The 56,969-nt window shown below is 62.2% G+C and carries 52 protein-coding genes and 1 pseudogene (2 of these 53 running past the window's edge); 20 read left to right on the top strand and 33 right to left on the bottom strand.

Going from position 1 to position 56,969, the window contains the following annotated elements:
- Positions 1–927, bottom strand: the 5' portion of a protein-coding gene (locus ASU23_RS18115; protein WP_030536192.1) for an Ig-like domain-containing protein. It extends 216 nt beyond the left edge of the window; 927 of the gene's 1,143 nt are visible here — the first part of the coding sequence; the start codon lies at positions 925–927; its stop codon lies off the left edge, out of view.
- A 269-nt stretch (positions 928–1,196) separates the two neighbouring features.
- Entirely contained in the window at positions 1,197–3,134 is a 1,938-nt protein-coding gene (locus tag ASU23_RS18110) for an O-acetyl-ADP-ribose deacetylase (protein ID WP_058038405.1), read from the bottom strand.
- Between the two features lie 78 nt (positions 3,135–3,212).
- Here ASU23_RS18110 and ASU23_RS18105 point away from each other — a divergent pair, with 78 nt between their 5' ends.
- The 3 genes from ASU23_RS18105 to ASU23_RS18095 all read left to right on the top strand — a co-directional run bounded on the left by ASU23_RS18105 (position 3,213) and on the right by ASU23_RS18095 (position 5,555).
- Positions 3,213–3,893, top strand: coding sequence for an NUDIX hydrolase (locus ASU23_RS18105; protein ID WP_058038404.1), 681 nt, complete (start codon positions 3,213–3,215; stop codon positions 3,891–3,893).
- Positions 3,894–3,954: 61 nt separating this feature from the next.
- The gene (locus ASU23_RS18100; RefSeq protein ID WP_007730283.1) at positions 3,955–5,079 is read left to right on the top strand and encodes a dihydrodipicolinate reductase; all 1,125 of its coding nucleotides are present in this window, start codon (positions 3,955–3,957) and stop codon (positions 5,077–5,079) included.
- Positions 5,076–5,555, top strand: coding sequence for a carboxymuconolactone decarboxylase family protein (locus tag ASU23_RS18095; protein ID WP_019745891.1), 480 nt, complete (start codon positions 5,076–5,078; stop codon positions 5,553–5,555). Before ASU23_RS18100 ends, ASU23_RS18095 begins: the two co-directional genes overlap by 4 nt.
- 1 nt (position 5,556) lies before the next feature.
- Here ASU23_RS18095 and ASU23_RS18090 read toward each other — a convergent pair whose 3' ends face one another.
- Genes ASU23_RS18090 through ASU23_RS18065 form a run of 6 tightly spaced genes read right to left on the bottom strand, consistent with a single transcriptional unit; the run spans position 5,557 to position 13,334 of the window.
- Positions 5,557–6,345, bottom strand: a complete 789-nt coding sequence (locus ASU23_RS18090) for an SDR family NAD(P)-dependent oxidoreductase (RefSeq protein WP_030536188.1) — start codon at positions 6,343–6,345, stop codon at positions 5,557–5,559.
- Entirely contained in the window at positions 6,335–8,080 is a 1,746-nt protein-coding gene (locus tag ASU23_RS18085) for an amidohydrolase family protein (protein ID WP_058038403.1), read from the bottom strand. Before ASU23_RS18085 ends, ASU23_RS18090 begins: the two co-directional genes overlap by 11 nt.
- On the bottom strand, positions 8,077–9,738 hold the full coding sequence (locus ASU23_RS18080) for a class I adenylate-forming enzyme family protein (protein WP_058038402.1): 1,662 nt from the start codon (positions 9,736–9,738) through the stop codon (positions 8,077–8,079). Before ASU23_RS18080 ends, ASU23_RS18085 begins: the two co-directional genes overlap by 4 nt.
- A gap of 19 nt (positions 9,739–9,757) precedes the next feature.
- Entirely contained in the window at positions 9,758–10,798 is a 1,041-nt protein-coding gene (locus ASU23_RS18075) for an NAD(P)-dependent alcohol dehydrogenase (protein WP_030536186.1), read from the bottom strand.
- Positions 10,795–11,949, bottom strand: a complete 1,155-nt coding sequence (locus ASU23_RS18070; RefSeq protein ID WP_042451628.1) for an EstA family serine hydrolase — start codon at positions 11,947–11,949, stop codon at positions 10,795–10,797. The genes ASU23_RS18075 and ASU23_RS18070 overlap by 4 nt, the downstream gene beginning before the upstream one ends.
- The gene (locus ASU23_RS18065; RefSeq protein WP_007730290.1) at positions 11,946–13,334 is read right to left on the bottom strand and encodes an NAD(P)/FAD-dependent oxidoreductase; all 1,389 of its coding nucleotides are present in this window, start codon (positions 13,332–13,334) and stop codon (positions 11,946–11,948) included. Before ASU23_RS18065 ends, ASU23_RS18070 begins: the two co-directional genes overlap by 4 nt.
- Positions 13,335–13,501: 167 nt before the next feature.
- Between ASU23_RS18065 and ASU23_RS18060 the strand changes: the two genes are divergently transcribed.
- Positions 13,502–14,158, top strand: coding sequence for a TetR/AcrR family transcriptional regulator (locus ASU23_RS18060; protein WP_058038401.1), 657 nt, complete (start codon positions 13,502–13,504; stop codon positions 14,156–14,158).
- Positions 14,159–14,161: 3 nt separating this feature from the next.
- Here the strand turns inward: ASU23_RS18060 and ASU23_RS18055 are convergent, their stop codons facing one another.
- The 3 genes from ASU23_RS18055 to ASU23_RS18045 all read right to left on the bottom strand — a co-directional run bounded on the left by ASU23_RS18055 (position 14,162) and on the right by ASU23_RS18045 (position 17,627).
- Positions 14,162–14,734, bottom strand: coding sequence for a TetR/AcrR family transcriptional regulator (locus tag ASU23_RS18055; protein ID WP_007730294.1), 573 nt, complete (start codon positions 14,732–14,734; stop codon positions 14,162–14,164).
- A 36-nt stretch (positions 14,735–14,770) separates the two neighbouring features.
- A complete protein-coding gene (locus ASU23_RS18050) occupies positions 14,771–15,886 on the bottom strand; it encodes an agmatine/peptidylarginine deiminase (protein WP_058038400.1) in 1,116 nt (371 codons plus the stop codon).
- A gap of 157 nt (positions 15,887–16,043) precedes the next feature.
- Positions 16,044–17,627, bottom strand: coding sequence for an AraC family transcriptional regulator (locus ASU23_RS18045; protein ID WP_003943174.1), 1,584 nt, complete (start codon positions 17,625–17,627; stop codon positions 16,044–16,046).
- A 172-nt stretch (positions 17,628–17,799) separates the two neighbouring features.
- Here ASU23_RS18045 and ASU23_RS18040 point away from each other — a divergent pair, with 172 nt between their 5' ends.
- Positions 17,800–18,630, top strand: coding sequence for a siderophore-interacting protein (locus ASU23_RS18040; protein WP_054826748.1), 831 nt, complete (start codon positions 17,800–17,802; stop codon positions 18,628–18,630).
- A 54-nt stretch (positions 18,631–18,684) separates the two neighbouring features.
- Entirely contained in the window at positions 18,685–19,770 is a 1,086-nt protein-coding gene (locus ASU23_RS18035) for an ABC transporter substrate-binding protein (RefSeq protein WP_030536179.1), read from the top strand.
- A gap of 96 nt (positions 19,771–19,866) precedes the next feature.
- On the opposite strand, the gene ASU23_RS18030 is transcribed toward ASU23_RS18035, so the two are convergent.
- The gene (locus ASU23_RS18030; RefSeq protein ID WP_050655001.1) at positions 19,867–20,247 is read right to left on the bottom strand and encodes a hypothetical protein; all 381 of its coding nucleotides are present in this window, start codon (positions 20,245–20,247) and stop codon (positions 19,867–19,869) included.
- 654 nt (positions 20,248–20,901) lie between these two features.
- Here ASU23_RS18030 and ASU23_RS18025 point away from each other — a divergent pair.
- The gene (locus ASU23_RS18025) at positions 20,902–22,059 is read left to right on the top strand and encodes an acetyl-CoA C-acetyltransferase (RefSeq protein WP_058038482.1); all 1,158 of its coding nucleotides are present in this window, start codon (positions 20,902–20,904) and stop codon (positions 22,057–22,059) included.
- 102 nt (positions 22,060–22,161) lie between these two features.
- Entirely contained in the window at positions 22,162–22,749 is a 588-nt protein-coding gene (locus ASU23_RS18020; protein WP_037126297.1) for a sugar O-acetyltransferase, read from the top strand.
- A gap of 11 nt (positions 22,750–22,760) precedes the next feature.
- Here the strand turns inward: ASU23_RS18020 and ASU23_RS18015 are convergent, their stop codons facing one another.
- The 10 genes from ASU23_RS18015 to ASU23_RS17970 all read right to left on the bottom strand — a co-directional run bounded on the left by ASU23_RS18015 (position 22,761) and on the right by ASU23_RS17970 (position 38,294).
- Positions 22,761–24,308, bottom strand: coding sequence for an ABC transporter ATP-binding protein (locus ASU23_RS18015; protein ID WP_050655002.1), 1,548 nt, complete (start codon positions 24,306–24,308; stop codon positions 22,761–22,763).
- Positions 24,308–25,939, bottom strand: a complete 1,632-nt coding sequence (locus ASU23_RS18010; RefSeq protein WP_058038399.1) for an ABC transporter ATP-binding protein — start codon at positions 25,937–25,939, stop codon at positions 24,308–24,310. Before ASU23_RS18010 ends, ASU23_RS18015 begins: the two co-directional genes overlap by 1 nt.
- 129 nt (positions 25,940–26,068) lie before the next feature.
- Positions 26,069–26,962: a hypothetical protein gene (locus ASU23_RS18005; RefSeq protein ID WP_058038398.1), complete on the bottom strand. Its 894-nt coding sequence runs from the start codon at positions 26,960–26,962 to the stop codon at positions 26,069–26,071.
- Between the two features lie 46 nt (positions 26,963–27,008).
- Positions 27,009–28,781: a sulfite reductase subunit alpha gene (locus ASU23_RS18000; RefSeq protein ID WP_058038397.1), complete on the bottom strand. Its 1,773-nt coding sequence runs from the start codon at positions 28,779–28,781 to the stop codon at positions 27,009–27,011.
- Between the two features lie 31 nt (positions 28,782–28,812).
- Positions 28,813–34,281 (bottom strand): glutamate synthase-related protein, encoded by a 5,469-nt coding sequence (locus tag ASU23_RS17995; protein WP_058038396.1) that lies wholly within the window; start codon positions 34,279–34,281, stop codon positions 28,813–28,815.
- Positions 34,282–34,463: 182 nt separating this feature from the next.
- The gene (locus ASU23_RS17990) at positions 34,464–35,507 is read right to left on the bottom strand and encodes a ParB/Srx family N-terminal domain-containing protein (protein WP_003942919.1); all 1,044 of its coding nucleotides are present in this window, start codon (positions 35,505–35,507) and stop codon (positions 34,464–34,466) included.
- A gap of 152 nt (positions 35,508–35,659) precedes the next feature.
- Positions 35,660–36,520, bottom strand: coding sequence for a 3-hydroxyacyl-CoA dehydrogenase (locus ASU23_RS17985; protein WP_030536170.1), 861 nt, complete (start codon positions 36,518–36,520; stop codon positions 35,660–35,662).
- 15 nt (positions 36,521–36,535) lie between these two features.
- Positions 36,536–37,150, bottom strand: a complete 615-nt coding sequence (locus ASU23_RS17980) for a TetR/AcrR family transcriptional regulator (protein WP_003943197.1) — start codon at positions 37,148–37,150, stop codon at positions 36,536–36,538.
- An 84-nt stretch (positions 37,151–37,234) separates the two neighbouring features.
- Complete coding sequence (locus tag ASU23_RS17975; protein ID WP_058038395.1) at positions 37,235–37,831, bottom strand: hypothetical protein; 597 nt, start codon at positions 37,829–37,831, stop codon at positions 37,235–37,237.
- Between the two features lie 4 nt (positions 37,832–37,835).
- Positions 37,836–38,294, bottom strand: coding sequence for a hypothetical protein (locus ASU23_RS17970; RefSeq protein ID WP_058038394.1), 459 nt, complete (start codon positions 38,292–38,294; stop codon positions 37,836–37,838).
- Between the two features lie 101 nt (positions 38,295–38,395).
- On the opposite strand from ASU23_RS17970, the gene pip reads away from it, so the two are divergent.
- Positions 38,396–39,355, top strand: a complete 960-nt coding sequence (gene pip, locus ASU23_RS17965; RefSeq protein ID WP_058038393.1) for a prolyl aminopeptidase — start codon at positions 38,396–38,398, stop codon at positions 39,353–39,355.
- Here pip and ASU23_RS17960 read toward each other — a convergent pair.
- Complete coding sequence (locus ASU23_RS17960; RefSeq protein ID WP_058038392.1) at positions 39,343–39,945, bottom strand: TetR/AcrR family transcriptional regulator; 603 nt, start codon at positions 39,943–39,945, stop codon at positions 39,343–39,345. The two genes, pip and ASU23_RS17960, sit on opposite strands and share 13 nt — an antisense overlap.
- Positions 39,946–40,051: 106 nt before the next feature.
- Here ASU23_RS17960 and ASU23_RS17955 point away from each other — a divergent pair, with 106 nt between their 5' ends.
- On the top strand, positions 40,052–41,131 hold the full coding sequence (locus tag ASU23_RS17955; RefSeq protein WP_058038391.1) for an alpha/beta fold hydrolase: 1,080 nt from the start codon (positions 40,052–40,054) through the stop codon (positions 41,129–41,131).
- Here the strand turns inward: ASU23_RS17955 and ASU23_RS17950 are convergent.
- Positions 41,102–42,223 carry an endonuclease/exonuclease/phosphatase family protein gene (locus tag ASU23_RS17950; protein WP_058038390.1) on the bottom strand — a complete coding sequence of 374 codons (1,122 nt, stop codon included), beginning with the start codon at positions 42,221–42,223 and terminating at the stop codon, positions 41,102–41,104. The genes ASU23_RS17955 and ASU23_RS17950 overlap by 30 nt on opposite strands.
- 132 nt (positions 42,224–42,355) lie before the next feature.
- On the opposite strand from ASU23_RS17950, the gene ASU23_RS17945 reads away from it, so the two are divergent.
- Positions 42,356–43,648 (top strand): MFS transporter, encoded by a 1,293-nt coding sequence (locus ASU23_RS17945; RefSeq protein WP_050655011.1) that lies wholly within the window; start codon positions 42,356–42,358, stop codon positions 43,646–43,648.
- Here the strand turns inward: ASU23_RS17945 and ASU23_RS17940 are convergent.
- Complete coding sequence (locus ASU23_RS17940; protein ID WP_232508959.1) at positions 43,623–44,636, bottom strand: ABC transporter substrate-binding protein; 1,014 nt, start codon at positions 44,634–44,636, stop codon at positions 43,623–43,625. The two genes, ASU23_RS17945 and ASU23_RS17940, sit on opposite strands and share 26 nt — an antisense overlap.
- A gap of 88 nt (positions 44,637–44,724) precedes the next feature.
- On the opposite strand from ASU23_RS17940, the gene ASU23_RS17935 reads away from it, so the two are divergent.
- On the top strand, positions 44,725–45,552 hold the full coding sequence (locus ASU23_RS17935) for a transglutaminase domain-containing protein (protein WP_058038389.1): 828 nt from the start codon (positions 44,725–44,727) through the stop codon (positions 45,550–45,552).
- A gap of 12 nt (positions 45,553–45,564) precedes the next feature.
- The gene (locus tag ASU23_RS17930) at positions 45,565–46,359 is read left to right on the top strand and encodes a 2-phosphosulfolactate phosphatase (protein ID WP_058038388.1); all 795 of its coding nucleotides are present in this window, start codon (positions 45,565–45,567) and stop codon (positions 46,357–46,359) included.
- Here the strand turns inward: ASU23_RS17930 and ASU23_RS17925 are convergent.
- The 4 genes and pseudogenes from ASU23_RS17925 to ASU23_RS17910 all read right to left on the bottom strand — a co-directional run bounded on the left by ASU23_RS17925 (position 46,314) and on the right by ASU23_RS17910 (position 49,514).
- Positions 46,314–47,105: pseudogene (locus tag ASU23_RS17925) on the bottom strand (ABC transporter permease). The gene ASU23_RS17930 and the pseudogene ASU23_RS17925 sit on opposite strands and share 46 nt — an antisense overlap.
- A complete protein-coding gene (locus ASU23_RS17920) occupies positions 47,102–48,043 on the bottom strand; it encodes an ATP-binding cassette domain-containing protein (RefSeq protein ID WP_058038387.1) in 942 nt (313 codons plus the stop codon). The pseudogene ASU23_RS17925 and the gene ASU23_RS17920 overlap by 4 nt, the downstream one beginning before the upstream one ends.
- 14 nt (positions 48,044–48,057) lie before the next feature.
- On the bottom strand, positions 48,058–48,933 hold the full coding sequence (locus tag ASU23_RS17915) for a DUF4097 family beta strand repeat-containing protein (protein ID WP_058038386.1): 876 nt from the start codon (positions 48,931–48,933) through the stop codon (positions 48,058–48,060).
- Between the two features lie 65 nt (positions 48,934–48,998).
- On the bottom strand, positions 48,999–49,514 hold the full coding sequence (locus ASU23_RS17910) for a toxin-antitoxin system HicB family antitoxin (RefSeq protein WP_007730367.1): 516 nt from the start codon (positions 49,512–49,514) through the stop codon (positions 48,999–49,001).
- 131 nt (positions 49,515–49,645) lie between these two features.
- Here ASU23_RS17910 and ASU23_RS17905 point away from each other — a divergent pair, with 131 nt between their 5' ends.
- On the top strand, positions 49,646–50,242 hold the full coding sequence (locus ASU23_RS17905; RefSeq protein WP_030536161.1) for a CHAP domain-containing protein: 597 nt from the start codon (positions 49,646–49,648) through the stop codon (positions 50,240–50,242).
- On the opposite strand, the gene ASU23_RS17900 is transcribed toward ASU23_RS17905, so the two are convergent.
- Complete coding sequence (locus ASU23_RS17900; protein ID WP_058038481.1) at positions 50,233–51,003, bottom strand: acyl-[acyl-carrier-protein] thioesterase; 771 nt, start codon at positions 51,001–51,003, stop codon at positions 50,233–50,235. The two genes, ASU23_RS17905 and ASU23_RS17900, sit on opposite strands and share 10 nt — an antisense overlap.
- 124 nt (positions 51,004–51,127) lie before the next feature.
- Here ASU23_RS17900 and ASU23_RS17895 point away from each other — a divergent pair, with 124 nt between their 5' ends.
- Positions 51,128–51,472, top strand: a complete 345-nt coding sequence (locus ASU23_RS17895) for a helix-turn-helix transcriptional regulator (protein ID WP_007730375.1) — start codon at positions 51,128–51,130, stop codon at positions 51,470–51,472.
- Positions 51,472–52,143, top strand: coding sequence for a cation transporter (locus ASU23_RS17890; RefSeq protein ID WP_253741384.1), 672 nt, complete (start codon positions 51,472–51,474; stop codon positions 52,141–52,143). The genes ASU23_RS17895 and ASU23_RS17890 overlap by 1 nt, the downstream gene beginning before the upstream one ends.
- A gap of 54 nt (positions 52,144–52,197) precedes the next feature.
- Here the strand turns inward: ASU23_RS17890 and ASU23_RS17885 are convergent, their stop codons facing one another.
- On the bottom strand, positions 52,198–52,671 hold the full coding sequence (locus tag ASU23_RS17885) for an SRPBCC family protein (protein WP_051649717.1): 474 nt from the start codon (positions 52,669–52,671) through the stop codon (positions 52,198–52,200).
- 145 nt (positions 52,672–52,816) lie between these two features.
- On the opposite strand from ASU23_RS17885, the gene ASU23_RS17880 reads away from it, so the two are divergent.
- On the top strand, positions 52,817–53,233 hold the full coding sequence (locus tag ASU23_RS17880) for a hypothetical protein (protein ID WP_003943077.1): 417 nt from the start codon (positions 52,817–52,819) through the stop codon (positions 53,231–53,233).
- A gap of 95 nt (positions 53,234–53,328) precedes the next feature.
- On the opposite strand, the gene ASU23_RS17875 is transcribed toward ASU23_RS17880, so the two are convergent.
- Positions 53,329–53,541 carry a hypothetical protein gene (locus tag ASU23_RS17875; protein WP_003943015.1) on the bottom strand — a complete coding sequence of 71 codons (213 nt, stop codon included), beginning with the start codon at positions 53,539–53,541 and terminating at the stop codon, positions 53,329–53,331.
- Between the two features lie 258 nt (positions 53,542–53,799).
- Between ASU23_RS17875 and ASU23_RS17870 the strand changes: the two genes are divergently transcribed.
- Genes ASU23_RS17870 through ASU23_RS17860 form a run of 3 tightly spaced genes read left to right on the top strand, consistent with a single transcriptional unit; the run spans position 53,800 to position 56,885 of the window.
- Positions 53,800–54,459 carry a GAP family protein gene (locus ASU23_RS17870; RefSeq protein WP_003942903.1) on the top strand — a complete coding sequence of 220 codons (660 nt, stop codon included), beginning with the start codon at positions 53,800–53,802 and terminating at the stop codon, positions 54,457–54,459.
- A 15-nt stretch (positions 54,460–54,474) separates the two neighbouring features.
- Positions 54,475–55,188, top strand: coding sequence for a GAP family protein (locus ASU23_RS17865; RefSeq protein WP_058038384.1), 714 nt, complete (start codon positions 54,475–54,477; stop codon positions 55,186–55,188).
- Complete coding sequence (locus tag ASU23_RS17860) at positions 55,185–56,885, top strand: SulP family inorganic anion transporter (RefSeq protein WP_058038383.1); 1,701 nt, start codon at positions 55,185–55,187, stop codon at positions 56,883–56,885. Before ASU23_RS17865 ends, ASU23_RS17860 begins: the two co-directional genes overlap by 4 nt.
- Here ASU23_RS17860 and ASU23_RS17855 read toward each other — a convergent pair.
- On the bottom strand, positions 56,877–56,969 hold the final stretch of the coding sequence (locus ASU23_RS17855; protein ID WP_003942972.1) for a hypothetical protein. It continues 729 nt past the right edge of the window; only the last 93 of its 822 coding nucleotides appear in the window; the start codon falls outside the window, past its right edge; it ends in the stop codon at positions 56,877–56,879. The genes ASU23_RS17860 and ASU23_RS17855 overlap by 9 nt on opposite strands.

Here is a 56,969-nt window from a genome sequence, read left to right as displayed (position 1 = left end):
GTCGACCCCTCCGTCACGGAACTGCACTGTTCCTCCCGACGGCCACGGAGTGACCGTTGCCGTCAGTTCCACGGAGTCACCGACGACGGCCTTACCGGGTGCGTCGATTCGCGTCTGTGTCTGAGCGAGGCTGGAGTCGACGTTGATCACGGCGAGCGGCCGGCCGCCGGCGTTCAATCCGGCCGAACGATTGTCGCGTGGTGAGCAATTGGTGGTCAGCCAGTATTTGACGCCGCCGAGCAGGGTCTCCTGCTGCAGGAAGGTCAGGTAGTTGGCGGCACTGTCGTAGGAACCCGAGTTGGAGTCGGACACGCGCAGCATGGGCTTGATCTGGGTGCCGACAGCCCCTGACGTGACGGTGACGTCGACTGCCGGGAGCTGGAACGTCTTTCCTCCACCGACCTCGATTCCGCCGCCGCCGTTGTCGTCGGTGTTGGGTCCGTTGCCCGCCGTGATGTTGTTGCCGGAGATACGAAGATGCGTCCCATTCGGATCGGGTGAACCGGCATCGTTCACCCGCGTGATCGTCGGGGCGACCCCACCCAGATTCGAGCTGGTGCCGGCCACGATCTGCGCCCCCACGTAGGAGGTGCCTGCAGGGATGTCGAAATCGAACTTGAGACGCGTCCAGTTCACGACGGACCTGAGGTCGTAACCGTCCTTGGGGACCGTCATCGGCTTGGGCGCGAGGCGGTATGTGAAGGTGGAGTTCGGCGGGACCACGGCCGGCGCACTGATCGTGACGCCGGAATCACGCGTCTCGTTGTGCGTGATCGGTCCGGGGAACTGCCACCCGTGGCACGATGCCGTGAACGGAAGGTCCACATCAGCGGCGGACGAGACTCCGGCTCCGCCGATCACGAGGGCAACGCATCCGGTCAACGACGCGGCCACCCCCACTCCTCGGCGCATCAACGTCGACACCATTCACATTCTCCTTGAGTAGCGCTCGACAAGATCGAGCTCTCGGCTTGAAGCCGGGTCCGGGAACCGGCCTCGAGCTGACAGAGAATCGAATACGTCTCGTCGTTTGCTCACTACCAGCTCAAACCCTGGAGAGGAGTAGAACACAGAGCGAGCCGCAGAATATGCGATTCGGACAAATTGTTGGACAAACGTCCAACCGGTGAAATTTCTCCACTTCTCCGACCGCTCTGCACTGCTTTAACGTGGCGTGAAGTGGGCCCGGTAAACGGTCAGGCGATCGCGCGGCGCATCAGGTCTGCCGTCTCCTTGTTGAATGCGACCAGTGTGACCGTCTCGACCTCGGTCTTCGCCGCGCGAATCGCTGAAACGGCCTGTCGGACGGCATCTTCCTTCGGCCAGCCGTAGACCCCTGCCGAGATCAACGGAAAGGCGACGGTACGGGCGCCGATCGAGTCGGCCACGGCGAGGCTGCGGGTGTATGCCGACCGAAGCAGACCGGAACGATCCTCGGAGCGCGAATACCTCGGGCCGACGGTGTGAATCACGGCCTTGGCGTGCAGCTTTCCGGCGGTGGTGGCTACGGCCGCACCCACCGGCAGGCCGTCGGGAAGGCTGGTGTTGCGCAATACCTCGCAAGCCTTCAGGATCTCCGGTCCCCCGGCACGGTGGATCGCGCCGTCGACACCGCCGCCGCCGAGGAGCCTGGAGTTGGCCGCATTGACGATGGCGTCGACGGTCAGCGTCGTGATGTCACCTTCGACGACTGTAATAGCGGGCATGGATCCTCCTGTGTATCCGACGGCTGTGTGTCCGACGGACGCGTTTCCGACTGCCGTGTTCCAGAGTTCACGCTTCGGGCGAGCCCACGGCATAGCCGAGCGTACGTCGTAGGGATCACGTCCGATCAACATCGAGTATCGCGCTGCAACCGACGGCGTGCGACTGTGCGCCTGAACGCAATGGAGGAGTACGCGCTTTCCCTCGGCCCGCAACGCCTGGACGGTGCGCGCTGCGTCGTCGAGAACGAACTCGAGGTTGGCGTTGGAATCGAGACCGTCGTCGACCAACCAGAACTCGACGTGATCAGGAGCGACCTGTCGTGTTCCCATGCGGCACAGGCTGACCACGGCGTCGTAGTCTGCAGTGGACACCGCATCGACGCCGCCGAGCATGACGCCGTCGTCGTGCGGGTGCGTCGTCAGGTGGTGGGTTCCGCGAAACCTCGAGTAGTCGAGTTCTGCCGTCGACGGCCATCCGTTCTTGTCGTCGGTACCGCCGCGAGCGGTCTTTATTGCCAGGCGAATCAGATCGGAGGAACGGTATCCCGGCCAGCCATGCATGATTCGGCGCCAACGGGCGGGAACCGCCGACGCTCCCCAGCGGGCGCCGAGGAGGCCACCCGCGATGGCCGCCGTCGTGTCGGTGTCCCCGCCGGCTCTTACTGCCGCTTCCAATGCGTACTGGAGGTGGCGAGCATCGCCATTGTCCGTGGAAGTGATTGCCCACCAAGCAGTCTGAAGTGCATGCACCACCCAACCGTTCTTGGAGAAGTCCTGCGGGTTCCCGGTTTCGGCCTGATCGAGCAGCGGGCCCCAGTATTCGGCGACGTCCTGATCGGCAACGGAGAGGAAGCCGCGAACACCGTCGAAGTTGCCGGAGGCAACGGCATGGCGGATGGCATGGGTCCACAACTCGCACGCCTGTCCGGCACGCGGGTCGTCGTGCGTGAGTGAACTGATCCGGTGCGCTGCCGACCTGGCACCTTCTGCATCGTCCAAGTAGGAGAGGGCGACGGGAGCAGTCCGCATGAGCGAGCCGTTGCCGGCCTTGCGGCCGCTGATCGCTCGCGCACAATCCGCCATCGCCGCTGCGCTTTCGGAGCGGACGGACAACACTGCTCGCGTCTGGTTGCCGATGTCCGCGGGCTTCGAGTCGTACCACCGGATGAACTGTGCTGCAATGGCATCGAGACCGTCAGCGCTTCCGATGTCGATTCCGGTAGCGGCCACCTCGGCGATCGCAACTGCCATCGAGGTGTCGTCGGTCCATTCTCCCGGCGCCCAGTCGAACGGGCCGCCACCGATCATGTCGATCGTGACCTCGGCCTTCGGGTAGGTGAATTCGTAGCCGGCGCCGAGCGCGTCTCCTGCTGCGGTGCCGAGCAGAACGCCGGCCGCTCGATCGGACTGCTGTGCGGTGAGTTTCATGGCCACCTCTTCGGTTCGCGATGATCGTTTGATCAACTTTGCGCTAACCATAGATCATGTTTGAGATAACATGCAAGGGTGAATAAATGGACAGGCACGAGCGGTAAGGGATTGACGGACTATCCGCGTCCGTCTGTGGCAGTGGACGTCGCGGTGCTGACGTACAGCGGTGGATCTCTGAAAGTTCTGGTGGTTCGGCACCGTCTCGGTGCGCTGGCGCTACCGGGAACATTTCTGCACGAACGCGAATTGCTCACGGCCGCAGCCGATCGTGCCCTGTCGGTCAAGGCAGAGTTGGCCCAGACGAGCTTCCACCAGTTGGCGATCTTCGACCGACCGGACCGCGACGACCGTGGATGGGTTTTGTCGGTCGCACACACGGCTTGCCTACCGGAATCGGCACTGCCCGATTCGGCGCTTCTCGTCGATGTGTACGACGACGAGGCAGTGAGCGGACTCGCATTCGATCACGCCGACATGGTGCGACTCGCGGTCACGGACCTACGCACGAGGTATGCGTCGTACGTGGATCCGGACGGATTGTCGGGCGGGACGTTCACCGTCGCCGAACTTCGGGGACTCTACGAGGTGATCTTCGATCGTCCGTTCCAGAAGGACAGCTTCCGCCGGCAGGTGTTCGACGCGCTCGAAAGTACCGGCGAGATGAGCAGACCAGGTAACGGCCGACCCGCCGAGACGTACCGGAGGCGGGGTGACGGCGCACTGACTGCGCAGGCAATGGCATTTTTGACCGGATGAAGTGAAACGAATTCTTGCAGTTCTGCTGACCTGACGCGCTGAGCTGGGTAATGTCCGATTGATGGGTGCAGTTTCGAATGAAGCCGAGTCCAAGATTCCGACTGTCGTGTGGGGTACCGGCAACGTCGGGCGTGCATCGATTCGCGCTGTGACAGCCAATCCGGCCCTCGAACTTGTCGGCGTCATCGTTGCGAACCCCGAGAAGGTCGGGCGAGACGCCGGTGACCTCGCCGATCTGGGAGTGCACCTGGGCGTCGCGGCTACCGACGACGCCGATGCCGTGCTCGCAGCGTCTCCCGGCGCGGTGGTCTACGCGGCGTCCGGCGACATTCGGCCCGACGACGCGGTTGCCGACATCACGCGGGCACTGGCCGCCGGAGCTGTGGTGGTCACGCCGTCCGTATATGCGCTGTACGACCCGAAATCTGCGCCTCCCGAACTTCGTGATCCCGTCGAAGCTGCTGCTAAGGCGGGCGGCGGCGCTCTGTTCGTCTCCGGTATCGACCCAGGCTGGGGCAACGACATCCTGCCGATTCTCGTCAGCGGGCTCGCGGGGACAATCGACCAGATCCGGTGTCAGGAAATCTTCGACTACACGACCTACGAACAGCCGGATTCTGTCCGCTACCTGATCGGGATGGGTCAGCCGATGGACTACGAACCTCCCATGGTCGCGCCGACCGTACCCACCATGGTCTGGGGCGGGCAGATTCGGCTCATCGCCCGGGCACTCGGGGTGGAACTCGACGAGATCCGCGAGACCTTGCTGCGCCGCCCGCTCGAGGAAACCGTGTCGACCGAACATATGGGGGAGTTCGCGGTCGGCACCCAAGGCGCACTGCGATTCGAGGTTCAGGGAATCGTCGGCGGGGAACCCCTGATCGTGATCGAACACGTCACGCGTATTCATCCGTCCTGTGCCCGCGACTGGCCGCTCCCGCCAGACGGAGGCGACGGCGCGCACAAGGTGATCGTCGAAGGACGACCACGAATCGAGATCAACGTCGAAGCCACCGATGAAGGTGGAAACCGCGCGGCCGGTGGAAATGCCACGGCCGTAGGACGTCTCGTCAACGCAATTCCCTGGCTACGTCAGGCTGAACCCGGTCTCTACGACGCGCTGGACGTTCCGCTCACACCCGGCGTCGGCAAGCTCGGAGCCCGAAACTCGGAGGTACTCACATGAATATCGACATACCCGAAGGCAAGAATCCGATCGGCTACGTGTGGGGAGAGATGGTCCCCGGCATCGGACCCGCGGCCGCCGGGTTCTCCCAAAAGGTCTACACAGACGGAACTCTCGGCCTCCGTGAGTTCGAGGCGGCCAGGCTCCGGATCGCTCAGATCAACGGGTGCATCTTCTGTCAGGACTGGCGCACCGAGCGTGACGGCGAGACTGTGGAGTCGACGTTCGATCAGGCTGTCACCGACTGGCGCACCACCGATGCCTTCGACGACAGGACACGCCTCGCTGCCGAATACGCCGAGAGATACGCCCTCGACCACCACGGGCTCGACGACGAGTTCTGGGAACGCATGACCGCTCACTACTCCCAGCGAGAAATCGTCGAGTTGAGCATGTGCCTCGGATCGTGGTTGGCCTTCGGCCGGCTCAACCACGTCCTCGGCCTCGATACTCAATGTGTGTTGCCCGGTAACTGAACTAGTTGCCCAGCGTCGTCAGATCCGGGTAGTTCGAGACCTCCCAGCCGCCGTCGACGACCAGACTGGTTCCGGTGATGTACGAGGCGTCGTCGCTGGCGAGATAGAGGCAGGGGCCCGCGATCTCGTCGGGAGTTGCCGCTCGGGACATGGGGATTCGGCTGAGAAACATGTCGCGGGCGGGTTCGTAGTTCATGACCGGCGCGACCAGTGGCGTGTCGACCAGGCCGGGTAGAACGGCATTGACCCGGATCCCCGACGCAGCCAGTTCGATCGCGGCATTCTTGCTGAACATCTCGACTCCGGCTTTGCCTGTCGCGTATGCGCTCCCGTAGGGGCTCGGCACGTGCGCGTTCAATGAGGACACGTTGACTATCGCACCACCGCGACCGTGCTCTCGGATATGCCGCGCTTCATGTTTGGTGCAGAGGAAGACGCCCTTCTGCACCAGGTCGATGGTGAAGTCCCAGTCGGCCTCGTCGAGGTCGACGATCTGCCCCACCCTCGACGCACCGGCAACGTTGAAAGCCAGATCGATACCGCCGAATTCCGCCGCCGCCGCGGCAAGGGCCTCGGCAACATCGGATTCCTTGGTGACGTCAGTGGGAACGGCGAGGAAGGCCCCGCCGTGCTGGGAGGCTATCTCTTTCAAACCCTCTGCAGCGATGTCGATTCCAGCTACCTGTGCGCCTTCGTCGATAAGCCTTAGTGCGATGGCTGCACCGATACCTGATGCTGCTCCAGTGACGACTGCTGTTTTCCCGGCAAATCTGGACGTGTTAATGGGCACCTGCTTTCAAGAACTTTCCGGTTCGGCGGTTGCCGAGAACGGGTGCTGCTTCTCCGTCGCCGAAGACGCACTCGCCGCCGACGAACACTGCGGTGACGGTCTGGTCGTTGCGATTGACCATGCGGGAGAGGTTGTCGTACTCCACAACCGGGCTTTCCGCATAAGTGTCGAGCGAATCGTCGAGATGAGCGGGATCGATCACAACCAGGTCGGCGCGATCACCTAATCGAAGGTGCCCGGCATCGACGTCGTACCACTCGGCGAGTTCACCGGTGAGACGATGCACCGCTGCCTCGACGGTCATGAACGGACGGCCGACCTTTTGGGCATCGTAGACACGTCGTAGTAGGCGTAAGCCGAAGTTGTAGAACGCCATGTTGCGCAAATGCGCTCCGGCGTCGGAGAACCCGAGTTGGACGCCATTGTCCTGGGCGAACTTGTCCAGAACCTCCGGCCGGTGGTTCGAGATGGTTGTGCGCCAACGCACTTTCGTGCCGTGTTCGAGGACCAGATCCAGGAATGCATCGACAGGGTGGAGGCCGCCACGTTCGACGCCGACCTGCCCGAAGCTCTTGCCGACCAGGGATTCGTCGGGGCAGGACACGATCTCGGCGTCGAAGAAATCGCGATGCCAAACTTTGACACCGAACTTCTGGTCGTAGTCCTTGCGGAATTGTCGACGGTAATCCTCGCTCTGCATGAGGACGTTGCGTTCCATCTCGTCGGTCAGATGCAGTGCTGCAGCGCCGGATCCGAACTCCTCGAAGACAACCAGGTCGATGCCGTCGGCATATACCTCGAAGGGAACTGGTAGGTGCTGCCAGCGCAGGTCGCCGCCGAGTCGATTGACCAAGTGTGCCAGTGGGCCGAGTATCACCACGGCCAACTTGTTGGACTTGATGTCGGCCGCCGAAAGCATGCTCGTCTTGAGTCGCTTACGCCAGATACCCGCGCTGGAGAACGCCATCGCTCCGGTACTCATCGGGTTGGAGAGGTCAGGTCCGGCCTGAAATACCCGTCCCCGACGGCGCAGGATCGCATTGAGTCGGCGTCGTTCTTTCGTGGTTGCATACGTCGACGGCAGCGTGCGTGAGCGGCAGGTCTCGCCGTCGAGTTTGTCGAACAACAATTGCTGACTGGACATCCCGACGAATCCTGCGTCGAGAGCTTCGGTCAACTGTGCTTCCATCGACGCGAGTTCGGCGTCTGTGGGATGGACGTCCTTCCTGGTAGCACGATCCAGTCCCATCTCGGCGGCCCGCATATCGGAGTGTCCGATGAAGGCTGCAACGTTGGGACCTAGCGGAAGCGCCTCTAGTGCAGCAACATACTCGCTCGCAGAGTTCCAGGTCTTGGCACGGTTGAGTGCGTCGACGACGTGCTTACGCGGAATTGCCTCTACTCTGCCGAAGAGATCACCCGCGTCGGAGGGGCTGGCGTGAATGGTGGACAGGGAACACGATCCGACAAAGATCGACGTGACCCCGTGTCTGAGAGATTCGCTCAGCGCCGGGCCTTCGAGGATCTCGACGTCGTAGTGAGTGTGGATGTCCACGATGCCCGGGATCACCCACTTGCGCCTCGCGTCGATTACACGGGGACAGTCGGTTTCGTCGAGTGGATCGAGGGAGATGGCAGTAACCAACCCATCGCGGATACCCAGATTGCGGACAGCTGGTTTGGCCCCGGTGCCGTCGAACCACAGACCGTTGTTGATCACGGCGTCGTAGGTCATGAGAGAACCACCTTTGCACGTATCGTTTTTCCGGTTGCATTGCGGGGCAGAGGAGTTGTGCTCAGTTTCCACTTCACCGGCACCTTGAAGTAAGCCAGTCGTTCGGCGACGTAGTCGCGTAGTTCTTCTTCGCCGGCGGCTCCCTCACTCCGCAAAACGACGACGGCTGCAACTTCTTGGCCGAGGTCTGCCGAATCAATGCCGATCACAGCGCATTCGAGTACGGCGGGATGCTCGTCGATGGTCTGCTCGATTTCGAGAGGGTAGACGTTCTCGCCGCCGCGCAGGATCAGGTCGGATCGGCGACCCGTCAGGCGGAGTCGGCCGTCCTCGAACACTCCGAAGTCGCCGGTTCGGAGCCATCGATCAGGACCGATAGCGGCTGCAGTCGCGGTCTCGTCGTTCCAGTACCCCAACATCACATAGGCGCTGCGCGCACAGATCTCACCTTCCTCGCCGTCGGGGACTGCAACACCGAAGGGGTCGCGCACCTCCACGCTCACCCCGATGATCGGCCGGCCGAGAGTTCCGGGGAACGCGGCAAGTTCCGGTGGTGTGGCAACTGAAATGCCGGTGGAGGATTCGGTGAGCCCGTAGCTGTCGACCAAGGTGTGCTGCGCAAAAGGCAGGCGTGCGCGCAGGCGGTCCTGCAAGGCCGGAGATGACGGTGCAGACGCGAGTGCAAAAGCCCTCAGTGAGGTCAGGTCGTACTTCTCGAGACTGCCGTACTCGAGGAGACGGGTTGCCATGGTGGGTACGACCGCCCAGTTGGTGACCTTCTCGCGTTCGACGAGGGAAAGGACTTCGTCGACGTCGAAGGCGCCCTGATGGATGACCACCGCTCCGCCCGTCGCGAGTCGTGGGATCGCCAGGTTATGCAGGCTTGCAATGTGAAACAGCGGCGCGGTCAGCAGATACCGCAAGTCACTCGGTCGGCCGTCGCTGGGTTTGCCGGTGAACGCCGCAGCGAGGCGATCGCTGTAGCGGTGGTAGTCGATGACGGCCAACACGTTTCGGTGACTGTGAACAGCCCCCTTGGGGCGGCCGCTGGTTCCGCTCGTGTACAGGATGACGGCCGGATCGTCCTCGTCGACGGACGTGCGGGGCAGTGCAGAACCCGAATACTTCTCCAACAAGGTAGGTAGATCTTCTTCCATCGTGAGCACGGGAACATCGGTGTTCAGTTCGGAAAGAATCTGCGCGCGTTTGGCGTCGGCGATCACCACTGTAGGGGTGGTGTGATCGATGCCGTACGCCACCTCGCGGGCCACCCACCACGAGTTGAATCCGACGGCGATGGCACCGAGGGACTGAGCCGCCCAGAAGGTCATCACCCATTCCGGCGTATTGGCAGCAAGTATGCCGACCCGATCACCCTTGCGGACGCCGTACCGCTCGCGCAGCGCCGTCGCCAATGCTGCTACGGCCTCGCCGTGCTCGAGGTAGCTGAAGCGTCGGTCCTTGGTCACCAGATAGTCGCGTGATCCGTAGTCGAAGGATGCAGCGAGCACGTCGCCGAGTGCCTTGTCGCGGTTCTTCATGACGGGCATCGAACTGCCCAGTACATCCTCGACTTGCATCTCGAAAGGACCACCGGGGCCGGTCAGCCCGGCCATGACGGACGCGATGAATGCTTGTGTATCAGCGGAAGTAGTCACGTGAAGTGCCTTTCGAAGATTAGGGTACGAGCACTGCGCGTCCGGTGACCTTGCCGTGTTCGAGACGGTCGAGTGCGTCGCGGGCATCAGCGAGGTCGAAGCGGGCTACTTCTACCGTTACCAGACCGGCCTGTGCCAGGGCGATGGAATCGACGAGGTCGTTTCTGGTGCCGCCGTACGACTTCCGGATCGATGCGCCCCACGGCCAGCCTGGTCCGCCGGCAGCTTCGGCAGTGATTCCGGGGTTTCCGCCTCCGAGACCTACCATGCGATACGCGCCGTTCGGCGCAACCGCTTGAACGGACATCTGTGCAGTTGCGTCGATACCGACGAAGTCGAAGATGACTTCTGCGCCTCTGGCCGATGTGAGGTCGAGGATGTGCTGCGCGGTGTCCGGTCCCGATTCGAGCGTGATGTCGGCGCCGCAACGTTTGGCGAGATCGAGTTGATCCTGTCCGACATCGACGGCGATGATGCGCACGGCACTGATCGCGCGAAGTATCTGTACTGCAACGTGACCGAGTCCGCCGACGCCGATCACGACGGCGGTGGCACCGGGCTGGAGATGTTCGCGGGCACCGCGAATGGCGTGGTAGCTCGTCAGCGCTGCATCGGCGAGTGGTGCGGCCTGCAGGAAGTCGAGGTCGCCGATGGGTACGAAGGAGCGAGCCGGGATCTTGACGTACTCGGCCATCCCGCCCTCAGGGCCGAGTCCGGGGCAGGGCGGCATCGCGGTGCGTCCAGCGGCGAGGCACATATTCTCGTTGCCGCTCATGCATTCTCGGCACTGTCCACATGACCAACAGAGGTAGACGACGCCACGCTCTCCGACGGAACGGCCGTCGACGCCACTCCCGACGGCTTCGATCGTTCCGGCAATTTCGTGGCCGATCGTCAGCGGTTCTTCGCGCATCTTGTACGGAAAGTGCAGGAGATGGAGATCGGAGTGGCAGATTCCCGCTGCGCCCACCCGAATCAGTAGTTCCGACGGGCCGATCTCCGGGACCGGCACGTCGTTGATTTCCAGGAGCCCGGGCCCCATGAGCTGGGCTGCCTTCATGAGCTGACCTCGCTGACCTCGGAGTTGTATGCGGCGCTCAGGTACGCGTTGCTGCGGTCGGATCCGATCAGACCCGGTGCCATCTTGTTCATGACGTAGGCGAAGGTCATCCGTCGGTCCAGATCGTTGACCAGCATCGAGCCGCCGATACCTGCCCACCAGCAGGCGCGTCCGTCGGGAATCAGTGGCGCGGTAACCGGATGTGGCAGTCCGTAGCCGATGCCGAACTTGAGTGGTGTCATGATCCCGAGATCGATACCGTCGGCTTGGATCTCGAAAATCAGGTCGATGGTGCTCTGCGAGAGCAGCTTCCGGCCGTCGAGCACACCACCGTTCGAGATCAGGGATTGGACCCGAGCGATAGAACGTGCGTTGCCGTGGCCGTTGACTGCGCCGATCTCGGCTTCCCGCCAGGGTGCGGTGTTGACCTCGGGGTAGTCGAGCAGTGGGCAGGTCAGGGTCTTGATGAAGATGCTGTCCTGGTCGAGCGTGGACAGGTCGAACTCCAACGCGGGCGGCGGAACCATGGTGGCGATTCGACCGAAATGCTCTGCGGACGTGCCGATATGGAAGTCGGCTCCCAGTGGACCGGAAAGCTCTTCGGCAAAGAACCTGCCGAGAGTTCGCCCGTCGATGCGACGAATGACCTCACCGACGAGATGGCCGTAGTTGATCGCGTGATAGCCCGACGCCGTACCCGGGGTCCACCAAGGCTTCTGGGTAGCGAGGCGAGCGGTGGACGCCTCGAGGTCGTAGATGTCCGTCAGTTCGATCGGGCGCTCCCAACCGGAGACGCCAGACGTATGCGACAGGAGGTGGCGAACTTCGATGTCTTCCTTACCGTTTGCCGCAAATTCGGGCCAGTAGTGAGCAACTTTCTGGTACACGTCCAATTGGCCGCGTTCGACCAGCAGGAGCGCACACAGGGCCGTCATGGTCTTGGTGATGGAGAACGTGTTGACGATGGTGTCGCTGCCCCATGGAGTGGTACGGGATTCGTCGGCGTACCCGCCCCAGAGATCGACCACGGATTCTCCGTCGACGGTGATGGCAACGGAGCCGCCGAGTTCTTCACCGGATTCGAGTTGAGCCTCGAAAGCCGCTCGGACGGCGTCGAACTCGTTGTCGCAGTGACCGTTCACCAGACTCATGCGCGATCCGCCTTCTCGAGTTCGTGTGCTGCTGCACGCGCGGCAACAGGTAGCTTGTTTCCGGAGGCCGCAGCACGCTTGGTGCCCTTGGCGATTTCCTTGTTCATGTTGCGGACGTAGGGATCGAACTCGAGCTGGATGGTGTGCCGCGGCGACTTGTAATAGGGGGCGAGGAAGTACGCCTCGTCGGCCTTGGTGATCTCCTGCATCTCGTTCGCAGACGGCAGTTGGTATTTACCGGTGAGGTAGGCCGCGACGAGCTTGCTCTGCTGCTCGGCGAAGTTGACGAGTGTCGGCATGGGCTGCGCCAGTCCCATGAAGAAGAGGTTGTCGATGCCGGGCTTCATCATTCGTTTGAACAGTGGGAATCGGTTGTCTTTGTCCGGCAGCAGATTCGGATCGCTGAAGAAGGGGAAGCTGATGTTGTAGCCGGTGGCGCAGATGACCACGTCGACGTCCTCGGCGGTGCCGTCCGCGAAGTGAACCTGCTTTCCGTCGAGTTTGGTGATGGCAGGCTTGAAGGTTATGTCGCCTGACCCGGCGCGTCCGAGGAACTCGCCGCTGGCCGACGGGTGGGCCTCGAAGGGGCGGTGGTCCGGCTTCGGCAGACCGTAGCCTTCCATCGTTCCCAGATTCTTGCCGAGGAATCGACGACTCAGGAACAGTCGTAGACCACGCGGCATCCAGGGCGGGGTGATCAGTTTGTCGCCGGGTACACCGCCGAGATATTTCGGCAGTACCCAGACTCCACGGCGAGCCGACACGATGAGCTTGTCGGCGAGGTATCTCTGGCCCAGTTCGGAGGCAATATCCAAGCCGGAGTTGCCCATTCCGACCACGACTACCTTTTTGCCGCGCATGTCGACCGGGTCGAACGGGTCGTTGTAGCTGTGGCTGTGCATGAGGACCCCGTCGAACTCACCTGGGTAGTCCGGGATGTTGGGATCCCAATGATGTCCGTTGCAGACCATCAGGACGTCGTAGGTGCGAACTTCGCCGTCCGAGCGCGTGATGGTCCACAGCCCGTCTGTATCACGTTCTGCTGCAACAACACTGGTGTTGAAGATGATCGACTCACGCAGTCCGAAGTGCTCGACGTAGTCCTTGAAGTACTGGAAGAGTTCGGAGTGGTGCGGGAAGTCGGGAAGGTCAGCGGAGACCGGGAAGTCCTCGAATGCCAAGCGCCACTTCGACGTGTCGATATGCAGGCTCTGGTAGCAGGCCGACATCCCGTTGGGATTCTTGTAGTACCAGTTTCCGCCGACCTCGTCGGACGCTTCGTAGCAGTCGAAGGGTATTCCGAATTCCTTCATTCGCTTGGCCGTCGTGATTCCGGTAGGCCCGGCGCCGATGATGCACACGCTCGGCAAGGGGGAGGGGCTCATTCGCCATCGCTTTCTGTTCTGTCTCGGGCGTGCGAGAAGAAGAATCGAAGCCCGAGAAGTGACTTGAGTCATAGTGCGCCATTCGCTGACGTTGTGTCAATGAATGACGCAATGTTTTTTGGTGACGGCGAGTCGGTGATTTGCCAGGAGGTTGAAATGCGAGCAAGGTGGGCGACGTGAGCACGACTACGGACGGCCCGAAGAACAGGCGGGGAACACTTCGCGACGAGCAGAAACGCGCGACGCGGGCCAAACTCGTGGACGCCGCACGCACTCTGTTCGAGGAACGGGGATACGCGGCTGTCACGGTCGACGACATCGCCTCGGTCGTCGGATGCAGTCGAGCCACGTTCTACGTGCATTTCGCCAGCAAGGTGGAGATGCTCAAGACGATCGGCGCGGCCGGGATGGCGGCGAGTGCGTTCGCTTTCTACATCGATCTCGATCGGGTTCTCGACACGAACTCTCGCGTGGAATTCACGGCTTGGCTGGAGCGTGCCTTCGACTGGTTCGACGAGAACAAACGCCTGCTGCCGGCCTGGGACGAGGCCGTGGCACTCGAACCGGAGTTCCGCGAGACAGCGCGAGACGGTATGACCCAACTACCGAATGCCATGCCCAAGTACCTGGGCCGTTGGCCGGAGGAACAGCACGACGAGGCACGGTTGCGCGTCGAACTGCTCGTGAGTCAGTTGGAGCGATTCTTCACACGCTGGGCCGTGCAGGGGACAATCGATGTGACGCGGATTCAGGCCGCCGAAGTTCTGACCGACATCTGGTTCCCGGCTCTGTCTCCGGAATCGAAGGGCGTCGGCGAGCGGTAGAGGCTAGCTCGGATCGATCTCCACACTGATCGCGCCGGTGAGCAGTTCTCTGGCTCGTTCGATGGGGATCGAGCCGCTCAGCCAGCGCTCACTCAAACCCTCGACCAGGGCGGTGAGTCGCTCGGCGGCGTCGGCCGGGCTTGCCTTCGGGTCAGCGAGTCCGGCGTCCTGCGCTTGGCGGATCAAAGATTCGACGTCGTCTGCCCACTCTTGCGTCGTGGTGCGTAGCGGTTCGCGCAGTTCGTCGGCGAAGACTGCGCTTGCTCGGAGTTCACCCCAGGCGATGCTGTTCTCTCGAATCTTCGGGGCATTCTGAAACTCCAGCAGGAGCATCTGCTCGAGCTGCGCACGAGGGTCTGTCTCCGTGAAGGCACTTTCGGTGTACAGCGCGGCGCGATCGTTGATGTGATCGAGGGCCCGGCGCAGCACACCTGCACGGTTCTGGAAGTGGTAGTAGATGAGTGCCGTCGACACTCCGGCCTCGGCAGCGAGCGTCTCCACCCTCAGCCCGCGTACGCCGTGTTGGGCAATGACGCGGACTGCTGCTTCCAAGATTTGCGTTTGGCGGTTCGACACGAGTCCGAATTCTACGAGGGTGGTCGGGACAGGTTTCTAGTCCGCGGGTTCCTGCTGGGTGGTGCAGTGAATGCCGCCACCACCCGCGGCGATGGCGTCGATGTTGATCTGCACGACACGGCGGTCGGGGAAGAGGCGCTCCAATTCACTTCTGGCGGCCTGGTCGGCCTCGGGGTCACCGAACTCGGGTGCGATGACCGCCCCATTGCATACGTAGAAGTTGATATATCCGGCTGCGAAATCGTCCGATTCGAAGTCGGGCCTGATCGCGACCGGCGCCTCGAGGACCACCACTTCCAGCTTCCGTCCCTGTGCGTCGGTCGCGTTCTGGAGAATCTCGAGGTGACGTGCGGTCACGTCGTGGTCGAACGACTCCGGGTCTGTGTCGAGGCCTGCGACCACGACACCTGGGCGTGCGAAACGGGCGTAGAAGTCCGTGTGGCCGTCCGTGATGTCCTTGCCGGCGATTCCCGGTAGCCAGATGATCTTGTCGAGACCGAGCAGGGGGCCGAGTTCGGCCTCGACGTCCGACTTCGACCATCCCGGGTTGCGGTTGTTGTTGAGTACACAGCTTTCGGTGATGATGGCTGTGCCTTCGCCGTCGACCTCGATGCCGCCGCCTTCGAGGATCAGGTCGGTAGGCAATGATTCGACTCCCGCACGGGCGGCAACGAAGGCTGCGACCTGGCCGTCCTGATCAAAATCCTGCTTCTCGCCCCAGCCGTTGAAGTTGAAATCGATACCCGCTTTGGTCCCGTTGCCTTTCACGAATACAGGGCCGGTGTCGCGCATCCAGAGATCGTCGAGAGGCGCGGCGATCAGTTCGACCGATGGGCCGACGAGGGAGCGAGCCAAGTCCAGTTGCTCGGAACGAACAAGCATCGAGACGGGCTCGAACTGCGCGATGGTCTGCGCGATCGTCGCGAGGTTGCGCTGGACCTCGGGCAGGAGGGCTGCTCCCCAGATCGCTTCGCTGGCACCGAACGCCATCCAGGTGCGCTTGTGCGGATCCCCCTCTTCAGGCATCACCCACTCGCGAAGATCGTTGTTGCCATCGCTCCCGCGCGAGGCTGAGTCGGAATCGCCGCAACCTGCCAAAAAGAGGCCACTGAGCGCAGCGGCGCCTGCCTGAATGAACCGACGTCTTTGCATTTCGGTGACTCCTTGTGCTGTGTGCGTGCGCGCCCGGTCCGCGTCCTGCTTGCATGGAGCGTAAACCTTGACTGAAAATTTAGTCAAGGAAGTAGTGCCAGTTCGAGACCGTTTCGGCGGGCGACACGACGGATCGAAGGACTCATCCGTCGGAAGGTCACGAGTCGATGAGTCCTTCGACCGTTCCCCGCCATCCACGGCGCTGGTAGTCCCGGGGCGACATGCCGTGGGCACCGATGAAGACCTTGGTGAATCCGGACGCGTGCGCGTAGCCGAGTCGACGGGCGGTCTCTCCGGCCGAGAAGCCCTCCTCGAGATAAGCGCGGGCGAGGGTCATCCGCAACTGACCGCGCCAGCGCGGGAAGCTCTGGCCGGTGGCCGCTACGAAGCGTTTGTGGAGCAGGCCCTCGTCGACGCCGAGTCGAGCGCTCCACTCCGGCAGCGTGCGCGAATCGGTGGGGTCCGCGCGGAGTGCGGTAAGGATCGTTTCGACAGGATCGGTTCGGCCGCCGGGTGTCCGCGTCGCCGCGCTGTTTCGGATCAGCCTCGAGATCCTCGCTGGGTCATGGATTTCGGGGCGCAGAAGGGTGTAATTCGCAACGACCGTGTGTAACAGATACGCCTCCGCTTCGCGCGCGAAGTGCAGCACTCGTGGCGGCGGTGCAGTGACGGGAGAGTCGCCAGGCTGGGATCCGAGCGGAAGTAGAAGCGAACCCTCCGCGATCTCGACGCTGTTGCGTACTCCCGCGGGAAGCCACATCGCGTCGCCCCGCCTCAGATTCCAGGTTCGGTCGCCGAAAGTGACCCGGGCGGAGCCTCGGTAGATCCAGACGATGACGTGAAAGTTGTTGACCCTGGCCCACGTTCCGCTTGCGGGAATCGTCGGCGGTATCGGCGCCGAGCCTGAGTGGGCGCCTTCCTCGGACAAGAGTGCGACGCTCTGTGCCAAGGTCTCGTTCTCATGGATCGGCGCTGAGCCTTGGTTTGCACGTGTGTAGTCACTGGGTGTCACACCGGTGTGTTCACGGAAGGCACGGGTGAATCCCGCGGGCGTCGCGAATCCGACCTGCCCACCCGTCCATCCGATTTCGCGGCCGGAGTTCAGGTATGCGATTGCTGCCGCGATCCGAGCCGAGGTGCGCCAACGCGCGAAAGGCAACCCCGTCTCCTCCGTGAATCGGCGCTGCAGGGTGCGGACGCCGATCTTGAGTTGCCGGGCGAACTGGGAAAGCTCCGTGTCGTCGGCTGGCGTCCGTAGAAGCGTGCGAGCGATCTCGAGGGTCTCGGCCGAGCGTGGCAAATTCGGTGGGGCGTACGACACCGAAGCGTCGGCGTCGTTGGAATGGGCCCCCGCGACAAGCTCGAGTAGTCCGGCTCCCACAGTCGCCCCACCGCGCAGAAATCCCAAGTTGTGCGCGAACTGGTGGACGAGCCAGTCCTGCCAGGCTGCCGGGATCTCGAAATCGATGATCCGGTTCAACGTGGGCGGCAGGTCGGCAGCGGGCATCGGAATGGGAAACGCGACCGCTCCCGGGTCGACTCGGATGCTGTAGGCGATTCCCGCGGGCACCCAGGTTGCCGCCCCAGCGGTCACGCTGCGGGTGCGGTCGCCGATCTGTAGTTCCGCGTGTCCGGTGTGTACCCAGAAGAGCAGTGGCTCACGTGCATTCGCGATCGAGGAGAGTCGGGACGCGGGGATCTCGGGGACTTCGCCCGCGGAGAACACCAACCGTGGTCCCACGTATGCCCTCCCGATTCAGATGCTTTCTCACGCAGCCACCGATGAGTGTAAGAAGTCGGCACGCACGGATAACCGTAACCGATTAGGGGAGGCTAGCTTTATTCAATGGCCCTTCCGCCGTGATCGAGCGTGGGTCGAACCCCCCGTCTGTGCGCTTCCGAGGAGTCTTTCCGTGCCCCGAAACACCCGTCCGACAACAGCGTACTCAGTCACCTTGCGTGAACTCGAGGTACGTCGGGTGACAGACGTGACGCCGGGCATGCGGAGAGTGACGCTCACCGGAGCGCAGCTCGACACCTTCACAAACCCCGACGGCTTTGCCGAGCCCGCCTTCGTCAGCACCGGCTTCGACGACGACCTCCGATTGTTGTTCGCCTATCCTGGCGAAACCGATCCGGTCTTGCCGGTGATAGTCGACGGCACTGTGACTTTCGCAGCGGGACGCCGTCCACTTGCCCGCGCGTACACCGTGCGCCGTTACGATCCGCGAACAAGGGAACTTGACGTCGATTTCGTCGTTCACGGCGGTGGAGTTGCTACCACCTGGGCGCGCGACGCCGGCCCGGGCGACCGAATGCACATCGCGGGTCCCTCTGTATCGCAGGGACTCCCGGAAGATTGCGAGTATCTGCTCGTCGTCGGTGACGAGACGGCGCTACCTGCGATCGCACGTCTGCTCGAGGAATTGCCTGCCGATGCCAGGGGGCATGTGTTCGTCGAAATTGCGGACTCGGCTCACATTCAATCGGTGCGCGAGTTGCCCGGGGTGAGTGTCACGTGGTTGCCACGCGAGGGGGCGGAGCCCGGCACTACTTCTTTGTTGCTCGACGCGGTCAGTGCAGTCGAATGGCCTGACGGACGCGTATTCGCTTGGCTTGCAGGCGAACAGGCGACGATTCGCTCGCTTCGGCGTCATTTGATTCGTGATCGAGGAATTGCGAAGACCGACATCGATTTCACCGGCTACTGGAAACGCAGCGACACAGTGCGCACAGATTCCTGACCCGGCTCCATCGCTCGGTAAGACCGAAGCGCTCGATAACACCGAAAGGCAGAAATGACAGTCCTGCGCACCAGACGATCACGGATCATCGGACTGATCGGGGCCGCGCTCGCCGCAGCGCTCCTTGTGTCCGGGTGCTCGGCCTCGGCCGAAAACTCGAAAACGGCGTCCACTCCCGGTTCGGAGGGGAACGCCCTTCCCGCTGCGGAAGGAACGACTACTTACCCGCTGACCCTGGAATCGCCATATGGTACAAGTATTCTCGAGAAGCGCCCGGAGCGGGTTGCCGCAATCGTCCCCAATGCCGTCGACACGGAAATGCTCCTCGCGCTCGGCGTCAAACCCGTTCTCTCCTCGTCGATGGTCAAGGAGTCGGCTTCCCAGTCGTACTTGCTGCCTTACGGCGCAGAGGATCTCGACACCTTCGAGTTCGCGATGGGCGGCACACTTCCCGTCGAAGCGATCGCCGCGAGCGAACCTGACCTCATCGTCGCCGTCGGCTGGGCCGACGGCCTGGGTGGTTTGTCGATGGGCGATTACTACGAACGTTTGTCCTCCATCGCACCGGTGGTGACGAGCCCCGACACGAAGTCGCGGATGCTCGTGCCGTGGAAGGAATCGATCCGCGTACTCGGCGAGACACTCGACCTCTCGAAGGCAGCCGAAAAGATCGTGGCGGACCATGATCGGTATTTTGCGAAGGTGCGTCAGGAGAACCCTGAACTCACTGGCCTGACCGCAACCTGGGCGATCTTCTACGGAACCGGCAATGGGCTGCAGTACCTTTCAGCGCCCGATTCGGCTCCGGCAACTTTCTTGGGCGAGCTCGGTTTTGCCGAGAACCCGCGTGCACAGGAGTTCGTCACCCAAAGCACTGTCGGCGAGGAACTTCTCGAGAACATCGATGCGGACTTCCTGCTGATCGGCCGCAGTGCCGCCGGCAGCGAGGAGGATTTCGACAAGCTGACCGGCGGGAAGCTCTTCCAAGCGCTGGGAGCGGTGTCCTCCGGTCGTTGGGTCGCTCTGCCTCCTCGCACCGCCGACGGTGGCGACGTTCTGTGGGCAATCACGAGCGGTGGCCCGATCGGAACGATGTGGGCGGCTGAACATATCGTGCCGCTCATCAGCGCGAAGCTGTAGGCGTACAACTGGAGAACGGAAAGCCCTCACCCGTCGCCACACGATTGTGTGGCGACAGGTCGTTCGTACAGCAGGTGTCCCGGGTTTGAGGGTTGCCTATGGGACGAAGAAGGTTGCGAAACCCGGGGTGACAGGTCCGGCGGCAGGCAATATGGCGACGGCAACTTGCCCGGCTCCAGTCTGCAGGGTTGCCTCTCCCGGGGTTCCTTGGTTGTCGCCAGAAAGCCGACCGGAGCCGGAGGCTCCTGTCGAGAGGTTCATCCAGCGCACTTCCGTCGAAAGCATGCAACCCCACCGCTCGTCTTTGGCGCCGGTGATCGTCACCGTGCCAGGTTGTTCGCCGACTACCGCCACACAGTGGACAGGGGGTGCGTCGAAGCTGCCGTTTGGGTTCCCGAACGGCGCCGGGTTGATTTGGAACGGAACGGTGACCGCAGCGGAGGCAACGGCTGCGGGCGCGAGAACCGAAACGGCCACTATGGATACGCAGGCAGATAATCGGCGTACGAGATTCGTCACGGTAACCTCCGGTAATCGAAGACGGTGTGGTGCCCATGCTCTACCCGGAGCGCAATTACCGCAAGGGGATCCAGTTTTCGAGCCAGCGGCGGTTCGTGAATCGCTGAGTGCGTGACCGTTTGTAGAATCGTTGTCCTGCAACGCGTATCGGTATACGAAGTCTGTATTGGGCGGTGAATAGCCCAATCATGCTGGGCTCCACCGAAAGTACTAACTTTCCAGCCATCGGCCAGCCGGCTTGCGGTGTAGCTCGACAAAGCTGGTGTTGTTCGCAAGGCGGGCTGAACGATTTCTCAGGGAAGGCAATGGATATGGATGATGCGCTCGTTCCGCTCGAAGATGCACTCCCGCAGCTGTTCTCGCATCTTTCGCGGTTTCACGCTGGCGTGAGGGGTCTGCGGCGTGGGCAGCCAAGCCGCGTTTGGGGGTCGAGCCTCTAACTGTCGAATGATTGCGACAGCAGTGGATTTCGTTGGATAGAAGTGCGGAGACCAATCCTGTGGTGGTGGCTGCGGGTCTCGAAATCACGTTTCATCTACCAAACAAATGCTTGATCGCTAGAGTGTGTGCGACATCGAAAGCCCGACAAAGTTCGATTTCGAAGGAGTTCGTATGGTTGCACCTCAGGCTTATGTCGTCGATGCGCTCCGCACTCCGGTGGGTAAACGGCACGGCTCGCTCGCAGGAGAGCACCCAGCGGACATGGGGGCCCACGTGATCACATCGATTCTCGACCGCACTCGACTGGACCCGATGGCCGTCGACGATGTGATCTTCGGTTGTGTCGACGCTATCGGGCCGCAATCGGGCAACATTGCCCGCACTGCCTGGCTTTCAGCAGGCCTACCGTTGGACATCCCAGGAACGACAGTCGACAGACAATGCGGATCTTCACAGCAAGCCGTCCACTTCGCAGCGCAAGCGGTCATGGCCGGGACCCAAGATGTGGTGCTTGTCGGCGGTGTGCAGAACATGTCCTCGATTCCTATCTCGGCGGCGATGCGTGCCGGCAACGAGTACGGATTCGACACGCCCTTCAGCAAGTCCCGGGGGTGGGCAGCACGATTCGGCGAGGCCGAAATCTCACAGTTCGTCGGCGCCGACCTGATTGCCAAGAAATGGGGTATCAGCCGTGAAGACATGGAGGAGTGGGCACTGCAATCGCATCAGCGTGCCCGTGCTGCCATCACAGACGGCCGATTCGAGCGTGAGACAGTGTCATTGGGCCAATGCGTCGTTGACGAATGCCCACGAGAGACATCCATGGAGCAGATGGCTGCACTGCCCGCATTGAGGGATGGCTCGTTGCTGACGGCTGCTGTGGCTTCGCAGATCTGTGACGGCGCATCAGCGGCCCTGATTGTCTCCGAGAAGGCGCTCGAGGTTCATGGATTGAAGCCACGTGCGCGCATTCATCATATGAGCGTGCGCGGCGACGATCCGATGCTGCAGCTCTCGGCGCCGATACCCGCGACGAAGTATGCACTGGCGAAATCCGGCATGGCGATCGGCCAGATGGATACCGTAGAAATGAACGAGGCATTCGCTTCGGTAGTTCTGAGCTGGTTGATCGAGACGGGTGCAGATCCCTCCCGGGTCAATCCCAACGGTGGTGGAATCGCATTGGGCCACCCTCTTGGGGCCACTGGCACCAAGTTGTTCGCCACGATGTTGCACGAGTTGGACCGCATTGATGGACGGTACGGACTCCAAACCATGTGTGAGGGTGGCGGGACCGCGAACGTCACCATCATCGAGCGGCTGAGCTGAGCTCGAGAAATTGGGCGGCATGGAAGACCTTCTGTTGTAGCGCTTTGTCGGGTGCAACGCGCCCAACAGGGGTGCCGTGGCGCGGTGTGCGACGATCCGAGTGTGGGAGAACAGGCGGATCGTCTTGCTCGTGGTGAGTGGTATCTCGATGATGACGAGCTGAGGCAGCGGCGGCTGGAGTGTTGGCGTCGACTCGACTCGTTCAATGGGGCTGCGGCGGACGACGACGCTGTCCGCTCACGGGCTCTCGCCAGCCTTTTTGGTGAGGTAGGTGACGGAGCTTTGGTGGTGCCGCGGTTCCAATGCAGCTACGGACACAACATTCGGCTCGGAGCCAACGCATTCGTCAACGCGAACGGGTTCTTCATGGATGATGCGCTGATCACGATCGGCGCGGACGTGAGGATCGGGCCTGGAGCCCAGCTGATGACAGCGTTGCACCCTGTCGATGATCATCGACGGCGCCGCGAGGGATGGGAGCGGGCTGCTCCGATCGTCATCGGTGAGAACACGTGGCTCGGCGCCTCAGTCACTGTCGGTGCAGGAGTTTCGATCGGTCACAACGCCGTGATCGGCGCGGGAAGTGTGGTCTTGCATGACATTCCTGATCACGTCGTTGCTGCTGGATCGCCGGCAAGGGTTATCCGTCGGACACCTGCCGAAGTTGAGGGACTGCAACGCGAGCACTAGGGCATGCGATGTCAGAGGGTGATCGTGCGGGTGGGCTCCCAGATGGCGGGGTCGCGGTGGGTGACGACGAAGACGGTGGCCGCCAGTTCCCGCACGGCGCCGGCGATACGGCGCTCGGTGGCCTCGTCGAGGGCCGAGGTGGCTTCGTCGAGAACCAGGACGGGAGCGTCTTTGAGGAAGGCGCGAGCGATCGCCACCCGCTGACGTTCGCCACCGGAGAGAGCGGCACCCTGGTGTCCGATGTCCTGATGAATGCCGAGCGTCGAGCGGTCGAGAACGGCGCCGAGGGCAGCGCGCCTTGCGGCGTCCTCGATCTCGGTTTCGGTAGCGCCCGGTCTTCCAAGTCCGATGTTCTCCCCGAGGGTGCCCGAGAACACGAGTGGGTCCTGCGGCACGTAGCCGATATGTGCCGCCAGAGCGTCGTAGGGCAAGTCGCGCAATGAAACTCCGCCCAGAGTGACGCTGCCTTGGTCAGGATCGTCGAAGCGCATTAGCAGCCCGAGAAGTGTGCTTTTCCCCGTACCCGAGCGTCCTGCGACGAGAACTCGCTCACCCGCGGGGATCTTCGCGGTGATGCCGCGCAGAACCGGAGCGTGGTCTACCCCGGCGACCTCGATGTCAGTTCCAACAGGGCGCGCGGCGTCCCGGGGTGCGGGCTCGGCCAGTGCGGGAGCCGAAGTCGCTGTGCGGTAGTCGCGAACCGTTGCGCGCAGCTCGTTGACTCCGATTCCGGCCAGGGCGAGTTCGTCGAGCGGCGCAGCGGCGCGGGCGGTGAGGATGACAAGCGCGAGAGCGGCTGCGGGATCGTCGAATCCGGTGGCAGCGAGGAAAATCACTGCACCTGCCAACGGCACAATGGTGGCGATCGCCGAGATGAATGTCGCTGGTGCCGCGGCGAGATTTGTCCGTGCAAGCGCGGCTTCCTGATTCCGCCAGCTTCGCTCGATTCGTTCGATGGAACGTGTGGGACCGGCTGCCGTACGCAGTAATTCGAGATGATCGGTGAGTTCGAGTGTCGACTGAGTTGCTGCGAGCTCGGCTTCGTGTCGGCGCTCGTCCGCTCGGCTGAGCGCACGCTGGGCCAGCGTCTGAGCGGCGAGCGACACGGCGAGCAGTCCACCGACGAGCAGCATGACACCTGGCCCCGCGACGACCGCGATCCCAGGAAGCAGGAGCAGCGGGATCAGCGGTGCAACCAGGAAGGTCTGAAGTTGGTGCGCGGGAACACTCATCAGCGACGGGATCCCGCGCCCGGCGACGGTGGCGAGCAGTGCCCGGTTGTCGTCGGTGAACCAGGACAGTTTCGCACGGGCGAAGGCATCGCCGAGAGCGTCGTAGAGATCGCCGACGAGTCGAGCCCCGGTGAAGTAACCGCCCCGCGAGACCAGGACGGTCACGAATAGAGCGATGGTGGCCGTGGCCAGGACGAGAACCGGCGACCGGTGATCAGCGATCGAGAGCGCGAGGGTGGTGTACGCGATCGCCTCGAGGACAGCGACGGACACCCAACCGAGTCCGATGGTGATCAAGCGTCGTCGGGCTACATTGGCGCTGTTCATTATTCGGCTCCAGTCAGGGCTGCACTGTGCGAGGCAGCGTCGTTCACGTTTCGACCGCCGAGGTCGAGTCGATCGTCGGCATCGTCTGCAAGAGCGGGGTCGTGGGTGACGATCACAATCGTCTTTCCTTCGTCATGTGCGAGGTGTCGCAATTCCTTCAGCAGTTCGGCGGCCGTGCGATCGTCGAGTGCACTGGTCGGCTCGTCGAGCAGCAGTACTGCTGCGGGCGAGAGGAACACCCGAGCAAGCCCGACGCGCTGACGTTCTCCTCCGGAGAGTGAAGTGGCGTCGGCATCGAGGCTGACGTCGATCTGTGCCCGGCGTAGTGCGGCGGTGTATTCCGCGTCCGTTGCATCGGGGGCGGCCAGCGCGATGTTCTCGCGCACCGTGGCAGGTAACACGTCTGCGCCCTGGGGTGTGAGCAGAACGGACGGTGGCCGCAGGTTCTCGTCGATCGCGGTGATGCTACGACCTGCGTAGCGGACGGTACCCAGTTCCGGGATCTCGAAGCCGGCCAATGCTTTCAGGAGCGTCGACTTGCCCGCTCCACTCGGTCCCGTGATCGCAGTGATCGCGGCTGGGCGGAATGCATGCGTGACGCCGTCGACGACTCTGCGGTCCGTGATCGTGACAGTCAGGTCGACGATCTCCAGGTGGTCGGAGGGACTCGCCGCCGGAACGGTGAGTGCTTCACCGGCAGGGAGAGTGGGTTCGTTCAGGGCAGTGGCGAGCCGGACCGCAGCAGAGCGTCCAGCCGCGACGTAGTCGAGGCCGTGCCCGAGTCGCAGGGCCGGTGTCACGATTGCGAGGCTGAAGAGAATGGTGGCGGCCAACGTCGTTGCATCCCAGTGAAATCCGACGGCATAGGCGATCGCGAACGTCGCCGTCGCCTGCATGAGGGCAACGGCGACGGCCGCAGGGGTAGCCACGAGTCGAACGCGCTCCTGCATTCCCCGGGTGAACCGTGCTGTCGATTCTGCATAGTCGGCGGCAGCGCCGGTCTGCGCGCCGTAGATCCGGCAGACGCGGATGCCGCGGGCATAGTCGTCCACGGCAGTCACGATGTCGCCCATGACATCTGCGCTTTCAGCGCTGTGCCGAGCGGCCATTCGGGGGATCACGACCAGGTAGAACAGAGCTGCCACGATGCCGGGAGCCAGAGCGAGAAGCGCCACGGGGCCGGCTGAGGCAACTAACGCCGCGATCGTGACCGCGGGGACCACGATGAGTGTGGCGAACTCTGCCGGTAGGTGCGCAGTCATATGGTGCAGCGCCGAGATGTCGTCCGAAACGAGCCTCCGCAGTGCGTCTCCGCTGTAGCGGGACAGTGTGCTTGCGGGCAGTCGAACGAGATGAGCTGCGAGTTGGCGGCGAACCCTTGCCTCGAAAAGCGATTCCGCGTGGTGCGAGAGCCACGACGATGTGGCAGCGAGCGCGACGCCCACGGGCCATAGCGCACATGCCCACCCGGCCCAGCTCATCGACGGTTCACCGATGAGTTGCACGACGCACCAGAGCGCCCCGAGCATCGCGACCCCCGACGCTGCGGCCGCGACGACCCCGGCAGCCAATGCAGGCAGCGCCGGGCGCAAGGCCGGGACCAGCGACGGTTCGACGAGAGGGCGGGGCATGGATAACTCCTTGAATCAGCTTCAGGGTGCAGGCACGACAAATGACCGAGACCTAAGGTTAGGGGTCGATGGCTCCATGTGGTTATCGCCGTACGCCGATTTCTTACACTCGCACAGCATCTGTCGGTGTCAGGATGCGGCCGAGATGGAACTCATGACGTCTTCCCACACGCCCATGACTGCGGGTTCGGTTGGACCCGTTTGGGTGAAGACTGCCACGCATTTGCGGCGGAAGTCGTACATCTCGATCGAGCTGGTCAGGCCGTGAACGCCGTGGGTGCGAGTCAGCCAGCACTCCGAGACACCATTCAGGTCGATCATCGTCCGGCAGGTGTCGGACGCCAAAGTCAGCGTCCCCCCGAACATGGCTGCGGCGTCGAGGTCACCACGGTGGATCTGCAGGCATCCGTTCCCGGCGACGACGGTCGTGACGGGAAGTTGGTGGTAGGACAGGTGCTCCATCCCGGCAGCCACGAGGTGAGGATCGACTCGCCGGTAACCGAGGGCGCCCAGAGCGACCAGGCCGCTACGACGTTCGCTGCCGCCGTCCGCGAGGATGAAGTCGAGCTGTGTCAGCTGATCGGCTTCGGCCCAGAATGCGGGCGTATTCGACGTCTGGATGGGAGGGCTTGTTTCCCTCGCAGTGCTCGGCGCAGTTCGCATCGCTTCGAAGGCGAGACGATCCGAGGCCGGGGTCAAATACGTGGTGTGTGAACTTGATCCGTGGATGTCGAAAATGCGGAGCGTCGGCGGTATGTGCTGCTCTGCTTCCGTGGTCACCACCGAGCCGAGGGAGGCAACGTTCAAACGCAGAGAGACGAGCCCGGGCGTGCAGACCAACGGATCTCCGGGAACTGTCGGAACGGAGTACTTGCCCGAGTCGTTGACAGCCACCGGGCCTGCGACGGTGATTGCTACGGTGTCGTCCAAGAGCGGCAACATTTCGCCGACTACGTCAGGTGCGGTGTCGATCAGTCCACCACGGAACCCCGGACGCGCAAGCAGTGCGTCCAGGTCCGACATGCGTGCCAAAGCTGCGCAACGACATTCGCCACGGTGCGGGCACATCTCAGTAGACATCCCTTAGGTACCGCTTCGATCGTTTGAGGTTGTTGACGTAATCCTCGGCGGCGTCCGCATCCAATCCGCCGTGCTCCGCGACCACGTCGTGCAATGCGTCGTCGACGTCCTTTGCCATCCGAGTGGCGTCGCCGCAGACGTACACGTGCGCACCGTTTTCGAGCCAGTCGAACAAGTCTCGGCCCTGCTCGCGCATACGAGTCTGGACGTAGATCTTCTCGGACTGATCGCGCGAGAAGGCCAGATCGAGGCGAGTCAGGACACCGTCACGGGTCAGCCCGTTCAACTCGTCCTCGTAGATGAAGTCGCTCGACTGATGCTGATCGCCGAAGAAGAGCCAATTCTGCCCCGACGCGTTGCGCGCGCGACGCTCGTGCAGGAAAGCGCGGAAGGGTGCGATACCGGTGCCGGGTCCGATCATCACGACGGGAGTAGTGTCATCGGCAGGTAGGCGGAACGAATTGTTCTTGGAGACAAAAACTCCGACCCGATCTCCCTCGCCGACGCGGTCCGCCAGGTACGTCGAGCAGACGCCGCCGCGGTCCCGCTCGCCCGAGCGGTAGCGCACACTCGCTACCGTCAGATGGACGGTGCCGTCGTGGGCCAGCGGGCTGGAGGAGATCGAATAGACCCGATGTTGCAGCGGACGAAGAAGTGTAAGCAGATCCTCGGGATTCAGGCGAATGCTGTTGTCCAACTGGAGGAGATCGAGAACGTCCTTGCCCCACAGCCACGCATCGAGCGCTTCCCGATCTTCCGTGTCGAGAATGTGCTGCAGTTCGGCGTCGCCGCTGCGTCGGGCGATGTCTTCGATCAAATCGCGCGAGGGAATGGAGATCTCGTAGTCGCTGGTCAACACCTGGTCCAACGGTGCGGACGAGCCGTCTTTCGCGGTAACCACGTAATCGCCGCTGACACCGAGCTGATGGATGATCGCCTCGACGAGGGCGGGGTCGTTGATCGGGCGGATGCCCAATCCATCTCCGGCCTCGTAGTCCAGACCGTCCTCGCCGAGCGCAAAGGTGAAGTGGCGGACTTCCTTGGCTGAGTCCTCGCCGGACAACAGCCGGTTGGCGAGGACGGTTGCAGGATAGGGGTTCTTGCGAGTCCACTGGGACTTGGTCTTCGTCTGAGCGGGCGCAACCGGCGAGGCAGCGGCCCCCGCATCACCGTCGACACCGGCCACCGCAGCGACGGCCCGAACGATCCACTCGGCCGCCGGATCCTCGTAGTCGACGTCGCAATCGGTGCGGTCGACAACCCGGGTCCCGCCGAGCGCTTCGAAGCGGGCGTCGATGTTCTTGCCCGACTGGCAGTAGCCGTCGTAGCTGGTGTCGCCGAGCGCGAGCACGCCGAAGTAGAGACCGTCCAATCTGGGTGCGCTCTCGGATTCGACTGCATCCCAGAACAGCTGCGCGTTGTCGGGCATCTCGCCCTCGCCGTAGGTGGAGGTGATGACGAGCACCCGGCGCATGGCGGAAAGTGCATTGATATCCACGGTGTCCAGACTCGCGACAAGTGGTTCGAGACCGTGGGCACGAGCAGCTGCGGCCGCGTCTTCGGCCACGGACTCCGCGTTGCCGGTCTGGCTTCCGTAGAGGATGTGCACTGCTGCGCCGGCAGTTCTCTCCACTGTCGCTGTTGCAGCACCGGTTTGACCGGGCATGAAAGTTCGTGAGTGTAGACCGGCCAGGAATCCGGAAAGCCACGCGCGTTGGTCGCCGTTGAACGGTGCGTATTCGGGGATGTACGGGATTTCCATTTTGAAGCTCACCTACGTTCGGGGGAGGAGGTCAGGACACCAGGTCGGGGATCGTGCGCGAAGCGAACAGTTCGTCGAAGTTCGGCAGTGATCCGAGCTTGTCCCGATTCTTGTTGTCTTGAAACAGAATCCACCCGTACGTCGCCGGGCTGTCCATGGCCAACACGTTGCGTAGGCTCAGCGCCTGCTTGTAGTCGTCGACCCGCTTGGCTGCAATCAGCGCAGCCAACTGTTCGTCGTCGTAGTCGGCCAGAATCTCTTTCGAGTACTTGACCAAGTGCTGGACGAGGGCGAAGTCCTCGGTCAGCACCAGGTTTCGGGCCGCTTTCTGCACTGCTGGATCGTCGGGTCCGGACGCACCCGGCGTGCGGGCGGTGGCGAGTTGTTGCGCGAAGTGAAGCACGGTGTACTCACTGAGCAGCGCATACATCGTCGCCGTATCGGTCTCGCCGTAGGCAGGGACTGCTCCGTTCAGTGCGGGGCGCCCGTCGCGCACTGCGAGTTTGAAGGTGCGGACCTGACGTGCTGCGATGGCGGACGCCAATTCTTCGAGGAGCTCTTTGTGCGACTTCGCAGCCAGGATTGCATCACTGTCCTGGTAGAGCATCAGTGCCTTGGGCATGGCGTAGACGAACGAGTGCTGTTCGACTTCCCAGTTCTCGAGCAGTCGGGTGCCGAGCGCGGATCCCGTTGCTTCCACATGCAGTTCGAGCAGGAGTTGTACTGCGTGGTTGTGGACGGCGGCAAGAGGGTCGGTCGCAGCGGTGATCGAACCCAGCAGTACGGAATCGGTACTTGCTCGCAGTGCCAGTTCGCCACGAGGGTCGTACTGGTAGAAGAAGCCACCACTCATGCCGTTGCCGACACCCTTGCCGAACTCGCCGAGATTCACGACAGCACCGTTGGTCATGTACTCGCCGGCGAAGTCTCCGACACCTTCGACGACAGCACTGGCGCCGGAGTTGCGAACTGCGAAGCGATCGCCTGCTTCACCTTCGACGAACACTCGTCCACCGGTGGCGCCGAAGAGTGCGAAGTTGCCGATCAACACGTTTCCACCGGCGTCACTGGAGCCGCCGCCTGGGCTGCGCACGGCAATCACGCCGCCGCTCATGCTCTTTCCTACGCCGTCGTTACATGTCCCGGTGTGTTCCAGGTGCATGCCGTCGTTGCAGAATGCGCCGAACGACAGGCCCGCAGATCCGGTCGTCAGGACGCGCACGCTGCCCGGCGCCAGGTAGCGTCGCCCACGCTCGTCGGTCAGTACTCCCGGAGCTAGAAGGCCGGCCGCTCCGTAGTTGAGTTCACGTTCGAGGTCGATCGCCAACTGACCACCGACGCTCTTGTTCCGGTTACCCAGGTGCAGTGCACCTTCGGCGAATTCAGGTCCGGACACGGCGACCGAGGCCTCGCCACGGTTGAAGAACACCGTACGAACCTCGTCCATGATCTTCTCGTCGAGCGCGTACTCACGTTCGAGGTACACAGGATTGTCGATGGTGATGTCCGGGGCGGACTCGAACATCGCGTCCAGCTTCAGATTGCCGACAATAGACGGGTGATCGAGCAGATGCAGGAGATCCGTTCGACCCCGCGCTTCCTGAAGGGACCGCATTCCCAGATTCGCGAGCAGTTCCCGAGTTTCGTGAGCGATGTTGAGAAGGTACTGCGCCATCGCGCGGGGATCGCCGTCGAACAGTTCCGGGTTGGTGGTCAGACCGGCGGGGCACTTGATGTTGCAGTTCTTGGCCATGACGCAGCCCATCATCATCAGCGCCGACGTACCGAACTCGAAGCTGTCTGCGCCGAGTAGGGCGGAAGTGATGATGTCGCTGCCGGTCTGATGCGCGCCCGAGCATCGCAGAACGACTTTCTGGCGAAGGCCGTTGGCACACAGAGCTTGATGGACCTCCGCGATACCGACCTCGGCCGCACGACCCGCGTATTTGAGGCTGGTCACCGAAGCGGCGCCGGTGCCACCGGTGTTTCCGGCGACGTTGATGACGTCGGCGCCGGCCTTGGCGACACCGACGGCGATGGTGCCGATTCCTTCCGAGGACACCAACTTCACGATCACCCGAATGCGAGCTGCCTTGCAGTCGTGGATGAGCTGAGCGAGGTCCTCGATGGAGTACGTGTCGTGGTGAGGCGGCGGCGAAACCAGTTCGACGCCGGGCGTTCCGCCGCGGGCGGCAGCGATGTCGACGGTGACCTTGGCGGCCGGAAGCTGCCCGCCCTCACCGGGTTTTGCGCCTTGGCCGAGTTTGATCTCGATCTCTTCGAGCATCGGATCGGCGAGGTAGCCCGCCCAGATTCCGAAGCGTCCGGATGCAAACTGCTTGATGCGCGATGCACGAATCGTGTCGTGGCGCGAAAGGTGTTCGCCGCCTTCGCCGCTGTTGGACATCGCACCGACCATGTTCGTGCCGTGCGCGACGGCTTCGTGCGCCGGAGCGTTCAGTGCGCCATGGCTCATGGCACCCGACGCCAACTTCGGGGTGATGTCGCTTGCACTCTGTACCTCGGAGAGAGGTACACCTGCCGGTGCGACCCTCAGCTTGGACAGGAACTCTGCCGCAATACCGGTTGCATTCAGCACCAGATCCGGGTCGGTGGCCTCGATGGTGACGTCGTCGGCAAAGGCGACGGAAAGAGCATCGCCGAGTGCTACCACCCGAGCGGTGTCGTCGGTCAATGGACCGTCCAGGCGAAGTGTGTACCGGTCGTCTGCGGCGGATTCACACTGGACTCCGCGCATCACGATCGTTGTGTTGCCGCGCACAGAGAATCGGCTGATCTGGTCGGTGAACTCGGCTGTCGTCACCGCAAATGTGACATCACCGGGCACGGAGATGACATCGCGCAACGCGGCTGGACGACGCGATCGTTCCGCAGCCATGACAGTGGAAAAGTCCCGGTACCCGGCGGTGATGTCGAAGTCGTCGATCTGCTCGGTGGTCAACCGGTCGAAGCTCGTCGCCCGGTATGCCCCGGCGTCGAGGCGGAAGGCGTCGTCGAGCCGTCCGAGCGGCAGTAGACGTAGAGCCTCGAATTGTTCTGTTCCGGAGGGACTGTCGAACGCGATCTTCTCTTCGGTGAGTTCGACGTACTTACGGACCGCGGTGGTACCGAACGAATGCCCTGCGCCGTCTGCACGCTCCTTGAACAGGCCGAGCAGTGGCAGATCCTTCTCGCCCCCGACTGCGCTCGCACGCTCGTGCCACTGCTTCGAGGTCACCGCGACGGTGTCGAAACCGACGCCACCCACCGGTGACTTCATGTTGGGGAACCACTGGCGCAGAACAGGGTCGGACGTATCGAGGAAGTTGGGTTCGAAAAATTCTCCGCCGATGTAGCTTTCGACGGTGCACAGACCGACGCGTCCCATCGTCTTCATCAGGGACTTCTCGGCGGCCTTCGCGAAGCGTCGGAACGCGGCATCCGGGTCAGCGGCGAACTTCTCCTCGGCTCGCAACTGAACGGACAGCGGGTAGACGGCGGAAGCGCCGAAACCGAGTGCGGCCGCAACGTGGTGTGAGGACTCGATCTGGCCGCTCTCGACGATGAGAGAGACGCGCAATCGCAGGCCCGCGTCGATGAGGCGTTGGTTCAATGCTCCGACGACCATGATCGCGGGAAGTGTTGCGCGCTCGTGAGATACGTGGCGGTCGGTCAGGACTGCGATTCCGCCCTGTTCGGCCGCGAAGGCTACAACAGCATCGCCGAGCGCGGTCATCGCGTCGACCATTGCCTGCGCGTCACCCTCGGCGGGGTAGAGCATTTCGAAGCGGCGGTGCGGAGTGTGGTTCTGTTCGCGGATCTTGAGCATGTCCAGGTGCCCGAGGATCGGCGAGGCGATGACGATCTGCTTGCCCTGTCCGGGGGACATCTTCGCACCCAATGCGACCCGGAGGGTCATACCGTCCGCTTCACGGATGCTGTCGAGGGGAGGGTTGGTTACCTGGGCGAATCGCTGCGAAAAGTAACGTGCCACACCGCCTTCGCGGTCGCTGAATGCGTTGATGGCGTTGCCGTAACCCATGGCGGAGACCTTTTCGGCTCCGTGCGTGAGCATCGGATCCATCAGGAATTTGAAACTTTCCTGATCCAGGGAGTACGCCATGTAGCGCTGATGAACCTCGAAGGTGCCGTTGTAACGGGTCGGGGAGCTGACTTTCTCCGCTGGCACGGCGGGAATGTCTTCGATCAGGATTCGCGATTGCTCCAGCAACGACTGGTAGTCGCGCTGAGCGGCAATCTTTTCCAGAGCTTCGCGGGCAGTGTAGGTATGGCGATCGCGATGATCGAAGTACAACATTCCGCCGGCCTCGACGCGGCCACGGTGAATCACCGTCTCGGGTGCGAACGCGATCTGTCCGGCTTCGGAGAATGCGCACACGTAGTCGTGTGTCTCGATCGTGCGTAGTGGACGCAGACCGAGGCGATCCAGGCGCGCACCGATGATGGTGCCGTCGCCGAACACCAGCGCTGCCGGTCCGTCGTTCTTCTCCTCGTACAGCGAGAAGTACTCGAACATCGCACGCACTGCGGGGGAGAGGGTGGTGTCGTTTTCCCAGGCAGGCGGCATCATCGAGACCACAGCCGTCACCAGGTCGACACTGTCCTCGATGACGCGTGCTTCCAGGGTCTGATCGAGTCGGCAACTGTCGGACTGGCCGGGCGGACGGACGATCGCACGTCGTTTTGCACTGGCGACAGCAGCTTCGGAGAGCCGATTCTTCTTGTCCGTGTTCAGTTCTCCGTTGTGAGCCATGAACCGGAACGGCTGCGCCATCGTGGGATGCGGGTCCGTGTTGGTCGAGAACCGCGTATGGAAGTACATCGTGTGCACGGCGTGATCGGGGTCGACCAGGTCGCGGAAGTACGGGATCACTTCGTCGGAGTTCAAGCGACCCTTGAGAACCTGAGTTCGCGCGCTGAGCGAGAGTGGGTACAACCCGCGTAGTGCAGGGGTGTTGTACGCGATGGCTTCGATGGCGAGCAGAGCTTCGTGCACGAGGCGATCGACAACCGCAGGCTCGGGACGCGGAGTGGGGACCTCGAAAATCCACTGCCTGATCGGAAGCTGATGCGCGATGGCTGCCGGCCGAATCGCCGAGTCGTCGACCGGCACGTTGCGCACAGCGAGGGTGGTGAAGCCTCGGTCCAGAAGTTCGCGTTCCACCAGAGCGGCTGCACGAGCATGCTGAGCATCGTTGTCCGGAAGGAAGAAGTTGCCGACGCAGAAGCGGCCGGCGCGGAGATCTGAGCGCCCGGTGACCTTGCGGAAGAACCGGAGGGAGAGGTCCACCGAGACACCGCCGCCGTCGCCGACGCCCTCGGAAGACATACCGCCGCGGTGCGGTACCGAGCAGAGTGCTTCTCGCCCCTTGATCAGGACATCGTGGGTCTGCACGCCGTCCTTGCGCGTGATGAACCCGACCCCGCAACTGCTCTTGTCATCTGCGGGGTCGTACAAACCGACGATGGACGTGCTCACTGCAGCAACCTTCTCCCTGTCCTGGTTGCCCGGAGATTGTTCGACCGGGCAGATACGACGGCATGTATTCCGTCAGGGCAGGGCGTCGCTGCTTCGATGAAGCGGCACCCGAATGGGTTCAGACTACTGAGTAGAGGCTTACCTTAGTCAAGTCTGCTTGGTGTGACTTGGATCTGAGCAGGTCAGAGGGTTGCTTTGTAGGCAAGTGCGTAGGCGATCTTGCCCGGCTTGTCGTCTGTGTACGGCTTGGACAGCTTTGCGAACTCGCCCTTGGACTCGGCTTTGCCGTCGTTCCAGGCCGACAGGACGCCAAGATCGGTGGCAGTGAATCCGCTGTCGACGACGGCATCGCCCGTCAACGCTGTCTGTGCTTTGGTCACCGACTTCACGGTGCCCAGGTAGCTGGAGAGATCATCGCGATTCCAGTTGGTGAGGTCGACGGGCGCGGTGTCGCGGACCCAGGCGCCCCAGTAGAACTCCTGGAACGGAATCGTGCCCGCGGCGAATCCGATGTCGCGGGAGAAGTACATCAAGCTGCGGTACTTGTCGTCGGCGAAGTTGGCCAGGCCGACGCTCTTCGGCAGAGCCTGGACCGGTACCTGGTTTCCGTCGACGTCACGCGACCAGACCCACTTGTTCTTCTCCATCTCGGTCCAGAAGGCACCTTCACTCAAGCCGCTGAGGTTGCCGAGAACCCGCAGTCGCACGTGAAGGTCGGGACCGCCGTCGGCCGTCTCGATGAAGGACGTGAGGGTGTGGTGACCGTCGGTCAGATAGAGATCGCCGCGGGGACCGACGACCACGGTCTTCATGGGCGCGATGCTCTCCGCGGTTTCCTGACCCACCGGGAGCTGGCAGGTGAAGGACGACGGGTCCTTCAGTGTCGACGCCGCAGTAGCGGTCGCGGCCTGGATCTGGCCGTTCGCCTCACACCAGTCGTCGAACTTCTTGTTGATCGTGTCTTTTCCGAGCGTGTATCGCCCGAGCTTGTAGTACACCTCGTCGTAGCCGAGGGACGGTTGTGTCGCGTGAACGTCGCCGATGCGCACGTCCAGGAGATCACCTTCCTTGGCGCACAGGTACTCCGATCCGCCGGCGGAGCCTGAGAACGAACCGGTGGAGATTCCGCCACACGCGAGGGGAGCGGCGACAGCGGGAGTGCTGACCAATGTTCCGGCGCCGAGCAGTGCCAGTGTTGTGAGTGCCGAGATGGCGGAACGACGCATGTGGGGATCTCTCCTGATGATGGGTTCGCACGTGAAGAAGCTTGCGTCACAATCGCTCAGGGTGGTTTCGGACTTACTGACAACAGACGTCCGCGCGGTGGCTACCACGTGAATTCACGTCGTAACCACCGCGCGGTGAGCCGGTAAGTCGGTCAGCCCTTGTAGTTGTAGAAGCCCTCGCCGACAGCGACGCCGAGCTTGCCTTCATCGATGTAGTTCTTCTTGATGTAGTCGGCGAATTCGCGCTGCTTCTCGCCGCCCTGGGAGGAGATGTTGTAGACGGTGGTCAACCCGACGACGTCCATGATCTGGAAGGGGCCGAACGGGGCTCCGGTGCCGATACGCCACGTCTTGTCGACCATGTCGGGATCGGCGATGCCGTCGATCAGCAGGTCGGAGGCCGCGTTGAGGAGCGGGACCAGGAGCGAGTTGAGTACGTAGCCCGCCTTCTCCTTCTTGAGTTCGATCGGCACCATGCCGATGTTCTTCGCGAACTCGACGACCTCGCGGTACACGGCGGGGTCGGTGGACTCGGTGCCCATGACCTCGGCAGTGTTGTTGACCCACACGTGATTTGCGAAGTGCAGTGCGAGGAACTTCTCGGGGCGGCCGGTGAACTCCTTGAGATCGCTCGGCAGCAGCGTCGAGGAGTTGGTAGCGAACACCGTGTGCTCAGGAGCAACCGTGGCAAGCTTCTCGTAGGTGTCGCGCTTGATGGCGATGTCCTCGGGAATTGCCTCGATGACCAGGTCGGCCTTGGCGACGGCTTCGCCTAGATCGTACGAGTACGTAATACGTTGCAGCGCTTCGTCAGCCTTGCCTTCCTTGGCGCCCTCGACGTTCTCGGCCTTGTAGGCCGCGGCCAACGAGTCGAACCGAGCCTTGGCCTTTTCGATGACCTCGGCGTTGATGTCGTACGCGACGACGTCGAAGCCGTGGTAGGCGGTCTGATAGGCGATCTGTGAGCCGAGAACTCCGGTACCCAGAACGGTGATCTGCTTCAGTTCAGTCATTTTCGATCCTCAATCCTATTCGGTGGGTAGTCCGGCAAGCGTCAATCGGACCTGTGCGGCAACGATGTTCGTGAGTTCGTCTGCCGTGATTCGGTCCAATGCCGCGCGGGCTATTTCGAAGTGCAGCACGTTGGAAATCGTTCGCGCTGCAGTGGTGGTTCGGGTGGTGTGGTGGGGGTGTGCCTCGTGCAAGATTTGCGCAATCCGCGTTTGCAGGCGCTGCGAGAGTTCGAGGCCTTCGGCCCGGAAACATTCGCTGGGCTCACCGAACAGCACTTCGCGTTGGTAGATGCCGGTGTTCTCGTCGTTTCGGCGACTTGCGATCAGCAGGGGTGAAACCAGCTCGAGCACACGATCTTCTGTGCCGGTCGACTTGGCTTCACGCTCTTCTCCCAGCTCGATCTGCTTGCGGTATTCCGCGTTGTACACCATGAGAAGTAACTCGGCTTTGCTTGCGGCGTAACGAAAGAGTGTGCCGCCGGCTACATCGGCGCGGTCGGCAATTTCTTGAGTTGTGACTGCGCTGTAGCCCTTTTCTGCGAACAGTTCGGCAGCGGCGTCGAAGATGCGTGTCTGCTTCTCGAGTTTGTTGCGTTCTCGACGGCCCAGTTCTTGGTCCGGCTTCGTCATCCCGCTCACCCCGTTCCATTTCGGATCACGCTCATAAATGAGTCTACTCCGAAATATCAGGAGGGTGGAGTCTCCTCCGTCACATCACCGCAGTCCGCTGACCCAACCGGCGAACACGTCTGAGAACACGTCCGCTTCGCACGCATGCGCCGATTCGGGATAGGCGCACTCTGGGTATCCGGCGACGACGGTGGCAAGTTCGACGTTGCAACACTGTGCCAAGAGGCCACGCAGGAGATCTGCAGCCGACCAACCGGCAACGGATACCGCAGGGATCCCCTCTTCCTCGTACACCTTCACCAGATCGGCGTGCCTCCAGGACAATTCCTCGGCTACCAGTGCATCAGGGTTGAAAGACATGGCGCGGTCGAGTGATCCGCGCAAAAGTGAGTGTGGATCGTCCTCGCCGCGAAGCCTGGTCGCGAGATCGGCCGGCGCCTTCTGCATGACGAACATCCAGGGTTTGCCGTCGGGAAAGACTCCGCCGAAGCCTGCCACGTTGAACGGTAGGTGGCTACTGAGAAAATCGGTCTCCACGTCGACGTGCTGATCGTCGCCCAGATGAATGAAGTGACCGGAGGCAATCTCCTCGCCCATTGCCGGCTCAGCCCATGTGTTGTTCCACAGATCGGTCATCCGACTGCCGTCGGGAAAATCGAGTACCTCGAAGAGAAAACCCATGTCTCTACAACTCCCCGTCGAAGTGGGTGGTTACTCCACCGGTCAATCGAGAAACCGTCTGCGCCGAGGTCGCGAGGACGACTCGGCTTGTCTCGAAAGTCATCTCGTCGCGTTCGGTGTCCTCCGATTCGGGATCCTCGGCCAGTGAGAAGTCGAGTTCCACCTCTCGATCGGTGCTGGAACAGACCGAGATCATCAGCCCGAGTCGTTCGTCGGTGAACGACGGGAGCGAATTCTCGGGATGGAAGTCTGCAGCCGCGTGAAAGAAGAACGCCGCCAGCCGTTCGACAAACCCCTCGTCCGTGTGCCGGCTGAGGTATTGATTGAACCGATCGGGGCTGAGCAGCCCGACGTCGAAAACGAGTGTGGGTACGTCGGATTCGAAGACAGTGGCGGGAACCGCATGACTGCGAAGGAAGACTGCGGCGCCGCCGTATCCCGGCAACCTGAACCCATCACGCATCTGGTGTACTCCCGTCGCAGTGGTGTCCTGTCCACGCTAGGCCATTGCTCGGCCGCGTGCTGCCTACTCGAGTAGGCAGCTTGATGGAAGAATCACCGCCTATGACTGCTGTCCTGTACCCGCCCGTCGAGCCGTACGAGTCGGGGCTGTTGGAAGTGGCGGACGGTCAGAGTCTCTACTGGGAGACAGTCGGCAATCCGGCGGGCATTCCGGTTCTCTACCTCCACGGCGGTCCTGGTTCGGGATGCACTGTCGGCGCCAGGCGTTTCTTCGATCCCGAAGTCTTTCGCGCAGTTCTGTTCGATCAGCGAGGCTGTGGGCGCAGTCTTCCGCTAGCGAGCAGTCCGGACGTCGATCTGACCGTGAACACCACGGCGCACATTGTGGAAGACATCGAGCGTCTTCGTGAGCATCTCGGTATCGAGCGATGGATCGTGACGGGACTTTCCTGGGGCGTGAGTTTGGGTCTGGTGTACGCGCAGGCGTTTCCCGCGCGGGTACAAGCGATGGCCCTGGGCGCGATCACCGGCGGGACGAGGGTCGAAATCGAGTGGATCACCCGTGCCATGGGCCGGGTATTTCCGCGTGAATGGGAAGAGTTCGTGGCGCCGTTGCCGGTGGACGAGCGTGACGGAAACCTCCCCGCGGCGTACGCGCGACTGCTTGCCGATCCGGATCCTGTTGTGCGCGAGAATGCCGCGTTGCAGTGGTGCCGTTGGGAAGACGTGCACGTGTCGCTGATGCCGGGGTGGACTCCGAGTGTTCGATACCAGAATCCGGACTTCCGCCGGGTGATGACCAGGCTGGTTACGCATTACTGGGGTAACGACTGCTTCCTGGCGCCGAATCAGATATTGGACGGAATGGACCGCCTCGCTGAGATTCCCGCGATTCTCGTGCACGGACGGTATGACATTTCCGGGCCACTCGACACTGCCTGGGCGATCCACCGGCGTTGGCCGGGTAGTGAGTTGGTGGTACTCGACGACGCCGGGCATGGCGGCAGCGGATTCAACGAGGCAATCGTGGAAGCGCTGAATTCACTGGCTCATTCGGCCTGATCGAGTGCCCCGGCACGGGCCGCAGCCAGCGCGCCGGCAGCAGCACGATCGGCAACCGACTGGTCGACGGGTAGATCGGCGACCAGCAGGCGATAGTAGATGGGTGCGGCGACGGCCGCCAGAAGATCAGCGGCCGAGACCTTCTCGGAGATCTCCCCGCGCTCGACTGCTCGGCGGACGACGATGTCTGCCAGTTCGTAACGTGCGGAATAGAACTCGCGCTTGAGTCTCGCGACCTCGGGCGTGCGGACCGCATCGGAGAACAGCGCAGCCACCAACGCGCCGCCCGACTCGCTGGTCACCAGTGCGACTATCGATCTGGCCATCTCGCGCAGGTCGGATTCGATGGAACCGGTATCCGGGATGGGGACGGTGGTTGCCGATACCTCAACCGCCGCGTCGGCCACCAACTGGGACAGCGTGCTCCACCGCCGGTAGATCGTGGTCTTGTGGACTCCGGAGCGGGCGGCTATGTCCTCGATAGTCATCGCCGCGAATCCGCGTTCGGACAATTCGGCCGCCGTGGCTGCCAGGACGGCCTCGCGCACCCTGGCACTACGCCCTCCGGGCCGTTGTGGTGTCGAAGTCATGAGCCAACCTTATCGCAACAAGGTGTTGTGTTAGCTGGAGGCACGTGGTTCACTGAGCTAATGCAACTGATCGTTGCATTAGAGATGAATTGAGGGGTGTTTTCCCATGTCATACGAATTTCCTGTCGATCACCGAGGCCTCTTCGAAGAGCGCACAGGACAGTTTCTGAGCTTCGGGCTCCCCGTCTCGGATCTCGAGGAACTGCGCGCGTCCATCCACTCGACCTGGGCCGACGCGCCGGGTGGTTGGTCGTACGAGTGGTCGGCGTTGGCAGCAAAGTACTCCGCCGACGGCAATCATTCACTCGCGGCGATGATTTACGGAATCGCCAAGTTCCCCGTCCTGGCCAACGATTCGCGGCGCCGGGCCCTGCAGAATCAGGTGGACGAATACGTCAAGGCAGCACCGGGATTCGGGCTCGAGTTCGAGCGTCGAATCCTGTCCCTGCCCTACCGAAACGGCGAGATCGAGCTACCGGTACACATTCTCTCCGTGGACGGAAGGTACGAGGATGCGCCCGCCCTGTTGCTCAGCGGCGGCGTCGACGGCTGGAAGATGGACATGCATCCGTTGGTCAGTGCGTTCGCGAAGAACGCCGGAGTGACTGTTGTTGCCTTCGACCAGCCGGGAACTGGTGAATCACCGGTTCCTCTCGACGCTTTCGGTGACGAGGTGATCGACGGACTGGTGGCGACGGCTCGCGCCCTCGGCAATGGCCAGGTGGCACACCTGGGAGTCTCCTTCGGTGGCAACTTCGCCGTGCGGTCGGGGTTGACCGGCGCCGTCGATGCGGTGATCAACATCGGCGCCCCGGTCAAGGGCGCGTTCGAGACCGCGAACGCGGAGCGCCTGGTCTACGGCATGGGTGACATCGTCGGAAACGCACTGGGTTTCGATGCACCGGCAACCAAAGAGGCGCTGGTACAGGGTCTGCGTGCTTTCGATCGCAGTGTCTTGATGACCGCCGACGACGGCCGGACCCCGATGCTTGTGGTCAACGGGGCCGACGACGTTCACATCCCGCTCTCCGACACCACTCTCTTCGAGGAGCGCCCGAACACGCAGGTACACGTCATCCCGGATGCGGGGCACTGCGCAGTGACCAAGCTGCCCGAGTTGACGCCGATGATGATCGAGTGGCTACGAGATGCCCTGTCAGGAACCGCTCCACGAACCGGTCGATGATCCGCCGCCGAAGCTGGCAAAACGATACGTCGCAAGAACGGCCTTGTGATCGGTCGGCCACGGCGTCGGTGAAGCGATGAAGTTGTCCTGGGAGTTCTCCTGCACTCTTTTGTTGTGCACGATCGTCTTTCGCGGGCCGATGATCCCGACGGATCCCAGCTTCAGGTCGGAAGCGCGGTCGGCGAAGATGTAGTCGATCCGATCGCGTTCGTCTGCCTCGGGTGCCCAGGTGAGCTGTGAGGTGTCGACGTCGGGATTGTCGGACGGCCAGGTGAAGCCCGGGTGTGTGGCCGGGTTCGGGTACTTACTGCGGTAAGCGTCGACGAATCCGGCTTGGTCGAGCAGGCGGGTGGATTCCCAAGGAACGACTACACCGTTGTGGTCGAACAGATTTCGCGTGCTGTCGGTCCAATCCAGGGCCGACGGTTCGTTGAAATCGCCACCGAGGATGACGGATCTGCCCTTGGCCCGTTCTTTTGCCGCATCGTCGACGAACGTCGAAATTGCCTTGGGTCGTCCCGAATTGATGTTCACACGCTGAACCGTCTCGGGGTCCGTGACCGGACCGGACGGCATCTTGTTCCAACCGAACTCGGAGAACTCTCCGGGCTTGGGAACACCCGCGCCGTATCCGCGCGGTAGATACGTCGCGTAGGACGTGTAGGCCAGATGTGCCGAGTAAGCAGCGATTTGTTTGCCGTCGACCGTCACGACTGCCTTGATCATCGAGTTCAGGTCGGCTGTTTCCTCGATCGGAAACTTGGAGAGAATCCCCACGTCGGAGGACGCTGCTCCGTAGAAGGTGGTTCCTGATTTGGTCAGCATGTCGGCCAATGCAGTTGTCGCAGTGCCGGCTTCCGACAGGAGAACTATCGACGCCTGTGTCGAGATGATCATGTCGGCGATCAGCTGCAGGCCACCGTTGATCTTGGTTCCGCCGTGCCAGGTGTTGAGGGAGAGCACTTTGATCTCCTGCGCGGGGCTCGCCCCCGCGACGGAGGTATTGGCACCCAATGTAAATGCGCTCGCGGTGACTGTGCCCGCGGCTACCGCCATCGCCTTGACCATCTGGCGGCGCGTCAATCCATTCATCAAATCCCGGCTCTCGTTGTCGTGTGCTCGAACCCCCGGAAGATGATTACCATCGCTACCTAAACGGACAGTTAACCAATTGTAAAATGGCAGATTTCCACAGAACGCCGTGCGGGCAATAGTCTTCTGATCGTGGTACTCAGTGAGCGTTTCCCCGGTAACAAGACCTTCGCGAAGGTTCGTGTCCTGCCGCCGGTGGTGAAGCTGCTCCTCCTCTCGATGGTGCTGTTCAACATCGGGTTCTATCTGGTTGTCCCCTTTCTGGCGGTGCACCTTTCGGAGGACCTCGGATTTGCGGCCTGGATTGTCGGCCTCGTCCTCGGATTGCGGATGTTCAGTCAGCAGGGCATGTTCTTCATCGGTGGAAGCCTCGCCGACAGGTTCGGCAAGCGTCCGATCATCCTGCTGGGCATAGCCGTTCGTGTAGTCGGTTTTCTGATGCTCGGTCTGGCAGAAAGCATGAGCGCCGTGATCGTCGGCGTGCTCCTGGTCGGCTTTGCTGCCGCGCTCTTCGCGCCCGCAGTGGAGTCGGCCAACGCGGAGTACGGACGCGAACTCGAGTCCGCCGGAGTTATGCGTCGTACCGATTTGTTTGCAGTGGAACAGATGTGCAGCCGCCTGGGAACCGTGATCGGTCCGGCGCTGGGAGCTGCTCTCCTGATGTTTCCGTTCTCGTGGACGGCGTCGAGCGCCGCGTTGCTCTTCGCGATCATGTGGGTCGGGTTCTTCATCTGGTTCCCCCGACCGGGCGATGCCCACGACGGCCCGGTGTCGACCTATACGCTGCGCGACGTCTGGCGAAGTGTCCTGACCAACAACAACTTTCTGCTCTTCGCGACGCTCTGCAGTTTTCAGCTGGTTGCGTACAGCCAGCTGTACCTGATGCTTCCGGAACAGCTCGAGCGCGGAATCGGTTCGCAGTCGGCGCTGGGATGGTTCTACGTGGGCGCGGCGGTGTTGGTGATCGTCGGGCAGGGACCGACGGTCGCGGTTGCCCACCGCATCGGGCATCGGCGCGCGATCACCTTCGGGCTTGTGCTCATTTCGGTGTCGTTCCTGGTTCCGCTGGTCACCGGCGTCGACTCCGCAGCTTCGGCGTCGACGCAGATAGTCGGTCTGGCGGTGTGGATCGGGCTGCTGCACCTGGGACAGATGTTGATGGTGCCGCCGATGCGAGACACCATCGCGATCCTCGGTCGTGAAAGCAACCTCGGAGCGCACTTCGGCATGCTCAACACGATCGGCGGTCTGCTCGCGCTCCTGGGAACCGTGGGAGTCGGATTCGTGTACGACCTCGTCGACAACGGCCACGCAGCGCCGGCGTCACCATGGGTGATCGTTGCGCTCTGCGTGGCCGTGTCGGCTGTGGTGTTGTGGGTGTGGTCAGGCCGAACGAAAGTTATCGACCCGCGATCGTCTGATTGATCTTTGCGACGAAATCTTCCAGCACAAACGGAATGGTGAGCGGGTTCGGCATGGACACCGCGTCACTGACGATGGGGTCCAAGCTGATCAGGCCTCCGGTCTCGACCACGTTCAGATTGGTGAACGCCGGCTGCGACTCCATCTCGGCGCGAGCCTTCTCGTAGTTGTCGAAGAGCAGGTAGTCGCACTCGAGGAGGTCGTAGTTCTCGGCGGAGATCTCGTAGTTCAGCTTGCCCGCGAACCGATCCTTCAGTGCGGCAGGAGCCGTGAATCCCAGTTGCGTGAGCAGCTGAGCGCGCGCAGCCTCGGGGCTGAACGCTCGAAGATTTCCATCGCTCCAGCGAATGACGAGAGCTGCTGTCTTGCCTTCGAACTGGGGGTTCTCCGCGCGGGTGCGAACGATGAGGTCTTCGACTTCCTGAACCTCCTGCTTTGCCTGCGCGGGAACGCCCACAGCGGTGCCGATACGGGTCGTGACTTCCTGCCAGGGCAGAACCCAATCCGTCTGATCGGCGGCGTGCAGCACCGTCGGCGCGATGGCGCTGAGCTGCTTGTACAGATCCTCGTCGATCGCGTTGTTGACGGCGATGATCAAGTCAGGCGCTGCAGCCACGATCGTTTCGATGTCGAAATCGGTGGTGGCGTTGGCCAATGGCGTCGGCTCGGCGCCCTGGACTGCAGAGTCGGCCCAGACGCCGATTCCGTCGTCGGTCGATCCCTTCCACACCGGGACCAGGACGGGCGTCAGCCCGAGGGAAAGCAAAACGTCCGCGTCGCCGATACCGACCGCTGCGATGCGGCTGGGTGCCTGCTCGATGGTGGTGGAGCCGAACTTGTGGTCGATCGTCACCGGGAAGGCGTTGGCCTCGGCATGAGCACCTTCGGTGCCGGGAGTGGATTCGTCCTTCGCGCTGTCGCCACAGGCAGCAAGGGCGAAACCGGCTGCTGTTGCGAAAGTGACGGACAGCATGGCACGGCGGCTCAACATAGGGTTCACGGCAACCTCGGGTTTCATGGTTATGGGACCCTAACCATAGTGGAGTTGCTGTGTCGGCAGTGTTTGTTAACCTCCGCCCATGACGGCGGTTCTCGACTACACATCAGCAGGACCGTTCACCCGCATCGATGGAGTGGACCCGCTCGCCCTCGAGTCGCTCTCCACCGACCCCGTGAAAATATGCCGGGTAGTGCCGTACCTGGTGGTCCAACCCACCGATGCTCAGTCGCTGAATCTGCCTGCCGACCGATTCGACGAAAACCAGATCCGGCCGGCAAGCGTTCTGCTCCAACGCCTGCTTGCGCTCGATCCGGCACCGGTGACCTCCGCCCGTGAACCCGACAATCGGGTCGTCGGAACCTGTCGGCACTTTGCAGTTTCGAGTTGTGCGTTTCTGCGCTACCGCGGTTTTGCCGCCCGGGTCCGTTGTGGTTTTGCCACGTACTTTCAACCGGGACAGGGCGTGGACCACTGGATCACCGAGTACTGGGACGACGCGGGCAAGCGGTGGATCCGCATCGATTCCGAGATCCTCGGACAGAACGTCCTTCCTCACGCCCATGATCTGCAGTCGGGAGAATTCCTCAGTGGTGGTGAGGCGTGGTTGGCGTATCGACGCGGCGAGATCGACGGGTCCCAGTTCGGGGTGTACGGCACCGAGAACTGGGGGCCGGCCGAGATCCGCGGCAACGCTGTGAAGGATCTCGCTGCGATGAACAAGATCGAAACTCTGCCGTGGGACGAGTGGGGTCGTATGACGGACGCCTACGACGGAAAGACCGGCGCCGACTACGACCTACTGTTGGACGATGTCGCCGCGGTGTGCGCCGCCGACGATCCCGTTGCCGTGCGAGCACTGTACGAGCACGATGACTTGCGCGTGCCGGACAAGCTGATTCGTTTCTGAGATGCTGGTGCGATGAATCCGGAGCATCGCCAACTCGATTACGGACTTCGATTCGACTGGGGGTTGCGCGGCGCCGAAGCGATTGCTGCCGGCGTCGATGTGGCAGTGGTGGTAGACGTTCTCTCGTTCACGACGACGCTGAGCGTTGCCGCCGACGCGGGAATCGACGTACTTCCCTTTTCCTGGAACGACGAGCGCGCGTTCGATTACGCGCGTGATGCCGATGCGGTCCTGGCGGTGAGGCGGAGCGTAGCCGCGGAGGGTCAGATTAGTCTGTCTCCCAAGATGATTCGCGAAGCCGAGGTGCCGAGTCGGCTGGTGCTGCCGTCGCCGAACGGGTCGACTATCGCGTTTGCGTTGGCATCTCAGGTTGCGGTGTGTGTCGGCGCTTCCTTGAGGAACGCTTATGCCGTCGCGGATTGGATTGTGCACGAACATGGTCCGGGATCGCGGGTTGCGATAGTCGCATCCGGGGAGAAGTGGCCCGGTGGAGAGTTGCGCCCGGCGGTGGAGGATCTGTGGGGTGCCGGTGCGGTTGTCACGGCGCTGACCGCTGCTGGTTGGGACGGCCACGTATCGCCCGAGGCTCGGATGGCGGCGGATGCGTGGGCGGCGGTGGCGGATTCGTACGAGGACCGCCTGCGGGACTGTGCCTCAGGACGTGAGTTGATCGCCATGGGGTTTCCACACGACGTCGCCATCGCCTCGGAACTCGACGACAGCGACACCGTACCCGTTCTCGAAGAACGTGTGTTTCGAGGTCAGCGCACCGGGCGTCGGTTGAACAAACTCCGCGCCCAGAGGTAGGAGAGGAAGGTGATTGCGACGCACCATCCGATCGCGAGTATCGCGTTGTTCCCGATAGCTTCGCCGAGAAGAAGTCCTCGAAGAGTCTCGATGATCGGAGTGAACGGCTGATACTCGGCAAACCATCGCAACACGGTCGGCATCGAGTCGGTGGGGACAAAGCCGCTTCCCAGGAACGGCAAGAGGATCAACACCATTGGAAGGTTGCTGGCCGTCTCGACACTCTTGCTGACGAGGCCGAAGGCGACCGACAATCAGATCATGGCGATGGAGACCAGGACGAGGAGTGCAAACGTCGCGGCCCACTCCACGAAGCCTGCAGTGGGCCGGAAGCCGACGGCTATCGCTACGGCGATGACGACAACGAGGCTCACGATCGTCTGAAGGAGGCTGCCGAGAACGTGACCGGTCAGGACGGACGTGCGCGTGATCGCCATCGTTCGGAATCGTGCAATGATCCCGGCGGTCATATCCGTTGCGACGGAGATGGCAGTACCTTGTGCCGCTGATGCCACGGTCATCAGAATGATCGCCGGTGCAACGTAATTGACGTACTCGGCTCGACCGCCACCGCCGGGGCCGAGGCCGTTCCCGAGCGTTCCGCCGAGCACGTAGACGAACAGCAGTAGGAAAACGACTGGCATTCCGACGAGCATCACCGTCATCGACGGATATCGAAGGATGTGTCGAATACTGCGACGCAGCATGGTTTTCGAGTCCTGATAGGCAAGCGTCATGGTGGTCATCGCGCGTCGGTCCTTTCGGTGGCGGTCAGAGTCAGGAACACGTCGTCCAGGTCGGGTGTGTGCACGGAGAGTTCCTTGACGTCGATCGAGTGAGCGTCGAGTTGGTCGAGAAGAGAGCGCAGCGAGCGGACACCCCCGTCGCTGGGGACCTGGAGGACATAGGCGGCATCGTCACGTGATGATTCGTCGAAAACAGCTGCAGCAGAATCGAGCTGATCGCGGTCGAAGAAGTGAAGACGAATGTGGCCGCCGGGAATGTGCCGTTTGAGTTCCGCTGCCGTACCTTGGGCGACAATCCGTCCCTGATCGAGGACGGCGATGTGGTCGGCCAGTTGATCAGCTTCCTCGAGGTACTGGGTCGTGAGGAAGATGGTGACACCGCCCTCGACCAACTCCCGGATGATCTGCCACATGGTGCGTCGACTCCGGGGGTCGAGACCGGTGGTGGGTTCGTCCAGGAAGATGATCTCCGGCCGCCCGATCAACGTCATTGCCAGGTCGAGCCGTCGACGCATGCCGCCCGAGTAGGTCGACGCCAGCTTGTCCGCGGAGTCGATCAGATCGAACTTCTCCAGGAGTTCGTCAGTGCGAGTGCGGCGTTCGTCCTTGCCGAGGTGGTGAAGATCGGCCATGAGGAGAAGGTTTTCCTTGCCGGACAGGTAGTCGTCTACCGCCGAGAACTGTCCGGTGACACCGATACGCGAACGCACCGCGTCAGGATCGTCGGAAGGGTTGTACCCGGCGATGCGGATGTCGCCGCCGTCTGCGGGAACGAGGGTCGAGAGGATTTCCACGATGGTGGTCTTGCCGGCGCCGTTGGGGCCGAGGAGTGCAAAGACGGTTCCGCGGTCGACGGAGATGTCGATTCCGTCCAGTACCGTCTTGTCGTCGTAGGCCTTCTTCAGGCCCGTCGCGGTGATGGCTGGTTTACGGGACATCAGCGTTCCTTTCGCTAGATCTTCTTGTTGGATTCTTCTCGGGGCTCCGAACGTCGAATGACGATGTCGCCGTAACTGGTTTGTGCCCGGACGTCTACCCGGCGTTCAGTGGAAGCCGGACCGTGCGTGGCATTCATCTGGTTGTCGACGCGGCCGAAGGACGTATGAGCGTCGAATCGTGCGGCGGTTCCGGATCGAACGCCGATATGGATTCGCCCGGCGGCCGTCTTGGCGGATACGACTCCACTCTCGATGGTCTCGAAACGGATGTCGCCGTTGGCGGTTGCGGCGCTCGCGTCGGATTCGGCGTGCTCGACGGCGACACTGCCGTTGGCGGTCTTCGCCTTCAGTGCGCCGGTGATCGTGCCGATGTTGATGTCGCCGTTGGAGTTCTTGACCTCCGCGTTGCCGTCGACGCGGCCGATGCGGATGCTTCCGGACCCGGTGCTCGTGTCGATGTCACCGGCCACGTGCTCGACGATGATCGCGCCGGCCCCGGTGCTGATGTTGAGCGGCCCGGTGGTTTCCAGTGTGCAATCGCCCGCGGAAACCTTCACCCGTGATCGTCCGAGAGTGCCTTCGCTACGGAGGCTGGCAACTGCGGCAGTGCCTTCGAGTTCCGAGCCGGAGGGAAGCTGAACGGAGATGTCCACAGATCCTGTCTTCCCGAAGATGCCGAGGCCGCGCTGTTTCGGAGTCTTGATCTGCAGCCGGCCACCTGCGAATTCGACGCGTGTTTGTTCGGCGACTCGAACGTCGACCTCGCGAGACGAGTTGCTGGGCAACACTTCCACGACAGTGTCGTTGCGGCTGCTCGCCGTGATCCGGATGTGTCCGACTGCCACGTCGAAGTTCAAGGTGATGGGGTCAGGTGTGCTGAATGTAGGCATGGTGATACTCCCGATGAGGTTGTCTCGGTTGATGAAAGAGGGTGGTGCGAAAGATGAAGCCGGTGTCAGTGCACCCAGCCGCTGAAGCTTTCGGAACCTTGGGACGTGCGCTGTCTCGGAGTGCTTCTGTTCGCGCCGCCTTCCAGAGCCGTTGCAGCCGAGCGAACCAGCCACGCGTTGACGGAGATCCCGGCTTCCCGGGCCGCCGCCTCGATCCGGTCTTTGAGGTCTTGCCCCAGCCGCAGGTTGATTCGAGTCATCGAGGCGTCGTCGGACTCCGTGACGGGGCGCGGTGCCGGAGTCGGGTCCTCTTCGACGGGGGCTGGAACCGGTTCACTGATGGCTGGTGCCACCACGAATTCGGGTTCGCGTCCCCGCAGGCGCAGGTCCACCGAACCCGGGGCGAGGTCACGCGTGATCTCGGCGGCTGCCGCAGACAATGCGTCGAGAAGGGTGAGTCGCACTGCTGATTCCAGCGGTGCGGTCAAACGATCGGCGAGTGCCTTTGCGTCTTCTCCGCCTGCTTCGGCCGCCACCGCGAGTTCGTGGCGAAGGTTGTCTACGTACGGTGTCAAGTCCATGGCATCACTATGGCACCACTTTGATGCCACCGCAATAGTTTGGTGGCACATTCGTGTGAATTTGGTGAGAATTGCCAGGTCATCGGGGTGGTTGGCGATTCGGTCCGCGGCAGGCTGGCACACTCGTAAGGGTGAGTCCTGCCGAATCGAACCGACGACGCCGCATCGTGCTCTGGATTGCCGGGGTGCTCGGCGTCGTGATCGTGGTTGGGGTGGTGGTCGTCGCGATCGCACCATCGCGGTACCTGCCCTGGGACACGGCTGAGTTCCCGGCGGTGGACGCGAGTGCGCTCACGTCTGATCAAGGTCGGGTGCTCGAGCTACTGCAATCCGAGCATGAGCAGGACCGTCCGGGCACCTTCTATTCCGACGGCATCGACGAAGAGTGGTGCGCCGACTTTGTCAGCTGGATCATGAGGGAAGCGGGTCGACCGTTGTCCAACCCGAACTCCGGAAGTTGGCGCATCCCGGGGGTGTACACCTTGCAGGAGTATTACCAAGGGATCGGCGCGTACGCCGAGAACGGCAGCGGGTACACCCCGAACGTGGGTGATGTGGTGATCTACGACAGTTCGAGATGGGTCGGTCAGCACACCAACATCGTTGTGGCAGTGGACGGCAACTCTGCGATCACGGTTGGCGGCAACGAGTTCGGCAAGGTGCGGGTTCATGATCTGGACTGGCAATCCGACTCTGCCGTCGTGGGATTCGGAAAACTTCACCCCTGATCGTTGCTCTTCGGAGACAAGGCGAACCACCGCGCCGACGCACGTGCCTCGTCGCCTGCGTCGATGTGCAGCGTGTTCGTGCCGGTTCGCACGCTCACCTGCTCACCTCTCTTGATGGGCTGGGTGTACTCGAGGATCGCGCGAAAGGGCCCGCTTCGTAATCTGTCGGGCAGCGCATCTTCCACGGGCTGCCAGTAGATTGCGTTGTTCACGTGATCGAAGGGGTCGAAATCGCTCGAGCGCAACGGGAACGGCGTATCCGCTGACGGCGTCGTGTCCGGGGTCGGGTCGATCCACCGGCGCCAGTGAAGATGGTGGTCCACGGCCGTCGATGCCAGGGCAGCGGTGAACTTCTCACTGATGGATGCCGGCATTCCCGTCTTCGGGTCGATGTTGATCCAGAACGCCTCGGTTTCGATCAACCCGCCGCCATCGGATCTGATGCGAACTCGCATCGAACACCACTTGTTCGACAGGCCTGAACACCAGCGCTGCAAGTGAACTCGATCCGGCCAGACGATCGGTTCGAGTACATCGATCACCGTTCTTCGTACCATCCACAGCGGGTGTGTATCCATGGCGCCGCGGTCGACGAGATTGTCGAAGCCCGCGTCTTGGAGGTAGCGCGCGATCGCGTCGAGGCGCAGTTGTTTGTCGGTGTGGATGTCACCCGTACGCACCGGCCACGAGGCCTGGAAGATGCTTCCGGTTGTCGGTAGTTCGGCCATCGCTACGTGATCGTCGACTTTTGTACGGTTCATCGGATGTGGGCTCCCGGTGTTCGCCTGGTTGGGTGGCTTCACGCTTGCGTTACCCGATGGTGGGATCTTGAACCATCGGAGTTCATCGTTTTCTGAATCCAGTTTTCGATGTACTGTCGCACGTATGGATATCGAGGGCGTAGATGTGGTGACCAACGTGGCGGTGCTTGCGAGGTTCGGGCATGCACTGTCCGACGAGACTCGGACACGGATACTGCTCGAACTGAAGACCGCCCCGCGGTATCCGTCCGACCTCGCTGAAACACTGGCTGTGACCAGGCAGAAGCTGTCCAACCATCTGGCTTGCCTGCGCGGTTGCGGCTTGGTGGTGGCCGTCCCGGAAGGGCGCCGGACCAGATACGAACTCGCCGATGTACATATCGGTCGGGCCCTCGACGACCTGCTCGGGGTCGTACTCGCGGTGGATCCGTCGTACTGCCCGGACAGCGAATCAGAGGGGTGCTGCTGATGGTTGCGCCCGTTGACGGTGTCGGGCTCTCGACTGACCGGCGTGCGCTCTTGTCGAGAAGAATTCGCATCTTCGTGGCGATCACGATCAGCTACAACGTCGTCGAAGCGATCATCGCGCTGGCGGAGGGCACACGAGTGTCGTCCGCAGCACTGTTCGGTTTCGGCCTCGATTCGGTGATCGAAGTGTCCTCGGCGGCAGCTGTTGCCTGGCAGTTCTCGGCGCCGGATCCGTCGAGCCGTGAGAAGACGGCACTGCGAGTGATCGCATTCTCGTTCTTCGGGCTCGCTGCGTACGTCTCGTTCGACGCGATTCGGTCGCTGTTCGGTCTGGGGGAAGCTCAGCACACGAGCGTCGGAATACTCTTGGCTGCGGTGAGTTTGGCGATCATGCCGGCCCTGTCCTATGCGCAACGCCGAGCCGGTCGGGAGTTGGGTTCGCTGTCGGCGGTCGCGGATTCGAAGCAGACGCTCCTCTGTACCTACCTTTCTGCGGTCTTGCTGGTCGGTTTGCTGCTCAACTCGGTGCTCGGCTGGTCGTGGGCGGACCCGATTGCTGCACTGGTCATCGCCGTCATCGCGGTGAAAGAAGGCATCAACGCGTGGAAGGGTGATCCGTGCTGCCCGGTTGTGGCTGTGCCCGAGAGCGGTGATGAGTGCGACTGCTGCTGAGTGAACACAGGTTTTGTCGAGTGAGCACTCGCTGCGGTGCGTCAGAGCGGGTGTTCACTCGATGAAAGGCGTGCCGACTTCTGCGCGGCCCTTGATGTGCGCGGCGCGTTGCTCGAGAAGGCGTCGCAGATACGGGCCGACAGCCAACCTCAGTGCCAGGTGTCCGAGCACCCCGAAAGGGGCCGTAACGGTGAAGCGGTCATGCATCCGCGTCCACCCACCCGGCTGAACGTCGAAGACGTGCTCGTGCCGCATTGCGGCAAACGGGCCGCGGACCTGCTCGTCTGTGAACGAGTACGGACGGTTGTACTGCGTGATCCGGCTTGTCATCGAGAATCTCCACCCGAGATGCCGAGCAGTGAACGACACCTCGTCGCCCTCTCCCAGCGTCGATCTACCCGTACTCGTGACTGCCACCTCATCTGTTGCGCGGAGCGAGGCCGAGTGTTCGTCCATGTCGAGTTCGAGATCGAAGATCACCGCCGGTGGAGCATAGATATCGGTGATCACGACTACGGTGTGTTGCACAGTGCCAGTCTGCCAACATTGGTTTGCGATCCCGGCAAGCGGGTACGGGTCGGTGACCTGCGGTTCATCCGCGACGGGTGATGTTTTCGCCTTCCAGCCCCTCGAGACTGAGTAAGGGAAGTGCATTCTGTCGAAAGGAACGCTGATGACTGCTCCACCGCGGGAACCCGCGAATCACCCTGTCCGGCAGGGTTTCGCGGTAGGTACGACGTTTGCAGCAGCAATTTTGCTGCTCACCGCAGGCATTGTCGCTCTGCTTCAGGGCATCGCGGCCGTTGCCGACAACAATCTGTTTGTCGTGGGTATCAACTACACGTACAAGTTCGACATCACGACGTGGGGTTGGATCCACATCATCTTGGGCATCATCGGGATCGTGGTGGCCCTCGGCCTCTTCACCGGTGCAGTGTGGGCCAGGGCGGCGGCAATCGTCATTGCGTCGCTCTCGATCATCGCCAACTTCTTGTGGATGCCGTATTACCCACTGTGGTCGATCCTGGTCATCGCGCTCGATGTCGTTGTGATCTGGGCGGTCGCGACCTGGGACAGGGACAGAGTCTAGGCACCGAACAACCCGAGAGCAGTTGGTCCCGACCGAGTCGACTCGGTCGGGACCATCGCTCGTGCGTGGGACAATTCGACAGGGTGTGGCTCGGATCAGTCTGGGAGTCGACGCATTTCGGCGACGGTCAGGCCGAGGGAATCGAGACGGGCCATGATGCTCCGCATAGCCGTGTGGTCCGCGACGGGTCCGTACAAACTGGTGAACCCGCCGGCCGCACTGGCGACACTGAGTTCGGGAAATGCGGCCTTGACGCGGTCCGACACTTCGCCGTCGATGAGGAATTGATACCGAGTGGGAGCATTCATCAGTATCCGCTCCATTTCGTAGGGCCATGAGGTTCGAGAAGGCAGCGCTCCGAGCCTCGAAATCGCATGTCGTCAAGTGCAATCGGCGTCGCTGCCCGATCCAGGACTCCGCATCCGTGGGATCCAGTCTTACTCCCGTACGCGCTCGGGGCGTCATCCCCTACGGGTGAATGTCGTCGCGGGTCCGTTCATCCCTTTTGTGTGAGGCTCCGTAGAGTCGCCACCCCTAGTGTCGACCGGGAGAGAGAAGAGGTCGGCATGGGATCTGTCATCGGGGATCTGTTACCCCTCGCGGTCGGCGTTGCGGTATCGCCGATCCCGATCATCGCGGCAATCTTGATGTTGTTGTCCAAGCGTGCCGGCAGCACGAGCGTCGGGTTCGCGCTGGGCTGGATACTGGGAATCGTCGTCGCCACCGTGATCTTCGTGCTTCTGTCCAGCAAGCTCGGTGACTCCGAAGGTGATCCGTCAGCGACAGTGTCGTGGATCAAGCTGGCGTTGGGTGTATTGCTTCTTGCGTTCGGAGTCAAACAATGGCGCGGACGCGGAGGCGAGCACGAAACCCCGAAGTGGATGCACGCCATCGATGACATGACCGCTGTCAAAGGCCTCGGCTTGGGCTTCGCTCTGGCTGCGATCAATCCGAAGAATCTGATGATGTGTATCGCGGCCGGAATCTCGATCGGATCCGCGTCATTGGGCTCCGGAGAAGTTGTTGTCGCCATTCTGGTTTTCACGATCATCGCGGCCTGCACAGTGTGCGTGCCCGTGATCGGCTACCTCGTTGCCGCGGAGCGACTGCGTGGTCCGCTGGCCAAGCTGAAGGTGTGGTTGCAGGACAACAACGCCACGGTGATGAGTGTGTTGATCCTGGTTATCGGTGTTGTTCTCATCGGCAAGGGCATCGGCGGTCTCTGACAACTGGAGGTAGTTATGGGATCGCTGCTACTGCAACAGATCCCGCTGGCGCTCGGGATCATCATGAGCCCGCTGGCGGTTGTCGCCGTTGTGGCCGTACTGTTTTCCGAACGAGCGCGTATCAACAGCATTGCGTACCTGATCGGGTGGTATCTCGGAATAGTTGTCGCGCTGGCCGGTTCGTACGTCATCTTGACCGCACTCCAGGTTCATCAGCGCACACACCCTCCGCTGTGGGTGCCCGTCATCCATCTCGTTCTCGGGGCAACTCTGCTGGCGGGTGCCTGGTTCGTCTACTCACGCAGTCGTCGCGGGGTTCAGGCGATGGCGGCTGCAGTTGCCCCTGGCGACGTTGTGGCTGCGGCCCCTCAGCTGCCGAAGATGCTGCAATCGGTTGAGCACTTCCAACCAATGCGATCCGGTGTGCTCGGTTTCGCGCTGTTCGTTCTCAACCCCATCGACATGTCGTGTGCCATCGCAGCAGCGATGAACCTTCGTCTCAGCACCGTGGCACCGACGTCGCAGATCGTCTCGGCCGTGATCTTCTCGCTGGTGTCCGTGACCTCGGTCGCGGTACCTGTTGCCCTCCTGCTGATCAAGAAGGACGAGGCAACCGAACCGCTGCTGAAGATCCGCACCTGGATAGCCACCAACACGCACTTGCTGAACGTCGGGCTCCTCGTCCTGATCGCGGCGATGCAGATCAGTAAAGGGGTGCAAGGACTATGAGTGCTCCGCACACGCGGACCTGGTGGGTCTTCGGGTCGTTGTCCGACTATCAACGCGCTTGGCTTCGCCCCGACATCATTGCGGGCCTTACGGTGTGGGCTGTCCTTGTTCCGGAAGCGCTCGCGTACGCCACCATCGCCGGAGTTCCGCCGGTGGTCGGGCTTTATGCTGCGGTTCCGTCATTGATTCTGTATGCAGCAGCCGGCAGTTCGCGCCATCTGATCGTCGGGCCGATGTCGGCGACCGCAGCGTTGTCCGCGGCGATGATCGCGCCATTGGCTTCAGGAAACGACGGCCGATTCATCGCGCTGTCGGCGGCATTGGCGATCGTGACCGGGCTCGTTGGATTGCTCGCAGGATTCATGCGCCTCGGATTCATCGCGTCCTTCATCTCCGAGCCGGTTCTCAAGGGATTCATCGTCGGTCTGGCGCTCACGATCATCATCGGTCAAGTACCCAAACTCCTGGGCGTGGCCAAGGGGGAGGGAAACTTCTTCGTCCAGACGTGGACAGTGGTGAAGGAACTGGGTGAGGTCGACCTACCGACCGTGATCATCGGATTGCTCAGCCTGGCAATGGTCCTGGGCGTCAAGCGATGGCTTCCGCTCGTACCGGGTTCGCTCCTCGTCGTGCTGCTGGGCATTACCGCAGTAGCGTTGTTCGGCCTCGACGATCGTGGCATCGACATTGTCGGACACATCGACGCGGGCCTGCCGTCGATGGGCCTGCCGAACGGTGTGGGAGCCGAGGACTACCTCGACCTGGTCGGACCGGCGGTCGGCGTTCTGCTCATCGGTTTCGCCGAAGGTCTTGGCGCTGCAAAGACATACGCGGCCAAGGCCGGCTACACCATCGACGCCAATCGTGAACTGGCAGGACTGGGTGCGGCCAATCTCGGATCGGGTCTCTGCTCGGGAATGGTGGTCAACGGCAGCCTGTCGAAGACCGCTGTCAACGGAGGAGCGGGCGCCAAATCTCAGGTCAGCGGACTGGTGGTCGCGGCACTGACGCTGGTGACACTGCTGTTTCTCACCGGCCTGTTCGAGAAGTTGCCAGAGGCGACGCTCTCGGCTGTGGTCATCGCAGCAGTGATCGAACTGGTCGATTTCTCCTCCCTCGCAGCGCTGTACCGGGTGTGGACGAAGAGGTTGGGCAGTATCTACGGGCACGCTGCCCGGGCCGATTTCGCCGCGGCGATCGCGGCGATGTTCGGGGTTCTCCTCTTCGACACGTTGCCCGGTCTGATCATCGGAATCGCCGTCTCGATGTTGCTGCTCCTGTGTCGAGCCTCCAAACCGCACGTGGCTGCTCTGGTCAAGGACGGCACGCGCTGGGTCGACATCAGTGGGCATCCTGATCTGAAGACACTCGACGGCGTCGTAGTGGTCAGGGTCGAAGCGGGGATGTTCTTCGCCAATGCCGATCACGTGCGTGATCAGATCACCGGTCTGGTGACCGCCGGCACCACCATGGTCGTTCTCGACGCCGAGACGTCACCGTTCATCGACGTCAGCGCTGCGCAGATGTTGGCTCAGCTTCGAGATTCGTTGGCACGCAGGAATGTGAGCTTCCGAGTGGCACGCGACATCGGGCAGTTCCGCGACGTTCTGTCCGGTGCCGACCAGGGCGCGCTGAAGGTCGACGTCTATCCGACCGTCTCGCAAGCGCTTGCAGGTCGAGACAACACCTCAGCGTGATGTCCGTAGCCAGATTCCCAGGGGACCGGAATCTTTGGCCACTGATCCGACGATCGACGACGCGACAACCACGATGGCCGAGAA

The organism is Rhodococcus sp. KB6 (assembly GCF_001445685.1).
Lineage (GTDB): Bacteria > Actinomycetota > Actinomycetes > Mycobacteriales > Mycobacteriaceae > Rhodococcus_F > Rhodococcus_F qingshengii.
The sequence above is the reverse complement of the archived record's forward strand: the minus strand, read 5'-3'. Positions and strand labels throughout refer to the sequence as shown.

Bases quoted from the DNA above. Each gene is read 5' to 3' on its own strand.
- ASU23_RS18065 (WP_007730290.1), bottom strand. From the start codon at position 13,334: ATGAGCCCCTCCCCCTTGCCGAGCGTGTGCATCATCGGCGCCGGGCCT.
- ASU23_RS17915 (WP_058038386.1), bottom strand. From the start codon at position 48,933: ATGCCTACATTCAGCACACCTGACCCCATCACCTTGAACTTCGACGTG.
- ASU23_RS17880 (WP_003943077.1), top strand. From the start codon at position 52,817: ATGACTGCTCCACCGCGGGAACCCGCGAATCACCCTGTCCGGCAGGGT.
- ASU23_RS18110 (WP_058038405.1), bottom strand. From the start codon at position 3,134: ATGAAACTCACCGCACAGCAGTCCGATCGAGCGGCCGGCGTTCTGCTC.
- ASU23_RS17970 (WP_058038394.1), bottom strand. From the start codon at position 38,294: ATGCGTGATGGGTTCAGGTTGCCGGGATACGGCGGCGCCGCAGTCTTC.
- ASU23_RS17900 (WP_058038481.1), bottom strand. From the start codon at position 51,003: ATGAACCGTACAAAAGTCGACGATCACGTAGCGATGGCCGAACTACCG.
- ASU23_RS18005 (WP_058038398.1), bottom strand. From the start codon at position 26,962: ATGTCGGACCTGGACGCACTGCTTGCGCGTCCGGGGTTCCGTGGTGGA.
- ASU23_RS17920 (WP_058038387.1), bottom strand. From the start codon at position 48,043: ATGTCCCGTAAACCAGCCATCACCGCGACGGGCCTGAAGAAGGCCTAC.
- ASU23_RS17895 (WP_007730375.1), top strand. From the start codon at position 51,128: ATGGATATCGAGGGCGTAGATGTGGTGACCAACGTGGCGGTGCTTGCG.
- ASU23_RS17940 (WP_232508959.1), bottom strand. From the start codon at position 44,636: ATGTTGAGCCGCCGTGCCATGCTGTCCGTCACTTTCGCAACAGCAGCC.
- ASU23_RS18000 (WP_058038397.1), bottom strand. From the start codon at position 28,781: ATGGAAATCCCGTACATCCCCGAATACGCACCGTTCAACGGCGACCAA.
- ASU23_RS17890 (WP_253741384.1), top strand. From the start codon at position 51,472: ATGGTTGCGCCCGTTGACGGTGTCGGGCTCTCGACTGACCGGCGTGCG.
- ASU23_RS18050 (WP_058038400.1), bottom strand. From the start codon at position 15,886: ATGCAAAGACGTCGGTTCATTCAGGCAGGCGCCGCTGCGCTCAGTGGC.
- ASU23_RS17910 (WP_007730367.1), bottom strand. From the start codon at position 49,514: ATGGACTTGACACCGTACGTAGACAACCTTCGCCACGAACTCGCGGTG.
- ASU23_RS17860 (WP_058038383.1), top strand. From the start codon at position 55,185: ATGAGTGCTCCGCACACGCGGACCTGGTGGGTCTTCGGGTCGTTGTCC.
- ASU23_RS17930 (WP_058038388.1), top strand. From the start codon at position 45,565: ATGAATCCGGAGCATCGCCAACTCGATTACGGACTTCGATTCGACTGG.
- ASU23_RS17870 (WP_003942903.1), top strand. From the start codon at position 53,800: ATGGGATCTGTCATCGGGGATCTGTTACCCCTCGCGGTCGGCGTTGCG.
- ASU23_RS18075 (WP_030536186.1), bottom strand. From the start codon at position 10,798: ATGAAGGCAGCCCAGCTCATGGGGCCCGGGCTCCTGGAAATCAACGAC.
- ASU23_RS18025 (WP_058038482.1), top strand. From the start codon at position 20,902: ATGGTTGCACCTCAGGCTTATGTCGTCGATGCGCTCCGCACTCCGGTG.
- ASU23_RS18095 (WP_019745891.1), top strand. From the start codon at position 5,076: ATGAATATCGACATACCCGAAGGCAAGAATCCGATCGGCTACGTGTGG.
- ASU23_RS17975 (WP_058038395.1), bottom strand. From the start codon at position 37,831: ATGGGTTTTCTCTTCGAGGTACTCGATTTTCCCGACGGCAGTCGGATG.
- ASU23_RS18070 (WP_042451628.1), bottom strand. From the start codon at position 11,949: ATGAGTCTGGTGAACGGTCACTGCGACAACGAGTTCGACGCCGTCCGA.
- ASU23_RS18015 (WP_050655002.1), bottom strand. From the start codon at position 24,308: ATGAACAGCGCCAATGTAGCCCGACGACGCTTGATCACCATCGGACTC.
- ASU23_RS18100 (WP_007730283.1), top strand. From the start codon at position 3,955: ATGGGTGCAGTTTCGAATGAAGCCGAGTCCAAGATTCCGACTGTCGTG.
- ASU23_RS17980 (WP_003943197.1), bottom strand. From the start codon at position 37,150: ATGACGAAGCCGGACCAAGAACTGGGCCGTCGAGAACGCAACAAACTC.
- ASU23_RS17875 (WP_003943015.1), bottom strand. From the start codon at position 53,541: ATGAATGCTCCCACTCGGTATCAATTCCTCATCGACGGCGAAGTGTCG.
- ASU23_RS17955 (WP_058038391.1), top strand. From the start codon at position 40,052: ATGTCATACGAATTTCCTGTCGATCACCGAGGCCTCTTCGAAGAGCGC.
- ASU23_RS17960 (WP_058038392.1), bottom strand. From the start codon at position 39,945: ATGACTTCGACACCACAACGGCCCGGAGGGCGTAGTGCCAGGGTGCGC.
- ASU23_RS17990 (WP_003942919.1), bottom strand. From the start codon at position 35,507: ATGCGTCGTTCCGCCATCTCGGCACTCACAACACTGGCACTGCTCGGC.
- ASU23_RS17950 (WP_058038390.1), bottom strand. From the start codon at position 42,223: ATGAATGGATTGACGCGCCGCCAGATGGTCAAGGCGATGGCGGTAGCC.
- ASU23_RS18010 (WP_058038399.1), bottom strand. From the start codon at position 25,939: ATGCCCCGCCCTCTCGTCGAACCGTCGCTGGTCCCGGCCTTGCGCCCG.
- ASU23_RS17935 (WP_058038389.1), top strand. From the start codon at position 44,725: ATGACGGCGGTTCTCGACTACACATCAGCAGGACCGTTCACCCGCATC.
- ASU23_RS18035 (WP_030536179.1), top strand. From the start codon at position 18,685: ATGACAGTCCTGCGCACCAGACGATCACGGATCATCGGACTGATCGGG.
- pip (WP_058038393.1), top strand. From the start codon at position 38,396: ATGACTGCTGTCCTGTACCCGCCCGTCGAGCCGTACGAGTCGGGGCTG.
- ASU23_RS18085 (WP_058038403.1), bottom strand. From the start codon at position 8,080: ATGACCTACGACGCCGTGATCAACAACGGTCTGTGGTTCGACGGCACC.
- ASU23_RS17985 (WP_030536170.1), bottom strand. From the start codon at position 36,520: ATGACTGAACTGAAGCAGATCACCGTTCTGGGTACCGGAGTTCTCGGC.
- ASU23_RS17865 (WP_058038384.1), top strand. From the start codon at position 54,475: ATGGGATCGCTGCTACTGCAACAGATCCCGCTGGCGCTCGGGATCATC.